Origin of the sequence: Streptantibioticus rubrisoli (assembly GCF_024436055.1) — a bacterium.
Classification (GTDB): Bacteria; Actinomycetota; Actinomycetes; order Streptomycetales; family Streptomycetaceae; genus Streptantibioticus_A; species Streptantibioticus_A rubrisoli.
In genome coordinates, this window is sequence record NZ_JANFNH010000057.1 from 1 (window position 1) to 42,920 (window position 42,920).

The 42,920-nt window shown below is 70.2% G+C and carries 32 protein-coding genes and 2 tRNA genes; 9 read left to right on the forward strand and 25 right to left on the reverse strand.

Features of this window, described 5'->3' with window-relative positions:
* The 13 genes from NON19_RS30000 to NON19_RS30060 all read right to left on the reverse strand — a co-directional run.
* Positions 1-3,424: Rne/Rng family ribonuclease (locus tag NON19_RS30000; RefSeq protein ID WP_255932309.1), on the reverse strand; the 3,424-nt coding region annotated here is incomplete at its 3' end.
* Between the two features lie 255 nt (positions 3,425-3,679).
* The gene (locus NON19_RS30005) at positions 3,680-4,516 is read right to left on the reverse strand and encodes a TIGR03936 family radical SAM-associated protein (protein WP_255932311.1); all 837 of its coding nucleotides are present in this window, start codon (positions 4,514-4,516) and stop codon (positions 3,680-3,682) included.
* A 244-nt stretch (positions 4,517-4,760) separates the two neighbouring features.
* On the reverse strand, positions 4,761-6,686 hold the full coding sequence (locus NON19_RS30010; protein WP_255932313.1) for a TIGR03960 family B12-binding radical SAM protein: 1,926 nt from the start codon (positions 6,684-6,686) through the stop codon (positions 4,761-4,763).
* A 73-nt stretch (positions 6,687-6,759) separates the two neighbouring features.
* Positions 6,760-8,268 (reverse strand): CYTH and CHAD domain-containing protein, encoded by a 1,509-nt coding sequence (locus NON19_RS30015; protein WP_255932314.1) that lies wholly within the window; start codon positions 8,266-8,268, stop codon positions 6,760-6,762.
* A 123-nt stretch (positions 8,269-8,391) separates the two neighbouring features.
* A complete protein-coding gene (gene rodA, locus NON19_RS30020) occupies positions 8,392-9,597 on the reverse strand; it encodes a rod shape-determining protein RodA (protein WP_255932315.1) in 1,206 nt (401 codons plus the stop codon).
* Positions 9,594-11,819: a penicillin-binding protein 2 gene (mrdA, locus tag NON19_RS30025; protein ID WP_255932316.1), complete on the reverse strand. Its 2,226-nt coding sequence runs from the start codon at positions 11,817-11,819 to the stop codon at positions 9,594-9,596. The genes rodA and mrdA overlap by 4 nt, the downstream gene beginning before the upstream one ends.
* Before the next feature lie 145 nt (positions 11,820-11,964).
* Complete coding sequence (gene mreD, locus NON19_RS30030) at positions 11,965-12,627, reverse strand: rod shape-determining protein MreD (RefSeq protein WP_255932317.1); 663 nt, start codon at positions 12,625-12,627, stop codon at positions 11,965-11,967.
* A gap of 3 nt (positions 12,628-12,630) precedes the next feature.
* Positions 12,631-13,617, reverse strand: coding sequence for a rod shape-determining protein MreC (gene mreC, locus NON19_RS30035; protein WP_255932318.1), 987 nt, complete (start codon positions 13,615-13,617; stop codon positions 12,631-12,633).
* A gap of 189 nt (positions 13,618-13,806) precedes the next feature.
* Positions 13,807-14,826 (reverse strand): rod shape-determining protein, encoded by a 1,020-nt coding sequence (locus tag NON19_RS30040; protein ID WP_255932338.1) that lies wholly within the window; start codon positions 14,824-14,826, stop codon positions 13,807-13,809.
* A 281-nt stretch (positions 14,827-15,107) separates the two neighbouring features.
* Positions 15,108-15,521 carry a nucleoside-diphosphate kinase gene (ndk, locus tag NON19_RS30045; RefSeq protein WP_255932319.1) on the reverse strand — a complete coding sequence of 138 codons (414 nt, stop codon included), beginning with the start codon at positions 15,519-15,521 and terminating at the stop codon, positions 15,108-15,110.
* Between the two features lie 102 nt (positions 15,522-15,623).
* Positions 15,624-15,959 carry a DUF4233 domain-containing protein gene (locus NON19_RS30050; RefSeq protein WP_255932320.1) on the reverse strand — a complete coding sequence of 112 codons (336 nt, stop codon included), beginning with the start codon at positions 15,957-15,959 and terminating at the stop codon, positions 15,624-15,626.
* A gap of 6 nt (positions 15,960-15,965) precedes the next feature.
* Complete coding sequence (gene folC, locus NON19_RS30055; protein ID WP_308213759.1) at positions 15,966-17,480, reverse strand: bifunctional tetrahydrofolate synthase/dihydrofolate synthase; 1,515 nt, start codon at positions 17,478-17,480, stop codon at positions 15,966-15,968.
* A 91-nt stretch (positions 17,481-17,571) separates the two neighbouring features.
* Positions 17,572-20,196: a valine--tRNA ligase gene (locus tag NON19_RS30060; protein WP_255932341.1), complete on the reverse strand. Its 2,625-nt coding sequence runs from the start codon at positions 20,194-20,196 to the stop codon at positions 17,572-17,574.
* A gap of 1,008 nt (positions 20,197-21,204) precedes the next feature.
* Between NON19_RS30060 and NON19_RS30065 the strand changes: the two genes are divergently transcribed.
* Both NON19_RS30065 and NON19_RS30070 read left to right on the forward strand, forming a co-directional pair.
* Positions 21,205-22,035 (forward strand): hypothetical protein, encoded by an 831-nt coding sequence (locus NON19_RS30065; RefSeq protein ID WP_255932321.1) that lies wholly within the window; start codon positions 21,205-21,207, stop codon positions 22,033-22,035.
* A 182-nt stretch (positions 22,036-22,217) separates the two neighbouring features.
* The gene (locus tag NON19_RS30070; protein ID WP_255932322.1) at positions 22,218-22,463 is read left to right on the forward strand and encodes a DUF7848 domain-containing protein; all 246 of its coding nucleotides are present in this window, start codon (positions 22,218-22,220) and stop codon (positions 22,461-22,463) included.
* On the opposite strand, the gene NON19_RS30075 is transcribed toward NON19_RS30070, so the two are convergent.
* On the reverse strand, positions 22,447-23,424 hold the full coding sequence (locus NON19_RS30075) for an Lrp/AsnC family transcriptional regulator (RefSeq protein ID WP_255932323.1): 978 nt from the start codon (positions 23,422-23,424) through the stop codon (positions 22,447-22,449). The two genes, NON19_RS30070 and NON19_RS30075, sit on opposite strands and share 17 nt — an antisense overlap.
* Positions 23,425-23,574: 150 nt before the next feature.
* Here NON19_RS30075 and NON19_RS30080 point away from each other — a divergent pair, with 150 nt between their 5' ends.
* Positions 23,575-24,606, forward strand: coding sequence for an MDR family NADP-dependent oxidoreductase (locus tag NON19_RS30080; RefSeq protein ID WP_255932324.1), 1,032 nt, complete (start codon positions 23,575-23,577; stop codon positions 24,604-24,606).
* 111 nt (positions 24,607-24,717) lie between these two features.
* On the opposite strand, the gene clpX is transcribed toward NON19_RS30080, so the two are convergent.
* The 5 genes from clpX to NON19_RS30105 all read right to left on the reverse strand — a co-directional run bounded on the left by clpX (position 24,718) and on the right by NON19_RS30105 (position 29,455).
* Positions 24,718-26,010: an ATP-dependent Clp protease ATP-binding subunit ClpX gene (gene clpX, locus NON19_RS30085; protein WP_255932325.1), complete on the reverse strand. Its 1,293-nt coding sequence runs from the start codon at positions 26,008-26,010 to the stop codon at positions 24,718-24,720.
* A 150-nt stretch (positions 26,011-26,160) separates the two neighbouring features.
* On the reverse strand, positions 26,161-26,832 hold the full coding sequence (locus tag NON19_RS30090) for an ATP-dependent Clp protease proteolytic subunit (protein ID WP_303654506.1): 672 nt from the start codon (positions 26,830-26,832) through the stop codon (positions 26,161-26,163).
* A 76-nt stretch (positions 26,833-26,908) separates the two neighbouring features.
* Positions 26,909-27,511 (reverse strand): ATP-dependent Clp protease proteolytic subunit, encoded by a 603-nt coding sequence (locus NON19_RS30095; RefSeq protein ID WP_255932326.1) that lies wholly within the window; start codon positions 27,509-27,511, stop codon positions 26,909-26,911.
* A 320-nt stretch (positions 27,512-27,831) separates the two neighbouring features.
* Entirely contained in the window at positions 27,832-29,220 is a 1,389-nt protein-coding gene (tig, locus tag NON19_RS30100) for a trigger factor (protein ID WP_255932327.1), read from the reverse strand.
* Between the two features lie 158 nt (positions 29,221-29,378).
* Positions 29,379-29,455: transfer RNA gene (locus NON19_RS30105), tRNA-Pro, on the reverse strand.
* A 117-nt stretch (positions 29,456-29,572) separates the two neighbouring features.
* On the opposite strand from NON19_RS30105, the gene NON19_RS30110 reads away from it, so the two are divergent.
* Positions 29,573-29,643: transfer RNA gene (locus NON19_RS30110), tRNA-Gly, on the forward strand.
* 121 nt (positions 29,644-29,764) lie between these two features.
* On the opposite strand, the gene NON19_RS30115 is transcribed toward NON19_RS30110, so the two are convergent.
* Together NON19_RS30115 and NON19_RS30120 are read right to left on the reverse strand one after the other, a co-directional pair.
* Positions 29,765-29,959, reverse strand: a complete 195-nt coding sequence (locus tag NON19_RS30115; RefSeq protein WP_255932328.1) for a hypothetical protein — start codon at positions 29,957-29,959, stop codon at positions 29,765-29,767.
* Between the two features lie 177 nt (positions 29,960-30,136).
* Positions 30,137-31,252: a SpoIIE family protein phosphatase gene (locus NON19_RS30120; protein ID WP_308213760.1), complete on the reverse strand. Its 1,116-nt coding sequence runs from the start codon at positions 31,250-31,252 to the stop codon at positions 30,137-30,139.
* A 416-nt stretch (positions 31,253-31,668) separates the two neighbouring features.
* On the opposite strand from NON19_RS30120, the gene NON19_RS30125 reads away from it, so the two are divergent.
* Positions 31,669-32,898 carry a GNAT family N-acetyltransferase gene (locus NON19_RS30125; protein WP_255932329.1) on the forward strand — a complete coding sequence of 410 codons (1,230 nt, stop codon included), beginning with the start codon at positions 31,669-31,671 and terminating at the stop codon, positions 32,896-32,898.
* A gap of 30 nt (positions 32,899-32,928) precedes the next feature.
* Here the strand turns inward: NON19_RS30125 and NON19_RS30130 are convergent, their stop codons facing one another.
* Together NON19_RS30130 and NON19_RS30135 are read right to left on the reverse strand one after the other, a co-directional pair.
* Positions 32,929-33,738, reverse strand: coding sequence for an Fpg/Nei family DNA glycosylase (locus NON19_RS30130; RefSeq protein WP_255932330.1), 810 nt, complete (start codon positions 33,736-33,738; stop codon positions 32,929-32,931).
* A 7-nt stretch (positions 33,739-33,745) separates the two neighbouring features.
* Entirely contained in the window at positions 33,746-34,234 is a 489-nt protein-coding gene (locus NON19_RS30135) for a ribose-5-phosphate isomerase (protein WP_255932331.1), read from the reverse strand.
* A gap of 220 nt (positions 34,235-34,454) precedes the next feature.
* On the opposite strand from NON19_RS30135, the gene NON19_RS30140 reads away from it, so the two are divergent.
* The gene (locus tag NON19_RS30140; RefSeq protein WP_255932332.1) at positions 34,455-35,915 is read left to right on the forward strand and encodes an amino acid permease; all 1,461 of its coding nucleotides are present in this window, start codon (positions 34,455-34,457) and stop codon (positions 35,913-35,915) included.
* Between the two features lie 84 nt (positions 35,916-35,999).
* Here the strand turns inward: NON19_RS30140 and NON19_RS30145 are convergent, their stop codons facing one another.
* Positions 36,000-36,596 carry a biotin transporter BioY gene (locus NON19_RS30145; RefSeq protein ID WP_255932333.1) on the reverse strand — a complete coding sequence of 199 codons (597 nt, stop codon included), beginning with the start codon at positions 36,594-36,596 and terminating at the stop codon, positions 36,000-36,002.
* A gap of 481 nt (positions 36,597-37,077) precedes the next feature.
* Here NON19_RS30145 and NON19_RS30150 point away from each other — a divergent pair, with 481 nt between their 5' ends.
* Together NON19_RS30150 and NON19_RS30155 are read left to right on the forward strand one after the other, a co-directional pair.
* Positions 37,078-38,481 (forward strand): amino acid permease, encoded by a 1,404-nt coding sequence (locus NON19_RS30150; RefSeq protein WP_255932334.1) that lies wholly within the window; start codon positions 37,078-37,080, stop codon positions 38,479-38,481.
* A 140-nt stretch (positions 38,482-38,621) separates the two neighbouring features.
* Positions 38,622-39,260 carry a superoxide dismutase gene (locus NON19_RS30155; protein ID WP_255932335.1) on the forward strand — a complete coding sequence of 213 codons (639 nt, stop codon included), beginning with the start codon at positions 38,622-38,624 and terminating at the stop codon, positions 39,258-39,260.
* A 129-nt stretch (positions 39,261-39,389) separates the two neighbouring features.
* On the opposite strand, the gene NON19_RS30160 is transcribed toward NON19_RS30155, so the two are convergent.
* Positions 39,390-40,034: a mycothiol-dependent nitroreductase Rv2466c family protein gene (locus NON19_RS30160; RefSeq protein WP_255932336.1), complete on the reverse strand. Its 645-nt coding sequence runs from the start codon at positions 40,032-40,034 to the stop codon at positions 39,390-39,392.
* A gap of 186 nt (positions 40,035-40,220) precedes the next feature.
* Between NON19_RS30160 and pepN the strand changes: the two genes are divergently transcribed.
* Positions 40,221-42,758, forward strand: a complete 2,538-nt coding sequence (gene pepN, locus NON19_RS30165) for an aminopeptidase N (RefSeq protein WP_255932337.1) — start codon at positions 40,221-40,223, stop codon at positions 42,756-42,758.
* Positions 42,759-42,920: the final 162 nt, after the last annotated feature.

Sequence of the window (42,920 nt, forward strand, 5' to 3'; positions counted from 1 at the left end):
CCGTCGTCGACTTCTTGGCAGCCGTGGCCTTCTTGGCCGCCGTCTTCTTGGCAGGAGCCTTCTTCGCCGCCGTCTTGCGAGCCGCCCGCTTCTTGGGCGCGGCCTCCTCTTCGACGGCCTCGACAGCCTCGGCGCCCTCGGCGCCCTCCGCCACCGGCGCCGCCGGAACGACGACCACGGCCGCCTCTCCCGCCGACGGCGGCGGGCCAGCCGGAGCCGACGCCTTGCGGGCGCGCCGAGGCGGACGTACCGCCTCCACCTCGACCGGCGCCGCCTCGGGCTCCGCGGCCACCTCGGGCTCCGCCTCAGCCGTGACCGGTGCCGCCGGGACGACGATCACCTCTCCGGCGGCCGCCTCCTCCGCCGCCACCTTGGGCGAGCCCGCGGGCGCGGTCGCCTTGCGGGAGCGGCGCCGCGGACGTACCGGCTCCGGCTCGGCCGCCACCTCGGACTCGGCCGCCACCTCGGGCTCCGGCTCGGTCACGACCGGGGCCGCCGCGACGACGACCTCCGGCTCCGCCTGCTTCGGCGCACCCGCCGGGGCGCTGGCGGCCCGGGTCGCCCGCCGACGTCCGCGCGGAGCGGCCTTCGCGGCGGCCTCCGCCTCGGCGGGGCTGCCGAACCACTCCTCGTCGCCGCCGATCGCGGGCACCAGCTCGCGCTCGGTGACCTCGACGGGCTCGACCACCTCGGCCGCCGGCGCCGCCTCCACCGCCTCGGGCTGCGCTGCCGCACGGCCCTTCTTCTTGCGCTTGCCGCCGCCACCGGGGACGGTGGCCTGCTCCATGTGGACGATCACGCCACGGCCGTTGCAGTGCACACAGGTCTCGGAGAACGACTCCAGCAGCCCCTGGCCCACCCGCTTGCGGGTCATCTGGATCAGACCGAGCGAGGTGACCTCTGCGACCTGGTGCTTGGTGCGGTCCCGGCCCAGGCACTCCAGCAGCCGCCGCATGACCAGGTCCCGGTTGGACTCCAGCACCATGTCGATGAAGTCGATCACGATGATGCCGCCGAGGTCGCGCAGCCGCAGCTGGCGCACGATCTCCTCGGCCGCCTCCAGGTTGTTCCTGGTGACCGTCTCCTCCAGGTTGCCGCCCTGGCCGGTGAACTTGCCGGTGTTGACGTCGATGACGACCATCGCCTCGGTCCGGTCGATCACCAGCGAACCGCCGGACGGCAGCCACACCTTGCGGTCCAGCGCCTTCAGCAGCTGCTCGTCGATCCGGTAGGTGGCGAAGGCGTCGACCTCGGAGGACCACTTCTGCAGCCGGTCCACCAGGTCGGGCGCGACGTGCGAGACATAGCCGTGGATGGTCTCCCACGCGTTGTCGCCGCTGATGATGACCTTGGAGAAGTCCTCGTTGAAGATGTCGCGGACCACCCGGACGGTCATGTCCGGCTCGCCGTACAGCAGCGTCGGCGCGTTGCCGTTCTTCGCCTTCTTCTGGATCTCCTCCCACTGCGCCTGCAGGCGCTCGACGTCGCGGCGCAGTTCCTCCTCGCTGGCGCCCTCGGCGGCGGTGCGCACGATGACGCCCGCGTCCTCGGGGACGATCTTCTTGAGGATCTGCTTCAGCCGCGCCCGCTCGGTGTCCGGGAGCTTGCGGCTGATGCCGGTCATCGAGCCCTCGGGCACGTAGACCAGGTAGCGGCCGGGCAGCGAGACCTGGCTGGTCAGCCGGGCGCCCTTGTGGCCGATCGGGTCCTTGGTGACCTGGACCAGCACGGACTGGCCGGACTTCAGCGCCGACTCGATGCGGCGCGGGCCGCCCGCCAGGCCCAGTGCCTCGAAGTTGACCTCGCCCGCGTACAGCACGGCGTTGCGGCCCTTGCCGATGTCGACGAAGGCGGCCTCCATCGACGGCAGCACGTTCTGGACCTTGCCCAGGTAGACGTTGCCGACGTAGGAGGTGGCCTGCTCCTTGTTGACGAAGTGCTCGACCAGCACACCGTCCTCAAGCACGCCGATCTGGGTGCGCTCGCCGCTCTCACGGACCACCATCACCCGCTCGACGGCCTCGCGACGGGCCAGGAACTCGGCCTCGGTGATGATCGGCACCCGGCGACGGCCCTGCTCACGGCCCTCGCGGCGGCGCTGCTTCTTCGCCTCCAGGCGGGTCGAGCCCTTGATGGACTGGACCTCGTCGGACGGCTGCTCTTCCTTCTTCTTGCGCGGCTCGCGGATCTTGACGACGGTGCGCACACCGTCCTCTTCGGCCGCGGGCTCCGCCTCGCCCGGCGCCTCACCGCTGCGGCGACGGCGGCGACGGCGCCGACGGCTGGTGCTGGTGCCGTGCTCGGCCTCCTCGGCCTCCGCCTCGGCTTCCGGCTCCTCCTCGGCGTGCGGCTGGTCGGCCTCGGTCTCGGTCTCCTCCTCGACCTCCGCCTCGGCCTCGGCCGCCTCGCCGCGACGGCGGCGACGGCCACCACGACGGCGGCGGCGGGACGGGCGCTCGCCCGCCTCCTCCTCGTGCTCGGCCTCCGGCTCCGCCTCCTCGGCGGGCTCCTCGGTGGCGGTCGGCTCCTCGGCGGCAGCGGTGGCCTGCGCCTCCTCGGCGGAGACCCGGCGACGGCGGCGACGACGCGGTTCCTCCCCTTCCTCGGCGGCCGCAGCGGCCTCGGGCGCGACGAAGACCGGCGGCTGGAAGACGGCCGTGGGCGGCCGGACGGCGCGGCGACGGCCGCGTACCGGCTCCTCGGCGACGTCCTCCTCAGGTGCCATGGACGCCACCGGCTCGGCCGCCTCACTGTCCGCGGTGGCGAACGAGGGCGGACCGGCCTCCGCGGTGGCCTTACGGCTGCGACGCCGGGTGCGCTGCGGGGCCGCCTCGGGCTCGGCGGCCGCCTCGACGGGCGCCTGCTCCGGCTCGGGCTCCTCCTCCTTGGGGGCGAGCGCGCCGGGCTTCAGCCGCCGGGACTCGTCGGCGGTCTGCTCAGCGGCGCGCTTGCGGGTGCGGCGGGCACGCGGGGCTTCCTCGGCCTGGCCTTCCTGGGGTGCGGCCTGCGGCTCCGCGGCGGCGCTCTTACGGGTGGCGCGACGGCGCGGGGTGCGCGCGGGCGCCTCCTCGGCCCCGGCCGCGGCGGGCTGCTCCTCGGACGCGGGCTCCGGCGCCTCCTCGGCGGACTTCGGCGGACCCGCGGGCGCGGTGGCCTTACGGCTGGCGCGACGCCGGGTGGTGGCGGTACGCGCTGGTGCGGCGGCCTCTACCGGCTCGGCGGCGGGCGCCTCCGGGGCGGTGGGCTTCTCCGGAACGATCTGGTTGTCCTCGGCGGACGCGGCAGCCGGTGGACCGGCCGGACGCGAAGCGGCCCTACGCCGGCGGCGGGGCGCCGCCGGGGTCGCGGATTCGGCGCTCACGCCGGAATCACTGCCGTTCGGCGCCTCGGGCGCCGCGTTGTCGGGCTCGGGCGTATCGAGCATGCGGGCGTTTCTCCCGTCACGCTCCCGGGCGCCGCGCTCTGGTTCCGGCCGCGGCCGCTGCTTCACGGCTACGCGGCCCGGGGCACGGGCGCCACACGGGAGCTGTTGTCTCACTCGCCGGGCTCGTCCTGGTGGCCGAGACCGGCGAAAGTCTCCTGGTCAGCGCGTCACCGGACGCTAAGAACGGCCCCTGACCGCCCAGTGACGGGCGGCGAGGCGACTCCCTGGCGCATCGGCGATGCGTCAACGACGGTCCTACGCGGGACCACCCGGCACCGTCGCAACGGACTGCCCGGCGGCCGTGCTGAGTACGGCCGAGGCGGCGTCGCGGTCTGGCGCGAACGGATCGGTCACCGTGCCGGTCTCCTCGTCAAGCGGCCCCTGCGCCAGCCTGGTCACCGCTGCGGGGACCGGCGGCGCGAGGTCGGCCGTCGCACGGAGGCCGGACAGGACGTCGTCGGGTCGTACGGCAGGTGTCAGATGCCGAACAACCAGCCGCAGTATCGCACAGCTACCACGCCCCGGCCTATCGGCACTCTGTTCTACGGATGGTTCTACGGGTGCCAGCGGGTCCGCCGCGTCCTGCGACGAAGCCTCTGGCGGTACCAGCGCGAGCTGCGTCACCGCGGCACGCGCGTCGAAGGTCCGTACGCCGTTCTTCGTAGTACGACGGACCTCGACCGTCTCCGCGGCGAGGAACGCGTCCACCGCGCGCTGCGCCTCGGCGGGCTCGACGCCGTCCAGCCGCAGCTGCCACACCGAGGCGTCCAGCCGGTCGGCGAGGCCGGAGGTGTGCGCCTCCACCGCGTCGATCACATCGAGGCCGGGCGGCAGCGACTCGTCGAGCAGCACCCGCAGCTTCTCCGGGTCACGCGGTTCGGTGAGGGCGATCTCCAGGTACTCGGCCTCGCTGGCCACGCCGGTGGGTGCGGCGTTGGCGTAGCTGACCTTGGGGTGCGGGGTGAATCCGGCCGAGTACGCCATGGGTACCTCGGCGCGGCGCAGCGCCCGCTCGAACGCGCGCTGGAAGTCGCGGTGGCTGGTGAACCGGAGGCGGCCACGCTTGGTGTAGCGCAGTCGAATGCGCTGCACCGCGGGTGCGGGCGGCGGGCCTTCGGGCTGTCGCTTGCCCAGTGTCTTCAGTCCTTCGTGAGAGCGGTCATACCTCTCTCAAGGGTACGCGGCCGGGATGACCGGCAGGGACTCAGTCCAGTGACCCGGGTTCGGCGAGCCAGCGGGTCTCCAGCTCGGTGTGGTGGGCGATGGTCTCGAAGCCGCGGTCGTAGTAAAAGCCCCACCGCCTGCAGCGGTGGGGCCTTCGGGCCGGGCGGCGACGCTACTTGACGACCGTCAGGGGCAGCAGCTTCTTGCCCGTGGGGCCGATCTGGATGTGGGTGTCCATCTGCGGGCAAACGCCGCAGTCGAAACAGGGCGTCCAGCGGCAGTCCTCGACCTCGGTTTCGTCGAGGGCGTCCTGCCAGTCCTCCCAGAGCCAGTCCTTGTCCAGGCCGGAGTCGAGGTGGTCCCAGGGCAGGACCTCCTCGTAGGTGCGCTCGCGGGTGGTGTACCAGTCGACGTCCACGCCGTACCGCGGCAGCACCTTCTCGGCGCACTCCATCCAGCGGTCGTAGCTGAAGTGCTCCCGCCAGCCGTCGAACCGGCCGCCGTCCTCGTACACCGCGCGGATGACCGCGCCGATCCGGCGGTCACCGCGGGAGAGCAGGCCCTCCACGATGCCGGGCTTGCCGTCGTGGTAGCGGAAGCCGATCGAGCGGCCGTACTTCTTGTCGCCGCGGATCTTGTCGCGCAGCTTCTCCAGCCGGGCGTCGGTCTCCTCGGCGGACAGCTGCGGCGCCCACTGGAACGGGGTGTGCGGCTTGGGCACGAAGCCGCCGATGGACACCGTGCAGCGGATGTCGTTGGAGTTCGACACCTCGCGGCCCTTGGCGATCACCTTGGTGGCCATGTCCGCGATCTGCAGCACGTCGTCGTCGGTCTCGGTCGGCAGACCGCACATGAAGTACAGCTTCACCTGCCGCCAGCCGTTTCCGTAGGCGGTGGCGACGGTGCGGATCAGGTCCTCTTCCGAAACCATCTTGTTGATGACCTTGCGGATCCGCTCCGAGCCGCCCTCGGGGGCGAAGGTCAGGCCGGACCGGCGGCCGTTCCTGGTCAGCTCGTTGGCCAGGTCGATGTTGAAGGCGTCGACCCGGGTGGACGGCAGCGACAGGCCGATCTTGTCGTCCTCGTACCGGTCGGCCAGCCCCTTGGCGATGTCGCCGATCTCACTGTGGTCGGCGGAGGACAGCGACAGCAGGCCGACCTCCTCGAACCCGGTGGCCTTCAGGCCCTTGTCGACCATCTCGCCGATGCCGGTGATGGTGCGCTCCCGCACCGGACGGGTGATCATGCCCGCCTGGCAGAAGCGGCAACCGCGGGTGCAGCCGCGGAAGATCTCCACGGACATCCGCTCGTGCACCGTCTCGGCCAACGGGACCAGCGGCTGCTTCGGGTACGGCCACTCGTCGAGGTCCATCACGGTGTGCTTGGAGACCCGCCACGGCACACCGGAGGCGTTCGGCACGACACGGGCGATCCGGCCGTCCGGCAGGTACTCCACGTCGTAGAACTTCGGGACGTACACCCCGCCGGTCTTGGCCAGCCGCAGCAGCAGCTCGTCGCGGCCGCCCGGGCGGCCCTCCGCCTTCCAGCCGCGGACGACGTCGGTGATCTCCAGCACGGCCTGCTCACCGTCGCCGATGACGGCGGCGTCGATGAAGTCCGCGATCGGCTCGGGGTTGAACGCCGCGTGGCCGCCAGCGAGCACGATCGGGTCGTCCAGGGTGCGGTCCCTGGCCTCCAGCGGGATGCCGGACAGGTCGAGCGCGGTGAGCAGGTTGGTGTAGCCGAGCTCGGTGGAGAAGGACACCCCGAACACGTCGAAGGCCCGCACCGGGCGGTGCGCGTCCACGGTGAACTGCGGAACGCCGTGCTCACGCATCAGCGCCTCAAGGTCCGGCCAGACGCTGTAGGTGCGCTCGGCCAGCACGCCCTCACGCTCGTTGAGCACCTCGTAAAGGATCATGACGCCCTGGTTGGGCAGCCCGACCTCGTACGCGTCCGGGTACATCAGCGACCAGCGCACATCACAGGCGTCCCAGTCCTTGACGGTGGAGTTGAGCTCTCCGCCGACGTACTGGATCGGCTTCTGGACATGTGGGAGAAGCGCTTCCAGGCGCGGGAAGACCGACTCGACAGGCATCTTGGGGTCTCTCGACTGTCTCTCGTGAGCTGGCAGGGGTGACCATCCAGCGTAACCGAGTCGGGGGCACCACTCAGCCCGCGAGCGGCCCCCGGTCCGTTCTGCGCCAGGCCTTGGGCACGGCGGCCTCCACGGCACGGGCGCGTTCCCGTTCCATCTGGTACAGCGCGCCGTACGCGAAGGTGTCCTCGCCCGCCCGGCGGGCCTCGTCGGCGAGCCGTTGGATCCGCTCCCGGCACATCACGCTGTCCTGGTGCTCGCCGAGCAGCCGCTGCAGCGCGGCGAGCCGGACGCGGTGCCGCTCGGCGGGTTCGCCGAGTACCGGACGGGCGGACTCGGCGGCGTACCTGGCCCGCTTGGCGGCCTTGCGGGCGTCGTGCAGGGCGAGGTCGCGGCCGGTGCCCGGGCGCAGCGCCAGGGACTCGGCCACCCGGTCTGCGAGGCGGCGGTGGTCGCGACGCACGGCCCGGCGTACCGCCTCCCTGGCCGGGCGCTTGGCCGGATCGCGCAGCGGTGGGGCGGCGAGCAGGGCGTCGAGGCGGTCGAGCAGGGCGAAGTAGCGCTCGCCGCGCAGTTGCCGCAGCAGTTGGCGGCGGGCGGTGCTGCGAGCGGTGGCGTGCGGCCCGAGGATCCGTTCGCGCACGGGGGCGGTGCGCAGGTCGGGGTCGAGGTCCGCGGTGAGACCGGCCAGCCGCTCGTCCAGCACCTCGCGGTCCCGTTCCAGGCCGAGCACCTCGGCGAGCCATTTGAGCTCGTCGCCTATGGGGTCGGTGACGGCTCGGTCGAGCTCCCGGCCGTAGGTCTTGAAGGCGCTGCGCAGGCGGCGGGTGGCGACCCGCATCTGGTGGACGGCGTCGGGCTCGTCGCGGCGCACCGCGGGGTCGCACGCCGCGATGGCGCGCACCTGCTCGTGGAGGTAGGCCAAGGCGGCGTCGCCCGCGGTGGCGATGGTGCCGGGCGGGGACGGTGGCGCGGGTGGGACGCGGTCGCCGAGGGCGTGCAGGAGTTTCGACGGCCAGGCGGAGCGCTGGTAGCCCGCGGCGGTCAGCCGCTCCTCCACGGCGTCGAGCAACTCCGGCTGTCCGCCGAGGAGTTCGACCTCGGTCTCCGTCCAGCACAGCGGCTCGCGCTCGTCGGGGTATTCGGCGGTGACGTGGTCATCGGCGATCTCGACGAGCGCGGTGCCGTCGGCGGCGAGCAGTCGGCGGCGTTCGCGGTGGTTGAGCAGCCGCACCACGGGGGCGAGCGGGCGGCCGCGGGTGTGCGCGAGGACCTCGGTGCGCAGGTTCGCGGGGATGGTGAGGAGGGAGTGGCCGAGCGGGGCGTGCACCTCGGTGCGGGTGTCGGCCTGGGCGGTGGGGAGTTTGAGGTGCCAGCCGGCGTCCTCGCCGCCGGTTCTGCGGCGCAGGGTGATGCGGCGGGCGGCGAGCGCCAGGTCGGGGGTGTCGAAGTAGCCCGCGTCGAGTTCGACGGGGTCCAGCGGGTGCACGGACGCGACGGCGGGCAAACCCGTCAGGTCGGGCTGGGCAGCCCCTTCCCCGGCCTGGTACGTGCGCTCGGTCTCCCGCAGACGCGTTCCCATGCCGTGACGGTAGTGGCCCTCGCCGTCCCCCCGCAACGGCGTCGAGCCGCTCGCGCGGCGCGCGCCGGTTCGGCGTCTGCCAGCTCGCCGTAGCGGCGGGAGAGTCCTGCCGACTCCCCGCCGCTACGCGGAGACCGGGCGCTGTATCCGGATCGACTGGAGGAGCCCGACACCGATCCAGACCGCGAACATCGACGATCCGCCGTAGGAGACGAACGGCAGCGGAATGCCCGCGACGGGCATGATGCCCAGCGTCATCCCGATGTTCTCGAACGACTGGAAGGCGAACCAGGCCACTATCCCGGCCGCGATGATCGTGCCGTACAGGTCCGTGGCCAGCCGGGCGACCCGGCAGGACCGCCACAGGATGATGCCGACGAGCAGGATGACCAGCCCCGCGCCGACGAAGCCCAACTCCTCCCCCGCCACGGTGAAGACGAAGTCGGTCTGCTGCTCGGGCACGAACTGGCCGGTGGTCTGCGTGCCGTGGAACAGCCCCTTGCCCAGCAGCCCGCCGGAGCCGATGGCGATGCGCGCCTGCGCGGTGTTGTAGCCGACGCCCGAGGGGTCAAGGGCCGGGTTGGCGAAGGCGGCGAAGCGGTCGATCTGGTACTTGCTGAGCAGATGGAGCTGCCAGACCGCCAGCGCGCCCGCCGCGCCGACCGTCAGCAGCCCGAACACCCAGCGGTTGGAGGCGCCGGAGGCGAGCAGCACGCCCAGCACCGTCACCACGATGACCATGGTGGAACCGAGGTCCGGCATCAGCAGGATGACGCACATCGGCGCGATCGCCAGCCCCAGGGACTGCAGCACCGTACGGCCGTCGGGATGCAGTTGGTCGCCCGCGTCCACCCGTGCGGACAGGACCATCGCCATGCCCAGCACGATGGTGATCTTGGCGAACTCCGAGGGCTGCAGGGAGAATCCGCCGCCGATCACGATCCACGAGTGCGCGCCGTTGACCGTGGAACCCAGCGGGGAGAGCACCGCGAGCAGCAGCAGGATCGACACCGCGTACAGGATCGGGATGATCCCGCGCACCCTGCGGTGGCCGACCACGATGGTGCCGATCGCGAGCGCGATCCCTATGGCCAGGTTCATCAGATGGCGGATCAGGAAGTACTGCGGATCGCCGTGGTTGATCGAGGTACGGCCGCGGGTCGCCGACCACACGAGCAGCGAGCCGACCGCGGAGAGCCCTATGGCGGCGGCGATCAGTATCCAGTCCATCCGCCGCACTACCGAGTCGCGGGCCAGCAGCTTGCCCAGCGTGGAGCGTTCAGGGGTGAACCGGCGGATCGAGTAGCCGCTGAAGCCGCTGCTCGTCATGCCTGGTACCTCCGCCCGAGCAGCAGTTTCTCATTGCGTTCCGGCGCCAGCGCGGCCAGCGTGGTCGCCTGTCCGGGGACGCTGGAGTCGTAGCCCGGGTAGGCGAACTCGGACGGGTCGGGGATGGTCAGCGCGGCCTGCTGGACCAGTCCGTCCGGGCCGAACTTCGGCAGGCTGCGCTGCGGGGCGGGCAGCAGGCCCTTCTTGGGGTCGATCGACCCGTCCGGCTGGACGCCGTACAGCGCGGAGTAGATGTTGCGCACCGCCTGGCCGGAACCGCCGGAACCGGTACCACCCTGGGAGATGGTCATGACGATCGCGTAGTCCTTGCTGTACGTGGCGAACCACGAGGTGGTCTGTTTGCCGTAGACCTCCGCGGTACCGGTCTTGGCGTGCAGGGTGATCTTGTCCTGCGGCCAGCCGTTGAACTTCCAGGCGGCGGTACCGCTGGTGATCACTCCGGCCAGCGCGTCGTCGATGTAGTGGATGGTCTGCGGCGAGTCGGGCAGCTTGCCGACCGACTTCGGGTCGATCTGCTGGATGTGCTTGCCGTCCGGACTGACGATGGCCTTGCCGATGGTCGGCTGGTAGAGGGTGCCGCCGTTGGAGATGGCCGAGTAGATCTTGGCCATCTGGATCGGGGTGACGAGTGTGTCACCCTGGCCGATCGCGTAGTTGACGGAGTCACCGGCGCGCATCCGGTTGCCGTCGACGCAGTCCTCGCGGGCGATGTCGGTGGCGTAGTCGTGCTTGCCGGAGGCGGCCTGGGCGCACCAGGACTTCTTCATCGCGTCGTACTCGGCCTGCTTCCACTGCCGGTCCGGAACGCGGCCGGGGACCTCGCCCGGCAGGTCGATGCCGGTCTTGGCGCCGAGGCCGAACTGGTGGGCGGTCTTGTAGAACCAGTCCTTGGGGTTCTTGGGGTTGTTGCCGCCGTCCTTGAGCCACTGATCGTAGGAGAGCCCGTAGAAGACGGTGTCGCAGGAGATCTCCAGGGCGTGGGCGAGGCTGATGTCGCCCGCCTGCTCGCCCTCGAAGTTCTTGAAGACCTGGCCGCCGATGCTCATGCTCGACGGGCAGGAGTAGTGGCCGTTGATGTCGTACCCGGCGTTGACCGCCGCCGAGGTGGAGATGACCTTGAAGGTCGAACCGGGCGCCGACTGGCCCTGGGTGGCCCGGTTGAGCAGCGGGTAGTCGGAGTCCTTGCCGGTGAGCGCGGCGTAGTCCTTGGCGGAGATGCCGCCCACCCACTCGTTGGGGTCGTACGTGGGGGCGCTGGCCATCGCGATGACCTGGCCGGTGTGTACGTCCATCACCACGGCGGCACCGGAGTCGGCCTTGTAGTTCTGGTGGGTGACCGTGTCGTAGGTGTTGCGGGCGTCCTGCATCGCGGCGGCCAGTTGCTGCTCGGTGATCGCCTGGACCCGGGAGTCGATGCTGGTCACTATCGAGTCGCCGGGCTGCGGCGGGGTGTCGCCCGCCTTGCCGATGACCCGGCCGCGGTTGTCCACCTCGTACCGGATGACACCGGCCTTGCCGCGCAGTTCGCTGTCGTAGGTGTGCTCAAGGCCGGAGCGGCCCACCTGGTCGGAGCGTTGCAGGGTGGGCTGGCCGTTCTTCATCGACGCCTGGATCTCGTCGTCGGTGACCGGCGACAGGTAGCCCAGCACCTGGGCGGCGTTGGCTCCGTCGGGGCTTCCGTAGTGGCGTACCGCGGTGGGCTGGGCGGCGATGCCGGGGAAGTCCTCGCGGCGCTCCATGATCTGCAGTGCCTGCTGGGTGGTGGCGGTGTCGGTGATCGGGATCGGCTGGTACGGGGAGCCGTTCCAGCACGGGCGCGGGGTCTTGGCGTCGCACAGCCGGACCTTGTCGGCGACGTCCTGGTACTTCATGCCGAGCACGCCCGCGAGCCGGGTGAGCACGGCCTTGCCGCCGTCCTTCATCTTCATGATGTCGGTACGGCTGACGGTGACGACCAGTCGGGTCTGGTTGTCGGCCAACGGCACGCCGCGGGCGTCGAGGATCTGGCCGCGCACCGCCGGGTCGACGACCTCCTGGATGTGGTTGCTGTCGGCTTCCTGGGTGTACTGCTGCCCGTTGCGGATCTGCAGGTACCACAGTCGTCCGCCGAGGGTGAGCAGCAGTGAGACGACCAGGATCTGCAAGATGATCAGCCGGATGGTGACGCGTTGGGTGCGACCGGTCTCGGGGATGTTGCTCATCGGCGCACGGCTCCAGGAATGAGCGACGGGGAAACGGCGCGGCGGCCCGCGGGGCCTCCGTTGAGGGTGGTGGTGGGAGACGGGCAGACGTCACAGCGGCCCGCAGGGCCTCCGTTGAGGGTGGTGGTGGGAGACGGGCGGGAGTTCACAGCTTCCGGCCTCCCTTCAGCAGGCCGCCGCGCTGGCCGCCGAGGCCGGGCCGGGCCAGTCGGCCCCGGCCCGCGCGGGAGGAGCGCGGCGTGCCGGGGGTGAGCCAGCGGTACGGGCCGATGCCGGGGCCGCCCGCGGTGTCCCCGGCGACGGGGTCGTTCTCCACCCGTCGGGCCAGCCCCATGATCCACGGCACGGTGAACGGTGCCAGCAGCAGGTCGTACACCGTGGCGGTGAACACCAGCTTGACCATGCCGACATGGCGGGCCGCGGTGTCGCCGACCAGCGCCCCGACCCCGGCGTACAGCAGCGTCGAGCCGATCGCCGCGACGCCGACCACCACCATCGGCATGACGGCGGACCGCAGTTGGCCGCTCTCCGGCTTGGCGAGACCGGCGAGGTAGCCGATGACGCACAGCACCAGGGCGTACCGCCCGGCGGCGTGGTCGGCGGGCGGGGCGAAGTCGGAGAGCAGTCCCGCGCCGAAGCCGACGAGACAGCCGCCGACGTGGCCGTAGGTGAGCGCCAGACCGAGGACGACGAGCAGCATCAGGTCGGGTACCGCGCCCGGCAGATGGAGCCGGGCGAGCACGCTGACCTGGAGGACGAGGGCGACCACCACCAGGACGGCGGTGAGCAGGATCCGGTTGATGCGCATCGGTCAGCTCGCAGACGGGGACGGGGACGGTGACCCGGACGAGGCCGCCGACTGGGACGACGAGGGCGACGGGGACCCGGAGGCACTCGGCGTCACGGTGACGGTGACCGTCGGGGTGGGCACCGGCTTGGGCGGCGGCGGCAGCACGGTGTCGCGCGGGTCCTGACGCGGCGGCACCACCACGACGCCGACGATGTCCAGTCGGCTGAAGGCGACGAACGGCTGTACCTCGACGGCCCTGGTCAGTCCACCCGCGCCCGGGTCGAGCGCGACGACCTCGCCGATCGGCACTCCGGGCACGAACGGCTTGTCGCCCTGGGAGCCGAAGGTGACCATCCGGTCGCCGGGCTTCACATTGGCCTTGCCGTTGAGTAGCTGGACCCGCAGCGGGCGGTCGCCCTGGCCGGTGCTGAAGCCGAGTTCCATCGACTTCTCCATCCGGGCGCCGACGGTGAAGTCGGGGTCGATGGCGAGCAGCACGGTGGAGGTGGACGGTCCCACGGTGGTGATCCGGCCGACCAGGCCGTCGCCGTTGATGACGGTCTGGTCGCGCTGGATGCCGTCGTTGCTGCCGGCGTCGATGGTGACCGTCCAGGAGAAGCCCTGGGTGGCTCCTATGGCGATGACCTGGGCGGCCTTGATGCCGTACTGACCGGCTCCGGCGGTCTTGAGCAGCTTGTCGAGCTCGTCGGCGCGGTTGCGGGTGATGTCGCTGCTGCCGAGCTTCTCCTTGAGCGCCTCGTTCTGCGCCTGGAGTTGGGCGATCTTGTCGTGCCGGGCGCCGGAGTCCCGTACCGCCTCTATGGCGTTGCCCACCGGGTTGACGGCGGAGGCGACGCCGTTCTCCACCGGGCCGAAGACGGAGGCGGCGGCGGACCGCACACCATCGAGCGGGGACTGGTCGCCGCCGCGGATATCCACGGTGATCAGCGCGAACGCGATGGCGACCAGTAGGACCAAGAGCAACCTGCTCTCTCGTGTGTCCCTCACGTGCGGCGGCCGTGCCTTCCTCGTGGGACCGGTCGGCTGCTGGCTTCGACCGGTCAGCGATGTGGTACCTGGGCGAACCTGGGATCTGTCGTTGTGGCTCCACCGAACGGTCCGCGCCGCGGAACCGTCGGTTGGGAAACGATCCGCCGCCGGGCCTGGCAGCCACCCGTACGGCGGATCGCCACCGCGCTAGCGACGGGGCTGGGCGTCCAGCACCTGCTGCAGCGCCTCGAACTCCTCGACGCACTTGCCGGAGCCGAGGGCGACCGAGTCCAGCGGGTCCTCGGCGATGTGGATGGGCATTCCGGTCTCGCGCCGCAGCCGCTCGTCCAGGCCGCGCAGCATGGCGCCGCCGCCGGTGAGGACGATGCCGCGGTCCATGATGTCGCCGGACAGCTCCGGTGGGCACTTGTCGAGGGTGGTCTTGACCGCGTCCACGATCGCGTTCACCGGTTCCTCGATCGCCTTGCGGACCTCGGCGGCGGAGATCACCACCGTCTTGGGCAGGCCGCTGACCAGGTCGCGGCCGCGGATCTCGGTGTGCTCGTCCTTGTCGAAGTCGTAGGCCGAGCCGATGGTGATCTTGATCTGCTCGGCGGTGCGCTCACCGAGCAGCAGGCTGTACTCCTTCTTGATGTGCTGGATGATCGCGTTGTCCAGCTCGTCGCCCGCCACCCGGATCGACTGCGCGGTGACGATGCCGCCCAGCGAGATCACCGCGACCTCGGTGGTGCCGCCGCCGATGTCGACCACCATGTTGCCGGTGGCCTCGTGCACCGGCAGCCCCGCGCCGATCGCCGCCGCCATGGGCTCCTCGATGATGTGCACCTGGCGGGCACCGGCCTGGCTGGACGCCTCGATCACGGCGCGGCGCTCAACTCCGGTGATACCGGAGGGCACGCAGACCACCACGCGTGGTCGAGCCAGATAACGGCGCTTGTGGATCTTGAGGATGAAATAGCGGAGCATCCGCTCCGTGATCTCGAAGTCCGCGATCACGCCGTCCTTGAGCGGACGGACAGCGACGATGTTGCCAGGGGTGCGGCCGATCATCTTCTTGGCTTCGGCGCCGACCGCCAGGATGCCGCCGGTATTGGTGTTGATGGCGACGACAGACGGTTCGTTGAGGACGATCCCGCGACCCCTGACGTACACCAGCGTGTTGGCGGTGCCGAGGTCGACAGCCATGTCACGGCCGATGAACGACATGTTGTTCGCCATGAGGATACGTCTGGCCTTCCCGAGCTGGAGCGATGGGGACTTGAGGGCGCAAAGGTGCGATGTGCTGCGGGGTACGTAGCGGCGGGTCCATCTTAAGTGTGCCCGTGGGACCGGGCGCGAGGACGCCTCGGCCATTGTCAGCAGAACACGCGGCCGTCCCCTGTAATGGTGACGACGTGTCGGGGCTATTGGTTCCCGATACAGCTCGGCATATGCCCTACGGCGACCGGAAATCCGCCGGTCGCCGTATGACGGTTTGTCAGTCCGGGTCAGCCCAGCTCCGGGAAGAAGATTTTGATCTCGCGCTCCGCGGACTCGGCGGAATCCGAAGCGTGGATCAGATTCTCCCGGACAATGGTGCCGAAATCACCACGAATGCTCCCAGGAGCGGCGGCGATCGGATCGGTCGGACCGGCCAGCGCGCGCAGCCCTTCGATCACCCGCTCGCCCTCGACGACCATGGCGACCGACGGGCCGGACGACATGAACTCCACCAGCGGCTCGTAGAACGGCTTGCCGACGTGCTCGGCGTAGTGCTGCTCCAGCGTCGCGCGCTGAAGGGTGCGCAGTTCCAACGCGCCGATGGTCCAACCGGCCTTGCGCTCGATCCGGCCGATGATCTCGCCGACCAGGCCGCGCCGTACGGCGTCCGGCTTGAGGAGGACGAGGGTGCGCTGGCTCATGCTGCGGCTCCTTGCATAACGCGGTGCTTCACGGGTGCACCGACCCTATCGGGCCAACCGGCACCCGTGACCAGCGGCTACGCGACTGGAGCGATCTTCGCCCTACTGTGCCAGTGCGCCGTGCTCCGCCCGGAACCTGTCGATCTTCCTTCCGTAGTGCACCGCCGCCCACCACAAACCGGCGAACGTCACGCCCAGGAAGAACATCATCGACACCACGAAGCCCGAGGCCACCAGGGCGATCTGGAGCAGCCAGCCCACCGCCACCGCGCCGGGTCTGGTGACCACCCCGCACAGCAGCACGCACAGCGCCATCGCGATGCCGCACACCGTCCACACGGTGCCCGCCGAATAGCTGGAGAGGTTCATCGCGACCAGCCCCGCCAGGCCGATGACGAAGGCCTCACCGATCAGGGTGCTCGCACACAGTGTTCGCATCGGCCCTCACTTCCGGCCCAGCAGCAGCCGGGCCTCTCCCACGGTGATCACGGAACCGGCCACCAGCACGCCCGCACCGGCGTACTCGCCCTCTTCCTCGGCCAGCGTGATGGCCGCCTCCAGCGCGTCGTCCAGCCGCGGCTCGACCTGTACCCGCTCGGACCCGAAGACCTCGACCGCGATGGCCGCCAGCTCGTCCACGTCCATGGAGCGGTGGCTCGAGTTCCGGGTCACCACCACCTCGGCGAAGATCGGCTCGAACGCCTCCAGCAGCCCGCGCACGTCCTTGTCCGCGCTCGGGCCGATCACTCCGACCAGATGAGTGAAGCCGAAGGCCTCCTGGACCGCCTCGGCCGTGGCCTGCGCGCCCGCCGGGTTGTGCGCGGCGTCCAGCACCACCGTGGGGCTGCGGCGCACCACCTCAAGGCGGCCCGGCGAGGTGACCGAGGCGAACGCGCCGCGCACCGTGTCGATGTCCAGCGGGCGGGCGGCCCTGGTGGAGCCGACGCCGAAGAACGCCTCGACCGCGGCGAGCGCGACCGCTGCGTTGTGCGCCTGGTGGGCACCGTGCAGCGGCAGGAAGACCTGCTCGTACTCACCGCCGAGCCCGCGCAGCGTCAGCATCTGTCCGCCGACCGCGACCTCCCGGGACGTCACCCCGAACTCCATGCCCTCCCGGGCCACCGTGGCGTCCACCTCGACCGCGCGCTTGAGCAGCACCTGGGCCGCGTCCACCGGCTGCTGGGCCAGCACCGCGGTGGCGTCCTTCTTGATGATCCCGGCCTTCTCCCCGGCGATCTCGCCGGGCGTCCCGCCGAGCCGGTCGGTGTGGTCGAGCGCTATCGGGGTGACCACGGCGACCGAGCCGTCCACCACGTTGGTGGCGTCCCAGCTGCCGCCCATGCCGACCTCCACGACCGCCACGTCGACCGGCGCGTCCGCGAAGGCCGCGTACGCCATGCCCGTGAGCACCTCGAAGAACGACATCCGGTGCGGCTGGGAGCCGTCCACCATCTCGACGTACGGCTTGATGTCCTGGTACGTGGCGATGAACCGTTCCACCGAGATCGGCGCGCCGTCCAGGCTGATCCGCTCGGTCACCGATTGCACGTGCGGGCTGGTGTAGCGGCCGGTCCGCAGCTCGAAGGCGCGCAGCAGCGTCTCGATCATGCGGGCGGTGCTGGTCTTGCCGTTGGTGCCGGTGATGTGGATCGACGGGTAGGAGTGCTGGGGCTGGCCGAGGATGTCCATCAGCGCGGTCATCCGGTCCAGCGACGGCTCCAGCTTCGTCTCCGGCCAGCGGCCCGCCAGCTCGGCCTCCACCTCGCGCAGCGCCTGCGCCTCCTCCGGCGTCCTCGGGCCCGCGGGCGCGTCGTCCTGCGGGGTCGGCGGGACCTGTGCGCGCAGCGTCCGGCTTCCGGCCTCGATCACGGCAAGGTCGGGGTCCCGCTCGGTCTCGTTCGCCACGATCTCGTCGAATTCGTCCGGGCCTGGGGCATCGTTTCGGGGGCGCTCGCTCACGGTGACCAGTCTACGGAGGGGCACTGACAGAAACGGTCAAGGCCCCCGGGCGTCCGCTCGGGGGCCTTGACCGTCAACTGCCCGGGGGCGCTCAGGCCTCCGGCAGGTTCTTCAACTGGGCGCCGATACGGGCGATATCGACTTCCGCGGCCTCCCGTCGCGCCCGGATCTTGTCCACCACGTGGTCCGGCGCCTTGGCCAGGAATGCCTCGTTGCCCAGCTTCGCGGTGGCCTGCGCCAGCTCCTTCTCGGCGGCGGCCAGGTCCTTGGTGAGCCGCTTGCGCTCCGCCGCGAAGTCGATCGCCCCGGACAGGTCCAGCGCCACCGTGGCGCCCGCGACCGGCAGCGAGGCGGTGGCGTGGAAGCCCTCGCCCGCGGGCTGCAGCCGCAGCAGCGAGCGGATGGCGTCCTCGTGCGGCGCCAGCGGCGTGCCGTCCAGGTCGAGCCGGGCCGGGACCCGCTGGCCGGGCTGCAGGCCCTGGTCGGAGCGGAACCGGCGGACCTCGGTGATCACCTGCTGGAGCGTGGCGATCTCCTGTTCGGCGGCCTGGTCGCGGAAGCCGCTGTCGCTCGGCCAGTCGGCGATGACCAGCGACTCACCGCCGGTCAGCGAGGTCCACAGCGTCTCGGTGACGAACGGGACCACCGGGTGCAGCAGCCGCAGCGTGACGTCCAGGACCTCGCCCAGCACCCGGCGCGAGACGCCTGCGGCCTCGCCGCCCGCCGCGAACGTGGTCTTGACCAGCTCCACGTACCAGTCGAAGACCTCGTCCCAGGCGAAGTGGAACAGGGTGTCGGAGAGCTTGGCGAACTGGTAGTCGTCGTAGTACGCGTCCACCTCGGCGACGACCGAGTTCAGCCGGGACAGGATCCACCGGTCGGTCGCCGACAGCCGCTCCGCGGGCGGCAGTTCGCCCTGGACGGTGGCACCGTTCATCAGCGCGAAGCGGGTCGCGTTCCAGATCTTGTTGGCGAAGTTGCGGGAGCCCTGCACCCAGTCCTCGCCGATCGGCACGTCCACACCGGGGTTGGCGCCGCGGGCCAGGGTGAAGCGGACCGCGTCGGAGCCGTATGCGTCCATCCAGTCCAGCGGGTTGACCGCGTTGCCGAAGGACTTCGACATCTTCTTGCCGAACTGGTCGCGGACCATGCCGTGCAGCACGATGGTGCGGAACGGCGGGGTGCCGTCCATCGCGTACAGGCCGAACATCATCATCCGGGCGACCCAGAAGAACAGGATGTCGTAGCCGGTGACCAGCGCGGAGTTCGGGTAGAACTTCGCCAGGCTCTCGGTCCGCTCCGGCCAGCCGAGCGTGGAGAACGGCCACAGGCCGGAGGAGAACCAGGTGTCGAGCACATCGGTGTCCTGGTGCCAGCCGTCACCGGTCGGCGGTTCCTCGTCCGGTCCGACGCAGACCACCTCGCCGTTGGGCCCGTACCAGACCGGAATGCGGTGGCCCCACCACAACTGCCGTGAGATGCACCAGTCGTGGAGGTTGTCCACCCAGCCGAAGTAGCGGGACTCCATCTCCTTCGGGTGGATCGTCACCCGCCCGTCGCGCACCGCGTCACCGGCGGCCTTCGCCAGCGGGCCGACCTTGACCCACCACTGCAGCGACAGCCGCGGCTCGATGGTGGTCTTGCAGCGCGAGCAGTGCCCGACGGAGTGGGTGTACGGGCGCTTCTCGGCGACGATCCGGCCCTCGGCGCGCAGCGCGCCGACGATCGCCGAGCGGGCCTCGAAGCGGTCCAGGCCCTGGAAGGGGCCGTGCGCGGTGATGATGCCGTGCTCGTCCAGCACGTTCAGCGACGGCAGGTCGTGCCGCTGGCCGATCTCGAAGTCGTTGGGGTCGTGGGCCGGGGTGACCTTGACCGCGCCGGTGCCGAACTCGGGGTCGACATGGGCGTCGGCGACGACCGGGATCCGGCGGCCGGTCAGCGGCAGCTCGATCTCCCGGCCGACCAGGTGCCGGTAGCGCTCGTCGTCGGGGTGGACGGCGACCGCGGTGTCGCCCAGCATCGTCTCGGCGCGGGTGGTGGCCACGACGATGGCGTCGTCACCGTCGCCGTACTTGATCGAGACCAGCTCGCCGTCGTCGTCCTGGTACTCCACCTCGATGTCCGAGATGGCGGTCAGACAGCGCGGGCACCAGTTGATGATGCGCTCGGCGCGGTAGATCAGTCCGTCGTCGTAGAGCTTCTTGAAGATCGTCTGGACGGCCTGGGAGAGGCCCTCGTCCATGGTGAACCGCTCGCGCGACCAGTCCACACCGTCGCCGAGGCGGCGCATCTGGCCGGAGATCTGCCCGCCGGACTCGGCCTTCCACTGCCACACCCGCTCGACGAACGCCTCGCGGCCCAGGTCGTGGCGGGACTTGCCCTCCTTGGCCAGCTCCCGCTCGACCACGTTCTGGGTGGCGATACCGGCGTGGTCCATGCCCGGCTGCCACAGCGTCTCGTAGCCCTGCATCCGCTTGCGGCGGGTCAGCGCGTCGATCAGCGTGTGCTCGAAGGCGTGCCCGAGGTGCAGGCTGCCGGTGACGTTCGGCGGCGGGATGACGATGGTGTACGGCTGCTTGTCGCTCTTGGCGTCCGCCTCGAAGTAACCTCGCTCTACCCAGCGCTCGTACAGCTTCCCCTCTACCTCGGCCGGGACGTACTGGGTCGGCAGGTTGTCAGGGCTGCTGCTGGCCCCGTCTCGGGGGCGCGGGTTCATGTCGGTCACGCGGCAATTCTAGGGGCGGCACGGCCTGGTCTCCGAACGGCTTTCGTCCGGTAACGGCGTGCTCGCAGCCCCGCGCTGCTGGCCCTGCTCGGTGTGACCCGGACGCGGTCGGCCTGAACCCTCTGCTGACCGGGATCAACAAGCTGAACGACGCTCGGGCCGAGTGGGGGTGACACAGCCGTTAGGGTCACCGCGAGCAGGGGCGTGTCCCCTTGAATGTGTGAAACAGGAGCCAGTGTGGCCGGTACGCCGATAGTCACCACCTTCGTCACCACACCGGCCATGGTGCTTCGCTCGTACCGGGCGTGTGCTCGGCGGAGGTACGTCCAGTACCGCACTCAGGGCCCGGACCGGTCCACGTCGCGGACGTGGGCGACGTTTCGGAGCGTCTCGCGCGTCGGTGACTTCTGGGTGCTGCGCGTGTCACCGCAGATGGCCATGGGCTTGCCGGTCGCGGCTTTGAACGAACAGCAGACAACCGCGTTCCTCACGCTGCTCCAGGAGAAGGGGCTCGACCGAACGATGCCCGCCTCGGCGCCCGGCGCGGGCCAGCCCTGTACACGGTATATGCGTGGGTGACCACGGTGCGGTCGGTTCGCCGAGAGGTGCAGGCCGCGCTTGCGGCCCGCATAGCCGCCTCGGACGGCAGTGCCGCATAACGAGCCGCCACGAGGACGCGCTGCCCTTCCGCTCCGTGCCGCACCTGGCGCCCCTCGGCGCCGAGGGACGCGAGCGCTGCGGACGTCGGCCGAAACTCACCGCCGACCAGGCCGCGCTCGCCCAAGGGCCCTACGACGAGCGGCAGAAGAGAGGGTGCCCCGCCGCCCCGAGAAGAACGCAGCTATGAAGTCCTGAAAACTACCGGTGAGTTACTTGTTCACTGGTGTCCGGACTGGGACTGCGAGGCCGTAACAGGACGGCACCCCGGCTTTTGACGTGCTCATGGGATGAGGAAGGATGTGGCGCTCATACGACAGTTAACGGGAGGACGCAAAACCCATGAGCTTCAACCAGCCACCGCCGAACCCGTACGGCCAGCAGCCCGGCCCGCAGCCCGGCTACGGCTACCCCCAGCAGGGCGGCGTCCCCCCGCAGCCCGGGCAGCAGCCCACCAACCCGTACGGCCAGCCCCCGACCAACGCGCCCTACGGCGTCCCGCAGCAGGCCGCCCCCAACCCCTACGGCCAGCAGCCCGGTTGGGGCGCCCAGGTCCCGCCGCCCCCGCCGGTCAAGAAGAGCAACGCGGGCAAGGTCATAGGCATCCTCGCCGCCGTCGTGGTCGTGGCGGGCGCGGGCATCGCCTTCGCCGTCATGGGCAGCGGCGGCGGCCTCTCAGGCGGCGGCGACTACAAGCTGACGACGCCGGACACGGTGCTGGACGGGAAGTACAGCAAGGACACGGCACAGTCGTCGCAGATGACGAGCCACATGGACTCGTCGGTCAACGACTCGGGCATCTCGGGCGGCCAGACTGCTGGCGCGGTCTGGAAGGCCAGCAAGGACGGGGTGATCCTCAGCGGTGCGTACGGCGATGTCTCCGACCCGAGTGCCGCCGTCGACAAGGTGATCTCCGAAGGGCTCAAGGGCGCCACCACCACGAAGCAGACCCCGTCCGGCTTCGACGGCACGGTCATGAAGTGCGGTCAGCAGAGCGAAGGCCTCGCGTCGATGCCCTTCTGTGTCTGGGGCGACAGCAGCACCGTCGCCATAGCCATGTGGATGCCCAACGTCGATCCGACCAATCCCACCAGCCTTCCGACAGCTCCGTCGGTCTCCGACTGGGCGCAGACCACGGCGAAGCTGCGCAACGAGGTGCGGGTCAAGAAGTAGCGCACAACCGATGTGTGTACGGGGCGTCCTCCTGCAAGGGCGCCCCTTACACAGGCTGACTACCGCTGGGCCAAGGAGCAGGCCTCATAGGCATCGCCGTTACGAACGCCCAGGCCGACAAGGGTGGAGCTGCAGGCCGCCCAACCCCCCGCGCTGCCGAAGAGTCCCTGTTGGGCGCCTCGGTGGCACGCGACCGACACTCGCGGGCAGCCGTCTACCGCTACGTCCCCCACACCATCCGTCACGTCCCCGAAGGGGGCGCCGTCTGCGAGGCGTTCTGCGTCGCACGCGGCTGCGGCGCGGAGTCCGGGCCCCAGGGGGATCCGTGCGCCGTACTGGACTGGTGCCTGCGGCACACCGGCCGCACCGGGCACGACCCGTTCAGGCGGGCGTTCAGCGACCACGCCAGGGTCACGCGCGACGGTTGAGCGCTGGAAGCGGTCCAGCCGCCTTCACGGTACGCAGCACCGGGGCCGTCTCCAGGGTGTGGATCGCCTCCAGGGTGCCCAGGCGGTGGATGAGGTAATCGTGCAGGGCGGCCGGGGTGGGGCACAGGGCGTGGGCCAGGAGGTTGGTGGGGCCGGTTGTGGCGGCCACGTAGGCCAGTTCGGGGTGTTGGGACAAGGTGGTGGCCACGTGGTCCAAGTGGGCGGGGGTCACCGACATCCACAGCAGCGCCTGCGTGCTGGCGCCCAGCAGCGTGTCGTTGAACTCGACGTCGAAGAAGATCGCGCCGCTCGCCTGAAGGTCGGTCAGGCGACGGGCGACGGTCGCCGGTGACCAGCCGGTGGCCGCGGCGAGTTCCGCGTGGCTGGCGCGGCCGTCGCGGTGCAGGGCGGCCAGCAGGGGGCCGTCGGACTCGGTCAAGGGCCTGCCCTGGCGGGTCAACGGGTGGGGAGTCGAGCGGAGTTGGCGCTGCTGGCGGTCGTCCAGGGCGCCCAGGTGGCCGCGCCAGGCGGTGGGGCCACCGAGGTAGGTGTGCAGCACATAGTGGGCGCTCACCGCTGTGATGCCCGCGGTGCGCGGGATGTCGCCGAGCAGCAGCGTGTGGCCGCTGGCCGCGCCGGTGGGGGTGTGCACGATCGACAGGATCTCGGTGCCGCCCGAGGCGAGCTTCACCCAGGAGGTGTCGGAGCGGCGGGCCAGGGCGTGCGCCAGGTCCTGGGCTGCGCGCGGGCTGGCGGTGAGCCGCACGATCCACTGTGCCTGGTCGGCGCGGTCGGGGTCGGCGAGCGCCACTACCCGCAGCGACGCCCCGGCGCTCAGCCGCCGATAGCGCCGCGCCACGGTCTGCGTCGACACCCCGAGCACCTCGGCGATCCGGGCGAACGGCGCCCGGCCGTCGATGTGCAAGGCGTGGATCAGACCCCGGTCCACCTCGTCCAGCATGGATATTTCCCTTACCTGTTTGGGTTTGGATGGAAGGAATTCGCTAAGCACACGGTTCTCATGGAATCAGGTCCGTCCGCCGTTCCACGCTGGCCCACGACCCACGTGGCCTCTTCTACACGTGGCCTCTTCTAAGGAACGGAAGGACCCATGGCCCTCCCCCACACCCACCGCAGCATCCGCCTGGCCGCCCGCCCGGACGGTCTGCCCACACCCGAGCACTTCACCGTCGCCGAGGCTCCGCTGCCGAACCCGGCAGCAGGCGAGGCGCTGATCCGCAACCGCTACTTCCGGGTGTCCGCGTCCCTCCGGATGATGATCAGCGGCGGCGTGCGGGACGTCGACGGCGTCCCGTTCCCCGTGGTGCGCCCCGGCGAGACCCCGTTCGAGGAGACGATCGGCGAAGTGGTCACCGCGCCGGAGGGCAGCGGGCTGCTCCCCGGCGATCTGGTCACCCACTGGCACGGCTGGCGTGAGTACGCGGCCGTGCCCGCCGCCCAGTGCACCCCGCTGGACGGCACGCTGCCGGACCCGGTGGCCCATCTGTCGCACGCCTGGACCGCGTACGCCGCACTGCGCTGGGGCGCCGAAGTCCGGCCCAGGGACACGGTGTTCGTCTCCGGCGCGACCGGGGCGATCGGCTCGATGGCCGGGCAGCTCGCCCGCCTGCTGGGCGCCGCCCGGGTGATCGGCAGCACCGGATCCCAGCAGAAGGCCGACCGTCTGGTGGCCGAGTTGGGGTACGACTCCGCCGTACTGCGCGGCGCCCGGCCGATCGCCGAGCAGTTGGCCGAAGTCGCCCCCGAGGGCATCGACGTGCTGTTCGACAACGTCGGCGGCGACCAGTTGCGGGCAGCCGTCGCGGCGGCGCGCAACGGTGCGCGCTTCGCGCTGGTCGGCGCACTGTCGGGACAGTTGGCGCCGGACGGTACCGGCACCTCGGCTCCGGTCCAGCTGGACTCGTTCCAACTGTTGCTCAAGCGGCTCGTGCTACGCGGCTTCAGCGCCGACGACGTGCCCGCCGCCGAACGCGCCAGGTGGCCGGAGAAGTTCGCGGCCTGGCTGCGCTCTGGCGACCTGTACTTCCCGCACACCCGCGTCACGGGCATCGAGCGCGCCCCGCAGGCGCTCTGCGAGGTGATCGAGGGACGGCACCTGGGCACCGTCGTCGTGGAGCTATGAGCCACCGCCCGTAAGACGAGAAGTAAGGGACGCCCGCCATGGCGAGTGCCCCTTACACGCCGGAGGGCCGCCCCGAGGGGCGGCCCCACACATCAAGCCCGGCGGCGAGCGCTACGCGCTCTTCTCGTGCCGCTCCCCCGCCTCGCCGCCGCGCGTGCTGCGCGGCACCAGGGTGGGGTTCACGTTCGAGTGAACGACCTCCTCGGTGATGACGACCCGGGCCACGTCCTTGCGGGACGGCACCTCGTACATCACCGACTGCAGCACCTCTTCCATGATGGCGCGCAGGCCCCGCGCCCCGGTGCCGCGCAGGATCGCCTGGTCGGCGATGGCCTCCAGCGCTGGGCGGTCGAACTCCAGCTCCACACCGTCGAGTTCGAAGAGTCGTTGGTACTGCTTCACCAGGGCGTTACGCGGCTCCACCAGGATCTTCAGCAGCGCCTCGCGGTCGAGGTTGTGCACGCTGGTGATCACCGGCAGACGGCCGATGAACTCCGGGATCATCCCGAACTTCACCAGGTCCTCCGGCATGATGTCGGCGAACTGGTCGACCTGGTCGAGCTCCCGCTTGGAGCGGATGGTCGCGCCGAAGCCGATGCCCTTGGCGCCCGCCCGGGCCTCGATGATCTTCTCCAGCCCCGCGAACGCGCCGCCGACGATGAACAGCACGTTGGTGGTGTCGATCTGGATGAACTCCTGGTGCGGGTGCTTGCGGCCGCCCTGCGGCGGCACCGAGGCGGTGGTCCCCTCCAGGATCTTCAGCAGCGCCTGCTGGACGCCCTCACCTGACACATCACGAGTAATGGACGGGTTCTCGCTCTTGCGCGCGACCTTGTCGATCTCGTCGATGTAGATGATCCCGGTCTCGGCCTTCTTGACGTCGTAGTCGGCCGCCTGGATCAGCTTGAGCAGGATGTTCTCGACGTCCTCGCCCACGTATCCGGCCTCGGTGAGCGCGGTGGCGTCCGCGATGGCGAACGGGACGTTCAGCATCCGGGCCAGGGTCTGGGCCAGCAGCGTCTTGCCGGAGCCGGTGGGGCCGAGCAGCAGGATGTTCGACTTGGCCAGCTCGATGCCGTCGTCATGGCCTCTGCCGCCGCCGTTCTCGCCCGCCTGCACCCGCTTGTAGTGGTTGTAGACCGCGACCGACAGCGCCTTCTTCGCGGGCTCCTGGCCGACGACGTAGCCCTCAAGGAACTCGTAGATCTCGCGCGGCTTGGGCAGGTCCTCCCACCGCACCTCGGAGGACTCGGCGAGCTCCTCCTCGATGATCTCGTTGCACAGGTCGATGCACTCGTCGCAGATGTACACACCAGGCCCTGCGATGAGCTTCTTCACCTGCTTCTGACTCTTACCGCAAAACGAGCACTTGAGCAGATCGCCGCCATCACCGATGCGTGCCACGAGGTGCTTCCCCTTCGCCTGGGATCCGCCTTGTTCAACGGAGCCTGGTGCCTAATCTCCGACGGTACCTTGCCGGACCCCTCGTGTGGGCCCCCCTTGGGCCGACTCGTCCTGCCGACCCAAGGGGTTGATGGTGCCGTCGGGCCTGTCTCAGGCCGAGACCGCGGCCTTGCGGGACGATGTGATCTGGTCCACGAAACCGAAGGACAGCGCGTCCTCGGCGGTGAGGATCTTGTCGCGCTCGATGTCCTCACGGATCTGCTCCGAGGAGCGGCTGGAGTGCTTGGCCAGCATTTCCTCCATCTGGGTGCGCATCCGCGTGATCTCGTTGGCCTGGATCTCCAGGTCAGAGATCTGCGCCCGGCCGGTCTCGGTGTACGGCTGGTGGATCAGCACCCGGGCGTTGGGCAGCGCCATCCGCTTGCCGGGCGTACCGGCGGCGAGCAGCACGGCCGCGGCGGAGGCCGCCTGGCCGAGGCAGACCGTCTGGATGTCCGGCTTGACGAACTGCATGGTGTCGTAGATCGCCGTCATCGCGGTGAACGAACCGCCGGGCGAGTTGATGTAGATCGAGATGTCCCGGTCCGGGTCCATCGACTCCAGGCACAGCAGCTGCGCCATCACGTCGTTGGCGGAGGCGTCGTCGATCTGCACACCGAGGAAGATCACCCGCTCCTCGAACAGCTTGGCGTACGGGTCGTACTCGCGCACGCCCTGCGAGGTGCGCTCCACGAAGCGCGGCACGATGTAACGGGACTCCGCGCCGAGCGAGCGGCGGGCGTCCAGGCCCTCCTGGAGGGCGAGCGGGTTCGGGGTGTTCATGATGGGGTTCACCGTCCTGAGGGGTGAGCGGGGAGGGGAAGCGTAACCGGGTGGCCGCAGGTGCTGCGGAGCGGCCTCACGCGCCGGTGCCGCCGCCACCGGGGACGTCCGCGGCGGTGCTCATGACCTCGTCGATCAGGCCGTACTCCTTGGCCTCGTATGCGGTGAACCAGCGGTCGCGGTCCGCGTCGCGGTTGATCGTCTCGACGGTCTGGCCGGTGTGCGCGGCGGTGAGCTGCTCCATCCGCTTCTTGGTACGCAGCAGCTGCTCCGCCTGGATCTTGATGTCGGAGGCGGAGCCGCCCAGCCCGGCCGAGCCCTGATGCATCAGGATGTCGGCGTTCGGCAGGGCGAAGCGCTTGCCGGGGGTGCCCGCGGTGAGCAGGAACTGGCCCATGGAGGCGGCCAGGCCCATCGCGATCGTCACCACGTCGTTCTTGATGTACTGCATGGTGTCGTAGATCGCGAAACCGGCGGTCACGGAACCGCCCGGCGAGTTGATGTAGAGGTAGATGTCCTTGGTCGGGTCCGCGGCGAGCAGCAGCATCTGCGCGCAGATCCGGTTGGCGATGTCGTCGTCTACCGCCTGGCCGAGGAAGATGATGCGTTCGTCGAGCAGTCGGCTGTAGACCGCGTCACCCAGGCCCGGGCCGCCGGTCGGCGTGCTGGCGGTGGGCATCAGAAGTCCAGGCGTCTGAATCTGCGGAGTCGTCACGTATCCACCTGCTCGTTGTCGGACGGCGACGCGCCGTCTTCGCGTCTTCTCGTAGGGCGCGGGGGTGCGTTGCCGAGCTGACTCCAGCGCCGTCAAGGGACTCCCCTGCCCTCGTTACTACGGACCCTAACGCGCAGGTCGGGCCCAGCAATCCCTCACGCGAAACTGTTCGCTGTGAGCGCAGGCAACCCCGAAAGCGATCGCGCTGTGGCCGGAAAACGAACGCACCCGGACGCTCCTTGGCGTCCGGGTGCGCTGTCATGCTCCTGCTACTGCGGCCGGGATCAGTCCTCGGACTTCTCCTCGGCGGCGGCCTCGGGGGCCTCCTCGGCGGCGGCCTCGACGGTCTCGCCGTCCTCGTCCTCGTCGTCCAGGTCGACGGTCTCACCGTTGCTGTCGACGACCTTGGCGGCCTCGACCACCAGGGCCAGCGCCTTGCCGCGGGCGACCTCGCCGACCAGCATCGGCACCTGGCCGCCCTCGACGACCGCCTGGGCGAACTGGTCCGGGCTCATGCCGGAGGTGGCGGCACGGCGCATGAGGTGCTCGGTGAGCTCCTCCTGGTTGACCGAGAGCTGCTCCTTGGAGACCAGCTCATCCAGCACGAACTGGGTCTTGATGCCCTTGGTCGCCTGCTTCTCCAGCTCGGCGTCGTACTCCTCGGCGGTCTTGCCCTCGCGCTCCAGGAAGCTGTCCCAGTTCAGCCCCATCATCGGGAACTGGTGGTGCTCCAGGTTGTGCTTGCGGGTCTCGACCTCGTCCTTGAGGAGCTTCTCCGGGATCGGCACCTCGATCAGGTCCAGCAGGGCGTCCAGCACCTTCTCCTGGGCCTGGGTGGCCTGGTCGTACTTCTTCATCCGCTCAAGGCGCTTGCGGCTGTCGGCGCGCAGCTCCTCAAGGGTGTCGAACTCGCTCGCCAGCTGGGCGAAGTCGTCGTCCAGCGCGGGCAGCTCACGAGCCTGCACGGCGGTGACGTCGACCTTGACCTCGGCCTCCCTGCCGGCCGCCGAGCCGCCCTTGAGCTCGGAGGTGAAGGTGGCGGAGCCGCCGGCCTCCAGGCCGGTGACGGCCTCGTCGATGCCGTCCAGCAGCTGGCCGGAGCCGATGGTGTAGGTGACACCCTTGGCGACGCCGTCCTCCAGGACCTCGCCGTCGACCTTGGCCTCCAGGTCGATGGTGACCACGTCGCCCTCGGCTGCGGCGCGCTCGACCGGGGTGGTGGAGGCGAAGCGGTCACGCAGCTGCTCGACCGACTTGTCGACGTCCTCGTCGGACACCTCGACGGCGTCGACGGTGACCTCAATGCCGGAGAAGTCCGGGATCTCGATGGTCGGGCGGACGTCCACCTCGGCGGTGAACTTCAGCTGCTCGTTGTCGTTGAACTCGGTGATGTCGATCTCGGGCTGACCGAGGACGTTCAGCTCACCCTCGTTGACCGCCTCCGTGTAGAACTTCGGCAGCGCGTCGTTGATGGCCTCTTCGAGCACCGCGCCCCGGCCGAACCGCTGGTCGATGATGCGCGCGGGGATCTTGCCCTTGCGGAATCCCGGCACCGTGACCTGCTGGTTGATCTTCTTGTACGCCGCGTCGAGGCTGGGCTTGAGCTCCTCGAAGGGCACCTCGACGGTGAGTCGAACCCGGGTCGGGTTCAGAGTCTCCACGGCGCTCTTCACGGTTGGGTCTCCTTGGGCTGACAGTCAGGGGCTTTACGTGGCCGACGAGACGTACTTCCCGGGGTCCTCGCCCCTACGTCGCCCCGTATACAGGGCCAACTCGCATAGTACCGGTACGAGCGGCACGACTGTCCCACGCCGGGGACCTTTCGAACAAATGGTCGGGGTGGCGGGATTTGAACCCACGGCCTTCCGCTCCCAAAGCGGACGCGCTACCAAGCTGCGCCACACCCCGTTTCAGTGCGACACGTAGCGTACATGGCTCCGCACGTCCCGGCTGCCAATTAATTCGGCTGGCGACAGGGGCCGAGTCGACCAGCTACGATGCGGTGTGCCAGAATGACTGGCCGTTGCGGGCGTAGCTCAATGGTAGAGCCCCAGTCTTCCAAACTGGCTACGCGGGTTCGATTCCCGTCGCCCGCTCTGTACGAGTCCGGCCCGGCCGGAGGGAGCGCTCCCTCCGGCCGGGCCGGTTCGTTTTTCACGCCACAGTGTTACGCCGTCGTGTGCGCCCCGTTCCGCATGGTTGCGTCGTTCGTCACGTTCACAGCCTTATCTGGTTGATGGTGTTGGCCAGCGAGTCCAGGAACCGGTGGATGTCGGGCGCCAACCCGGTGGAGGCGAGGAAGAAGCCGAACAGTATGGCCACGATGGCCGGTCCGCCCTTGAGCGTCCCTCCTCGCAACATCACGAACAAGACGATCGCCAACACCACGACCACGGAAAGGGAGATGGCCACAACGGATCACTTCCTCGCTCACTACGGCCTACGCCACGCCGGTACGGGGGTGCGCCACCGCCACTTCTCCCCCGCGCCGTCCCATCGTGCCATCAACCCGCCGTCGCGTGGACCCGCCACGGGGGCGCGTGTCACTGACCGGACGTCAACGCGCTGACTAGTCACGGCAGATGCTGACTAGTCACGGCAGATGATCAGCAGCGCCCGGTCGTCGTTGACGTCCTTGGCGACCGCGTCTATCAACCGCCAGGCGGCGCCCCGGAATCCGTGCGCCACCAGGCGCTCCGCCTCGCCGATCAACCGGTCGATGCCCTCGGCCAGGTCGCGCCCGGACGCCTCCACCAGCCCGTCGGTGAACAGCATCAGCACGTCACCGGAGTTCAACGTGCCCTTCACGCCGTCGAATTCGGCGCCCTCGACGACCCCGAGCATCATGCCGTCGGCGGCCTTCTCCTCCCATCGCCCGGTGCCCGCGCACAGTTGCATTCCGGGCAGGTGCCCGGCGGACAGCAGCTCGTAGTCCCCGGTCTCCAGGTCGAGTACGAGGTGGACGGAGGTGGCGAACCCCTCGTCCCAGTCCTGGCGCAGCAGATAGCCGTTGGCGGCGGCGAGGAACTGGTGCGGCGGCAGCGAGCCGAGCAGCCCGCCGAACGCCCCGGACAACAGCAGCGCCCGCGAACCGGCGTCCATGCCCTTGCCGGACACATCGGTCAGCACCGCCTCCAGCACCTGCCCGCCGCCGGTGCGGGTGGCGACCACGAAGTCCCCGGAGAAGGACTGGCCACCGGCCGGGCGCAGCGCCATCTCGGCGTGCCAGCCGTCCGGCAGCTCCGGCAGCTGGCTCTGCACCCGGATGCGCTCGCGCAGGTCGAACAGCATCGTGCCGCCGCGCCGCCAGGGCACCCCGACCCGGCTGCGGAACTGGGCGATCATCAGCCCGGCGAACGCGACCGCGCTCACCACCAGCACGGTGCCCGGTGTGACGGTGCGCGACGCGCCGGGGTGGTACGGGCCGAGCACCGCGTCCTCGGCCACCAGGGCGGTGGCCGCGGCGGCGTAGAGCAGCAGCAGGCTGGCCGGGCGCAGCAGCAGGCCGCCCAGCAGGACCGGGAAGACCAGCGCGGTCGGCGGACACCAGTCGGGCACGACGGTGGTGGCCCAGGCGAGGGCGGGAACGGTGAGCAGCAGGGCGACCAGCGGCAGCCAGTCGGAGCCGTCGCCCCGGAAGTAGTCGACGGCGGACTTGCGCAGCAGGGTGCGGCCCCGGTGCAGCGCCCTGCGCGCCCGGGCCACGACTGACTCACCGGCGCGTCCGCCACCGCGGCGCGGCGTGGGGATGCCCACCCTCCGCGTGCCCGGCGCGGAGCGTTCCGCGTCCCTGGTCTCGATACCGTCTCCCTCCCGCCCGCGCCTGGCCCGCGGCACGGGAGACGGCTCGACGTCCGGCCGCGCGGGGGTGTCTTCCGCGCTCCTGGTCTCGATACCGTCGCCCACGGCCACCCGGCTCCCGTGGCGCCGTACGCGCCGTCACTCGTCCTCCGTTCTCGGTGACCCTATCCACCCATTCGGCGGCGCGTCGATTCGCGACTCGCCGTATATCGGTCGGGCACGGCGCGTCGAGCGATCGTTTCCGGCCGGGCTGGGACGGCTCGCCCGGGGTCCCGGTAATTCGTTCGCCCGTACCGCGGTGGCGCTGCTAGGCAGGGGCCATGACGGTTGAGTTACGGGTGCTTGAGTCGGGACAGTGGGACGACTGGTACGGCGAGCTGGAGCGGGCGTTCGGCGGGGTGCGGGAGTCCGCCGAGGAGCGCGCCCTTTGGCGTGATCTGACCGAATACGAGCGTTCGCTGGCGGCCTGGGACGGCGAGGAGCTGGTGGGCACAACCGGAGCGTTCTCATTCCGGTTGTCGGTGCCGGGTGGTTCGCTGGTTCCAACGGCCGGGGTCACCTGTGTCGGTGTGCGGTCGACGCACCGGCGGCGCGGTGTGCTCACGGCGATGATGCGGCGGCAGTTGGACGACGTGCGGGGATGGGGGGAGCCACTGGCGGTCTTGGGGGCCTCGGAGCCGCCGATCTACGGGCGGTTCGGATACGGGCTGGCCACCGAGCGGTTGCGGATGGAGATCGACTCGGTCCGGGTGCGGCTGGCGGCCGTCTCGGGGGCGGACGAGGTGCGGCTGCGGCTGGTGCCGCCGGGCGCGGGCAGCGCGGCGTGCGAGGCGGTGTACGCGCGCCGGGTGGCCGGGCGCCCGGGGATGCTGGCGCGGCAACCGGGCTGGGAGCGGCTGCCGTTGCTCGATCCGCCGTCGGAGCGGCGCGGCGCCGGGGAGCAGCAGTGCGTACTGGCCGAGCGGGATGGGGAGGTGATCGGCTATGCCCGCTTCTGCGTGAAGCCGGACTGGGACGAGGCCGGGCCGAAGGGTTCGGTGCTGGTACGGGATGTCGAGGCGCTGGATCCGGCCGGTTATGCGGCGTTGTGGCGCTATCTGTTCGGCGTTGACCTGACTTCCACGGTCACGGCGAGCAATCGCCCTGCGGACGACCCGGTGTTGCACCTGGTCTCCGACATACGGCGGTGCCGGGTGCGGGTGCGCGACGGGATGTTCCTGCGCCTGGTGGACGTGGGCAGGGCGCTGGCCGCGCGGACGTACGCGGCGCCGGTGGATGTGGTGTTCGCGGTCGAGGACGCCTTCTGCCCCTGGAACGAGGGGAGTTGGCGGCTGAGCGGCGACCAGAAGGGCGCGGTGTGCGAACGCACGACGGATGCGCCCGATCTGTCGCTGTCGGTTCGGGAGTTGGCCTCGGCGTACCTGGGCGGCTTCAGCCTCACCGCCTTGGCGGCCGCCGGGCGGGTGCGGGAGCTGCGGCCCGGGGCGTTAACCGAGGCTGCCTCGGCCTTCGGCCATGAGGTCGCGCCATGGTTGCCGCACGGCTTCTAGACGGCGGGGCCGCGCCCCCATCAGAACCCCCTACCGCGTCTGGCAGCCCGGGCACCAGAAGAGGTTGCGGTTGGCCAGTTCCGCGGTGCGGACCTGCGTACCGCAGATGAGGCACGGAAGCTGGTGCCGTCGATAGACGTAGACCTCGCCGCCGTGGTCGTCCACGCGGGGCGGGCGCCCCATCGCCTCGGGGGTGTGTTCCGGGCGGACGGTGTCAATGCGGTTGTTCCGTACGCCCTCCCGCATCAGCGCGACCAGGTCGGCCCAGATCGCGTCCCATTCGGCCCGGCTCAGATCGCGCCCGGCCCGGTACGGATCGATGCCGTGCCGGAAGAGGACCTCGGCCCGGTAGACGTTGCCGACGCCCGCGACCACCTTCTGGTCCATCAACAGCGCGGCGACCGAGCTGCGGCTCCGGGATATCCGCCGCCAGGCCGGTTCGTGGTCGGTGCCGGGGCGCAGCGGGTCGGGGCCGAGGCGGTCGTGTATCGCCTGCTTCTCGCCGTCGGTGATCAGCTCGCAGGCCGTGGGGCCGCGCAGGTCCGCGTAGCCCTCCCGGTTGGCGAGCCGCAGCCGTACGGTGTCCGCCGCGCCGGGCGCGGGCCCGGTGCCGAAGGCGTACTTACCGAACAGCCCCAGGTGGACATGGACCCACCGCTCCGGGCCGAACCCCAGGAAGAGGTGCTTGCCGTGCGCCTCGGCGCGCTCCAGTACCTGTCCGTCGAGCAGCGCCGCGCCGTCGGCGAACTTGCCCTGCGGACTGCTGACCGATACGGCCCGGCCGCCGAACCTCGCTTGGTGGTCGGCGGCCAGTCGGTGGATGGTGTGCCCTTCGGGCATGCCGCGCTCAGTCCTGCCGCGGGTGGTGCGCCGGGATCTCCGGAAGCTTTCCGGTCAGCTCGTAGGAGCTGAGCATGTCGATCCGGCGGATGTGCCGTTCGCCCTCGGAGAACGGGGTGCCCAGGAAGACCTCGACGAAACGGGTGGCCTGCTCCTCGGAGTGCATCCGCGCCCCGATGCTGATCACGTTGGCGTTGTTGTGCTCGCGGCCGAGGCTGGCGGTCTCCTCGCTCCAGGCGAGTGCGGCGCGCACGCCCTTGACCTTGTTGGCGGCGATCGCCTCGCCGTTGCCCGAACCGCCGATCACGATGCCGAAGCTGCCGGAGTCCTGGGCCGTGCGCTCCGCGGCGCGCAGGCAGAACGGCGGGTAGTCGTCCTGGGCGTCGTAGATGTGCGGACCGCAGTCCACCGGCTCGTGGCCGTTGGCCTTGAGCCACTCGACGAGATGGTTCTTCAGTTCGTAACCGGCATGATCGGAGCCGAGGTACACGCGCATGCGCAGAGTCTGCCACGTGGGTACCCGCTCCTCTGTTTCCGGGGCCGCGCGCCTGCGTTTTCGGGGTTACTTGCCCCCTGCCGCCTGCGTTTCGGGTGGCGAATCTCACACTGGGCCCCTGAACCCATTGATGCAACGATTCGGACACAGCTGTTCCGTTTCAGCCGAAGTCTGGGGTTGCATGCGGAAGCTCGCGAACCGAGAGACGAGGGACACGTCAATGAGTGCGCAACCGCCCTTCACGACGGAGGACGCAAGGACCGGCAACTCCGGTCCGGCTTCCGCCGCCGCCACCGCCTACGGCCATGAGGCGGCCGGTCACGGCCTACAGGCAGGGCTGAAGAACCGACATCTGTCGATGATCGCCATCGGTGGCGTGATCGGCGCTGGCCTGTTCGTAGGCTCCGGCGCGGGCATCGCCGCCGCCGGTCCCGCCATCCTGCTGTCGTACGCGCTGGTGGGCGCGCTCGTCGTCATGGTGATGCGGATGCTGGGCGAGATGGCCGCGGCCAACCCGGTCTCCGGCTCCTTCTCGGCGTACGCGGACCGGGCGCTGGGCCGCTGGGCGGGCTTCAGCATCGGCTGGCTGTACTGGTTCTTCTGGGTCGTGGTGCTCGCGGTCGAGGCGATGGCCGGTGCGGGGATCCTGAACAGCTGGATGCCCGCTGTGCCGACCTGGGGCTGGGCGCTGATCGTGATGATCGTGCTCACCGCCACCAACCTGTTCTCGGTCGGCTCCTACGGTGAGTTCGAGTTCTGGTTCGCCGGTATCAAGGTGGTCGCGATCGCCGCGTTCATCGTGGTCGGCGGTCTGGCGGTCTTCGGTGTGCTGCCGGGCACCCACGACCACGCGGTGGGCCTGACCAACCTCACCGGCCAGGGCGGCTTCCTGCCGAAGGGGCCGGGCGCCATCCTCACCGGTGTGCTGATGGTGGTCTTCTCCTTCATGGGCAGCGAGATCGTCACCCTGGCCGCCGGTGAGTCGACCGACCCGCGCAAGGCGGTGGTCAAGGCCACCAACAGCGTGATCTGGCGGATCGCGGTGTTCTACCTGGGCTCGATCCTGATCGTCGTCTCGCTGCTGCCGTGGAACTCCCCCGAGGTCGCCAAGAGCCCGTACGTCGCGGTGCTCAACCACGTCGGCATTCCGCACGCCGGTGAGCTGATGAACGTGATCGTGCTGACCGCGGTGCTCTCCTGCCTCAACTCCGGTCTGTACACGGCGTCCCGGATGGCGTTCTCGCTCAGCGAGCGGGGCGACGCGCCGCGTTCGTTCAGCCGGACCACCTCGCGCGGTGTGCCCGCGACGGCGATCCTGGCCTCGGTCGTCTTCGGCTTCATCGCGGTCTACTTCGACTACCAGTACCCGAAGACCATCTTCCAGTTCCTGCTCAACTCCTCTGGTGCGGTGGCCCTGTTCGTCTGGCTGGTGATCTGCTTCTCGCAGCTGCGGATGCGCAAGATCGTCGAACGGGAGTCGCCGGAGCGGCTGTCGGTGAAGATGTGGGCCTACCCGTATCTGACGTGGGTGACGATCGGCATGATCGTGTTCGTCATCGGCTACATGCTGACCGACCCCAGCGGGCGTGACCAGGTGCTGATGTCGGTCCTGGCGGCGGCCGTCGTGCTGGCGGTGGCGTTCATCCGCGGCAAGGGGCGCGGAGCGCTGGACAAGCGCTGAGGTTCCGCGGGGGCTCCGCCCCCGCCCCGCGAACACGAGAGGGGCCCAGGGGTGCAACCCCCGGGCCCCTCTTCGGCTTTCGCCCTAGCGGCGAGCGGCCAGCTTCCAGGCCGTGGGCAGCAGGCCCATCGCCAGCGCCGCCTTGAGGGCGTCGCCGATCAGGTACGGCGTGCAGCCCAGGGCGAGGGCCTGGCCGAGGGACAAGTGCGCGGCGACGGCGAGGTACGGCACGCCCACCGCGTAGATGATCGCCTCGCCGACCAGCATCGCAGCGGCCGTCCGCCACACCCCGCGGTCCGCGCCGCGCCGGGCCAGCGCGCCGACCGCCGCCGAGGCGAGCACCATGCCCAGGATGTAGCCGAAGGTCACCAGCCCCGCCCCGTGCGCGCCGCCCGCGAACCACGGCACCCCGGCCACGCCCGCCACCGCGTATAGCGCCAGCGAGAGCACCGCGCGGCGGGTGCCCAGCGCGGTGCCCACCAGCAGCGCGGCGAACGTCTGCCCTGTGACCGGCACCGGCGAGCCCGGAACCGGTATCGCGACCTGCGCGGCCAGGCCGGTGAGCGCCGCGCCGCCGAGGACCAGGGCCGCGTCGCGCAGCCGGACGCGGGTGGCGGTGGAGGCGGGCAGCAGGTCGGCCAGGACCTGCTGCGGGCGGACGGGGGCGGCTGCGAGGCTCATCGGGTTCTCCCGCGTGACGAAGGGCCGTTAGGACACCGTGACCGTAACCCAGCGCCGTGCAGCGCAACACGGTGAGCGAGAGACAAAGGCTTGTTCCCAGCCGTAGTCGGTTCCACACAAAGCGCGAGGACACAACGCGAGCCGCCGTGACGCTGGTCACTGGGGCGGTCATCGAAGATGACCCGCTTTGCGACCCGGCACACGCCGCGGGGAGACTGTGGAGTCCCCCCAACTGATCCGAGAGTCAGCAGCACCATGCGCCGCCGCCACCGGTGTGGTGCTGGTGGCCGCCGCGGTACGCGAGTGGCGCGGTCGAAGCGGCAAACGCGATGCACGGCACAATCCACGCATAGCTGACGAGTAATCGGTCACGTTGCGTTAACGAACCGTCCGGATGGCGAACGCGTCGTTGTTGTGACCGGTACTCCCCCGCACACTGTGGCGATCCGTACCTCTCTCACACCCCTGGACGATCACGCCAATGAATCGGACACCCTCCCCGATAGCCGATGCCGCACCCTCCGTGGCCGACTCGGAACCGAGCCTCGGCCACGGGCTGAAGCAGCGCCATCTGTCGATGATCGCCCTCGGCGGGGTCATCGGCGCCGGGCTGTTCGTCGGCTCCGGGGCGGGCATCGCCGCGGCGGGCCCGTCCATCGTGCTGGCCTATGCGCTCTCCGGCGTGCTGGTCATGCTGATGATGCGGATGCTGGGCGAGATGTCCGCCGCCAACCCGGCCTCCGGTTCCTTCTCGGTGCACGCCGAGCGGTCCATCGGCCCCTGGGCGGGGTTCACCGCCGGGTGGATGTTCTGGGTCCTGCTGTGCGTGGGTGTGGCGGCCGAGGCGATCGGCGCGGCCGGGATCATGGCCAACTGGTTCCCGGGCGTTCCCTCGTGGCTGTGGGTGGCCGTCTTCATGGCGGTGTTCTGCGGTACGAACCTGGCGGCGGTGAAGAACTTCGGGGAGTTCGAGTTCTGGTTCGCCGCGCTGAAGGTCGGCGCGATCTCCCTCTTCCTCATCCTGGGCGTGCTGGCCATCTTCGGACTGCTGCCGGGCACGCACGCGGTGGGCACCGCCAACCTGACCGGCCAGGGCGGCTTCCTGCCCAAGGGCTCGAACGGCCTGGTGGTCGGCCTGCTCGCCTCGGTGTTCGCCTACGGCGGGCTGGAGACGGTGACCATCGCGGCGGCCGAGTCGCAGGACCCGGTCAAGAGCGTGGGCCAGGCGGTGCGCACCGCGATGTGGCGCATCGCGCTGTTCTACATCGGCTCGATGCTGGTGATCGTCACCCTGATCCCGTGGAACGACGGTTCGTTGACCAAGCACGGCCCGTACGTCGCGGTGCTCGACCGCATCGGGGTGCCGGGCGCGGGCCAGGTGATGAACGTGGTCATCCTGGTCGCCCTGCTCTCCGCGATGAACGCCAACATCTACGGCTCCTCGCGGATGGCGTACTCGCTGGTGGCGCGCGGCCAGGGGCCGCGGCTGCTGGGCCGGTTGAACGGTGGCGTGCCGCGGCTGGCGGTGCTGGCCTCCTCCGGGTTCGGCTTCCTCGCCGTGCTGTTCAGCTACTGGTGGCCGACCACCGTGTTCGCCTGGCTGCTCAACATCGTGGGCGCGGCGGTGCTGGTGGTGTGGGCGTTCATCGCGGTGGCGCAGCTGCGGATGCGGCGCCGACTGGAGCGTGAGGCGCCGCAGCGGCTGGTGGTGCGGATGTGGGCGTTCCCGTATCTGACCTGGGTGGCACTGCTGGGCATCGGTGCGGTGCTGGTGCTGATGGCCCGGCAGCCGGACACCCGGGTGCAGTTGTACTTCACCGGCGGGGCGACCGTCGTCCTGGCGGCCATCGGCTACCTGCGCCAACTGGCGGCCAAGCGCGACTGACATCGCCGTAGCCACAACGTATCCATAACGCGACTGGAGGGTCGGGCCGTTGGGCCCGGCCCTCCAGTGCGTTCGGGTCTGCTGCTGGTAGCCTGCAATTGCGAATGACTTGCAATAAGCCGCAGCCGGAGGACCCGCGCATGTCCACGTACACCCTTCCTGAACTCCCTTATGACTACGCCGCGTTGGAGCCGGTCATCAGCGCAGAGATCATCGAGCTGCACCACGACAAGCACCACGCCGCGTATGTGAAGGGCGCCAACGACACCCTGGAGCAGCTCGCCGAGGCCAGGGAGAAGGACGCCTGGGGAGCGATCAACGGCCTGGAGAAGAACCTGGCGTTCCACCTGTCCGGGCACATCCTGCACAGCATCTACTGGCAGAACATGACCGGCGACGGTGGTGGCGAACCGCTGGAGAAGGACGGCACCGGCGAGCTGGCCGACGCCATCGCCGAGCACTTCGGCGGATTCGCCCGGTTCAAGGCCCAGTTGTCGAAGGCCGCGGCGACCACACAGGGCTCTGGCTGGGGCGTGCTCGCCTACGAGCCGGTCAGCGGGCGGCTGATCGTCGAGCAGGTCTACGACCACCAGGGCAACGTCGGCCAGGGCAGCGTTCCGCTGCTGGTCTTCGACGCCTGGGAGCACGCCTTCTACCTGCAGTACCGCAACCAGAAGGTGGACTTCATCGAGGCTATGTGGCGGGTGGTCAACTGGCAGGATGTCAACGCCCGTTACCTCAAGGCCAAGCGGCTGCCCGGCGGGCTGCTCGTTCCGTGAAGGCCGTCCCCACGGGCGGAAGGCCCCCGCGCGGTGGTGTCGCGCGGGGGCCTTCCCTTACCCAAGGAGCCTTACCCGAGGGGCCGTGCCCGTGGGGGCGGTACGGCGGAGCGGGTGATAGCGGCCGGGTCAGTCGAAGATCGGCCCGACCGTCCGGGTGCGCTTGATCTCGTAGAAACCAGGCGTCGAGGCCACCATCAGCGTGCCGTCCCACAGCCTGGCCGCCGCCTCGCCCTTGGGAGCCGGGGTCATCACCGGGCCGAAGAACGCCACCTGCTGGCCGTCCGCGCCCGGCACCGCGATCACCGGCGTGCCGACATCCTCGCCGACCAGGCTGATGCCCGACTGGTGCGAGGCGCGCAGCTCGGTGTCGTAGGCGTCGCTGTCCGCGGCGTCCGCCAGGTCCGCGGGCAGCCCGGCCTCCTCCAGCGCGGCGACGATCGTCTCCCGGGTCCTGGGCAGGCCCTGGTTGTGGATCCGGGTGCCCAGCGCGGTGTAGAGCCCACCGAGCACCTCGCTGCCGTGCTTCTGCTCGGCGGCGATGCAGACCCGTACCGGACCCCAGGCGGTGGTCAGCAGTTCGCGGTACCGCTCGGGCAGCGATTCCTTGTCCTTGTTCTCGTTGAGCACGGCAAGGCTCATCACATGCCAGCGCACGCTCACCGGGCGTACCTTCTCGACCTCCAGCATCCAGCGCGAGGTAATCCACGCCCACGGGCACACCGGGTCGAACCAGAAATCCGCCGGGATCTTGTCGGTTTCCGTCGTCGTCACAGCCTCTCCCAAGGTCGTTCGATAAGAAACGACACGTCGGGGGCTGAAACGCTGGTGATCGCGCGCTAATTCCCGGTCAATGCAGCGCGTGTCACCTCCGCCACCACATGCGATGATGCGACTTCGGCCGCACCGGCGCAGGGGCCGGTGGACGCGGCGGACGAGCCACGAGACGAAGGAGTCACCGTGCCCGGCGAGAACCTGACCCGAGACGAGGCCCGCGAGCGGGCCGCACTGATCGCGGTGGACGGGTACGAGGTGTCGCTCGACCTACGGTCCGCCGCGCAGCCGCGGCAGGACACCTTCCGCTCGGTGACCACGATCCGGTTCCGCTGCGCACGGCCGGGCGCCGCCACCTTCGTGGACCTGGTCGCCCCCTCGGTCAGCTCGGTGCGGCTCAACGGGCGCGAGCTGGACCCCTCGGTGGTCTTCGACGGCACCCGGATCGCGCTGGACGGCCTGGCCGAGACCAACGAGCTGGTGGTCGACGCGGCCTGCGCGTACAGCCGCACCGGCGAGGGACTGCACCGCTTCGTCGACCCCGAGGACGGCGAGGTCTACCTCTACACCCAGTACGAACCGGCCGACGCCCGGCGGGTCTTCGCCAACTTCGAGCAGCCGGACCTCAAGGCGCGGTTCCGCTTCACGGTGACCGCCCCCGAGGGGTGGACGGTGTGGAGCAACGGAGCGCGGCAGTCCCACGACGGCGGCGTGTGGCGGTTCGCGCAGACCGCGCCCATCTCGACGTACATCACCTGCGTGGTCGCGGGCCCGTACCACTACGTGACGGACACCTACCGGCGCGGCGACCTGGAGATCCCGCTGGGCGCGATGTGCCGCAGGTCGCTCGCCAAGCACTTCGACGCCGACGACATCTTCACCGTCACCAGGCAGGGCCTGGACTTCTTCCACGACCACTTCGACTACCCGTATCCGTTCGGCAAGTACGACCAGGCGTTCGTGCCGGAGTACAACATCGGCGCGATGGAGAACCCCGGACTGGTCACCTTCCGTGAGGAGTTCGTCTTCCGGGGCAAGGTGACCCAGGCGTCCTACGAGAGCCGGGCCAACGTCATCCTGCACGAAATGGCACACATGTGGTTCGGCGACCTGGTCACCATGGAGTGGTGGGACGACCTTTGGCTCAAGGAGTCGTTCGCCGACTTCATGGGGGCCTTCTCGCTGGTGGAGGCGACCCGGTTCGGCAACGGCTGGATCACCTTCGCCAACCGGCGCAAGGCATGGGCCTACCGGGCGGACCAACTGCCCTCCACCCACCCGATCACCGCCGACATCCACGACCTGGAGGACGCCAAGCTCAACTTCGACGGGATCACCTACTCCAAGGGCGCGAGCGTGCTCAAGCAACTCGTCGCCTACGTCGGCCAGGACGCCTTCCTGGAGGGCGCCCGGCGCTACTTCAAGCGGCACGCGTTCGGCAACACCCGGCTGGCGGACCTGTTGTCGGTGCTGGAGGAGACCTCCGGCCGGGACATGGCCGAATGGTCGCGGGTGTGGCTGCAGACCGCGGGCGTCAACTCCCTCACGCCGCAGGTGATATGCGGTACGGACGGGCGCGTCGAGGAGCTGGCGGTGCTCCAGGAGGGCGCGCCGCTGCGCCCGCACCGGGTGGCGGTCGGGCTCTACCGGTGCGGCGCGGACGGCTCGCTGCGACGGTACGCACGGGTGGAGGCGGATGTCTCCGGTGAGCGGACGGTGGTCGGCGAGCTGGCCGGGGCGGAGCGGCCGGACCTGGTGCTGGTGAACGACGACGACCTCACGTACTGCAAGTCCCGTTTCGACGAGCGGTCGTTGGACACCCTGCGCGGTCACCTGGGCGACCTCACCGATCCGATGGCCCGGGCGCTGTCCTGGTCGGCGGTGTGGAACCTGACCCGGGACGGGCTGCTGCCCGCCCAGGACTACGTGCGGCTGGTGCTGGACTTCGCCGGGCGGGAGACCGACATCGGCGTGCTGCAGATGCTGCACACCTGGGCGCAGACCGCGCTCGACCACTATGCGGCGCCCGCATGGCGCGCGGAGGGCGGCCGGGCGCTGGCCGCCGGTGCGCTACGGGAGCTGCGGGCGGCCGAGCCGGGCAGCGGGCACCAGCTGGCGTGGGCCCGGTTCTTCGCCGCGACGGCCTCGGCTCCGGACGAACTGCGGCTGCTGCGCGGGCTGTTGGACGGCACGGAGGTGGTCGAGGGCCTTGAGGTGGACCAGGAGCTGCGCTGGGCGTTCCTGCTGCCACTGGCCGCGCACGGTGCGGCGCAGGAGGCGGACATCGCGGCCGAGCTGGCCCGCGACAACACCGCTTCCGGCAAGCGGCACCAGGTGCGGTGCCTGGCCGCACGGCCGTCGGCCGAGGTGAAGGCGGAGGCCTGGCGGCAGGTGGTGGAGTCCGACGAGTTGTCCAACGCCTTTGTGGAAGCGGTGATTTCGGGCTTCGCCCAGGCCAACCAGCGGGAGCTGCTGGCGCCGTACGCGGCGAAGTACTTCGGCGCGCTCGAACGGGTGTGGTCCGAGCGCTCGATCGAGATCGGTATGGCCATCGTCCGCGGCCTCTACCCCATACTGCAGGCCACCCAGCAGACCGCCGACACCACGGCCGTCTGGCTGACCACCCACCCCAACGCGGCCCCCGCGCTACGCCGCCTGATCCAGGAATCCCACTCCGACCTGACCCGAGCCCTCCACGCCCAGGAGACTTCCAGCCGGGGGTAAGCGGGTTGTGACCAGGAGGAGTTGAAACCACCGGCTCCCGCCGCGGGGGTTGCGCACCGCCGCGGGGGTTGCGCACCACCGCGGCGGAAAGAATCTCCCGACCGGACATGCACCGGGAGTCCGGGACGCAGCCCCCCGGGTTCTGGAGCAACCCGCCGGGGT

Coding starts and splice junctions, on each gene's coding strand:
- mreD (WP_255932317.1), bottom strand. CDS start 12,627: ATGCGCATCAACCGGATCCTGCTCACCGCCGTCCTGGTGGTGGTCGCC.
- NON19_RS30155 (WP_255932335.1), top strand. CDS start 38,622: ATGTCCACGTACACCCTTCCTGAACTCCCTTATGACTACGCCGCGTTG.
- NON19_RS30145 (WP_255932333.1), bottom strand. CDS start 36,596: ATGAGCCTCGCAGCCGCCCCCGTCCGCCCGCAGCAGGTCCTGGCCGAC.
- NON19_RS30125 (WP_255932329.1), top strand. CDS start 31,669: ATGACGGTTGAGTTACGGGTGCTTGAGTCGGGACAGTGGGACGACTGG.
- NON19_RS30135 (WP_255932331.1), bottom strand. CDS start 34,234: ATGCGCGTGTACCTCGGCTCCGATCATGCCGGTTACGAACTGAAGAAC.
- NON19_RS30040 (WP_255932338.1), bottom strand. CDS start 14,826: ATGTCGTTCATCGGCCGTGACATGGCTGTCGACCTCGGCACCGCCAAC.
- NON19_RS30130 (WP_255932330.1), bottom strand. CDS start 33,738: ATGCCCGAAGGGCACACCATCCACCGACTGGCCGCCGACCACCAAGCG.
- ndk (WP_255932319.1), bottom strand. CDS start 15,521: ATGAGCCAGCGCACCCTCGTCCTCCTCAAGCCGGACGCCGTACGGCGC.
- rodA (WP_255932315.1), bottom strand. CDS start 9,597: ATGACGAGCAGCGGCTTCAGCGGCTACTCGATCCGCCGGTTCACCCCT.
- NON19_RS30090 (WP_303654506.1), bottom strand. CDS start 26,832: ATGAACACCCCGAACCCGCTCGCCCTCCAGGAGGGCCTGGACGCCCGC.
- NON19_RS30095 (WP_255932326.1), bottom strand. CDS start 27,511: ATGCCCACCGCCAGCACGCCGACCGGCGGCCCGGGCCTGGGTGACGCG.
- NON19_RS30010 (WP_255932313.1), bottom strand. CDS start 6,686: ATGCCTGTCGAGTCGGTCTTCCCGCGCCTGGAAGCGCTTCTCCCACAT.
- NON19_RS30050 (WP_255932320.1), bottom strand. CDS start 15,959: ATGCGAACACTGTGTGCGAGCACCCTGATCGGTGAGGCCTTCGTCATC.
- mrdA (WP_255932316.1), bottom strand. CDS start 11,819: ATGAGCAACATCCCCGAGACCGGTCGCACCCAACGCGTCACCATCCGG.
- NON19_RS30150 (WP_255932334.1), top strand. CDS start 37,078: ATGAATCGGACACCCTCCCCGATAGCCGATGCCGCACCCTCCGTGGCC.
- NON19_RS30080 (WP_255932324.1), top strand. CDS start 23,575: ATGGCCCTCCCCCACACCCACCGCAGCATCCGCCTGGCCGCCCGCCCG.
- NON19_RS30140 (WP_255932332.1), top strand. CDS start 34,455: ATGAGTGCGCAACCGCCCTTCACGACGGAGGACGCAAGGACCGGCAAC.
- NON19_RS30075 (WP_255932323.1), bottom strand. CDS start 23,424: ATGCTGGACGAGGTGGACCGGGGTCTGATCCACGCCTTGCACATCGAC.
- NON19_RS30015 (WP_255932314.1), bottom strand. CDS start 8,268: ATGGGAACGCGTCTGCGGGAGACCGAGCGCACGTACCAGGCCGGGGAA.
- NON19_RS30065 (WP_255932321.1), top strand. CDS start 21,205: ATGAGCTTCAACCAGCCACCGCCGAACCCGTACGGCCAGCAGCCCGGC.
- NON19_RS30060 (WP_255932341.1), bottom strand. CDS start 20,196: ATGAACCCGCGCCCCCGAGACGGGGCCAGCAGCAGCCCTGACAACCTG.